Source organism: Serratia sp. K-E0102 (assembly GCF_029962625.1).
In the GTDB taxonomy this organism is placed as follows: domain Bacteria; phylum Pseudomonadota; class Gammaproteobacteria; order Enterobacterales; family Enterobacteriaceae; genus Serratia; species Serratia sarumanii.
On sequence record NZ_CP124754.1, the window covers coordinates 4,193,775 to 4,249,714 of the forward strand.

Genomic DNA, 55,940 nt, shown 5'->3' on the forward strand with positions numbered 1-55,940 from the left:
GCGCCCATCATGCTGTTGCGGGCGATCAGCGATTCGCCGGGCTGCGGAAAGCGCGCCATGCCGGCGACGATATCCAGGTTGAACGAACCGAACACGCAGACTTTGCCTTTCATTGCGGGTACTCCCTGCTCAATTGGAAATGGCGCCGGGCGGCCAGGCAGGCGCCTTTGCTGCCGGTTTCATCGGTCAGGCGGCTGATGGAGATCGCCAGCCCCTGCGCCGGCTGCGGCCCGCGCAGATGGCGGCGGATATCCTGCTCAAGGCGCGCCAACGGGAAACCATTCATGGCGATCACGCCGCCCCCCAGGATCAGCCGCTCTGGATCGAGCACGTTCATTTCGATGGCGATGGTCTGCGCCAATCGTTCGACGAAGCGCCGCAGATCCGGATGTTCGCCGTGGCGTTCGAACAGCCGTTCGAACGGCGTTTGCGCCGCGTTGGCATGCGCCCAGCCGGTCAGCCAGTGACCGGAGGTCAGGCTCTCGACGCAGCCACGTTTACCGCACGGGCACTCGCCCTGATGGCCCGGCCAGGGAATGTGCCCCAGCTCGCCGGCGGCGCCGTGCGCCCCGTGGTAAAAATCGCCGTTCAGCCACAGGCTATTGCCCATGCCGGTGCCCAAATACAGCCCCACCGCCACCTGCGGCAGCGCCGGCAGCTGCTGCAAGTCCCACCACAGCAGGTGATTGACGTCTTTATCCATCCGCACCGGCAGCGCCAGCAAATCGGCCAACAGCGCCGCCACCGGCTGAGCATCCAATGCCGGAATGAACGGCAGCGACAGCACCCGCGAGCGATCGCGGCTGAGGATACCCGGCAGCCCCAGCATCACCTGCGCCACCTGACGATCCTGGCAATGCCCGGCGATCAGGCGGCCCAACGCCGCCAGCGGATCGGCCTGCCGTGCCCAATCGGCGGTCGCCATCTTGCGGTAACCGCTGAACTCGCCGTCATCATCCATCAAAAGCAGGCGGGTGTTGGTACCGCCGACGTCTACGCCAAGAAAATGCCGCATCATGTCCCCCGCCTCAGGCCGCCTGCCGCATCTGATCCAGCATTTTTTCCCATGCCGTCTCCAGATCCGGATCGAGGTTGAACAGCCCGGAGCTGCCGACGATCAACACTTCCGCGCCGGCGCCCATCAGATCGCGGTAGGTGCGCTGGTTACAGGATCCGTCAATCTCGATCAGATAGCTCAGGTTTTGCTGGCGTTTCAGATCGCGCAACTGGCGGATCTTTTCCAGCATTTCGGGAATGAACGGCTGCCCGGCATAGCCCGGATCGACGGTCATCACCGTAACCTTGTCCAGCAGATGAAGGTAGTGGCGGATAAACTCCACCGGCGTAGCCGGGTTCAGCACCACCCCCACTTTTTTGCCCAGCGCGCGGATCTGGTTGATCACCCGGAACGCGTCGCGGTTGATGGTTTCGGCGTGCGGGCAGATAAAGTCCGCGCCGGCGCGGGCGATCGGGTCGATAAAATCAGTCGGGTTCTCCACCATCAGATGCACGTCCAGCAGCAACGAGGTGTGTGGGCGGATCTGTTCGATAAAGAACGGCGACAGCGTGATGTTTTTAACGTAGTGCCCGTCCATGATGTCGATATGCAGCATATCGGCGCGGCGGTTCAGCACCGCCAATTGCTGCCGGATATCCATCAGGTTCATGCACATCAGTGAAGGTGAAATCTGGTATTTCATTAGCGTTATCCTGCGCAAAAGGGAAAAAGGATCAGTGGCCCGCCGCGGCTCTGGCCTGGGCCGCGCTGCGGCGCATCGCCCGCCGCTGCCGATAGCGATGGCGGAAAAATTTCAGCGCCAGCACCGCAATCAGCACCGCGCCCCACATCGCCAGACTGAAGTGCGGGCTGACGTTCATCAGGTTCAAACCGGTGGCGATCACCTGCAGCACGATCAGCGCCAGCACCACGCCGCTGACCCGGCCAAAACCGCCGAACGGATCGGTGCCGCCCAGAATGATCGCCAGCACCGTCAGCAGCAGGTAAGAGTCGCCGTAGCCCATACGCGCCGAGTTGAAGCGCGCCATCATCACCAGCCCGGCGATCACGCACAGCAGGCTGGAGAGGGTGTAAATGGCGATCAGCACCCGATGGGTATTCACGCCGCTGAAGTGGGTGGCGTTGATGTTGCTGCCGCTCATGTAGATGCATTTGCCGAGCCGGGTTTTCTGCAAGAACAGCGCCAGCAGCACGGCGACCGCCAGAAAGATCCACAGCGGTACCGGCACGCCCAGCACGCGCTCGGCGCCGATAAACCGCACGATCTCCGGCATGCCGCTCAGGGCCGCGCCGCGCGTCAGGTAGATGCCGATGCCGTTGACCGTAGTCATGGTTGCCAGCGTCACCAGAATCGGATGGGCGCCGACGTAGGCTACCAGCGCGCCGGTCGCCGCGCCGATCGTCACGGCCAGCAGCATCGCCGCCGCCAGCGCCAACACCAGCCACAGCGCCTGCAGCCCCAGCCCGGCGTCCGGCGGCAGATAGCTGATGAACAGCCAGGCCATCAGCAGGCTGGTCAGGTTGGCGCTGGCGATAATGCACAGGTTCAGGCCGCCGCTGAGGATCGGGATGAACATCGCCAGGGTCAGCAGGCCCAGCTCCGGCAGCTGGAACGCCACGCTGGTGAAGGTGGCGCCGCTGAAGAAGCGCCCCGGCATCAGCAGGCTGAAGGCCAGCACCACCGCCACCAGCAGCGCCAACAGGCCGACGGCGGTGCCGTCCGGACGAAATTTCAGGTAGTTGCCCATCAGGCGCTCCTCAGGCGAAACCGACGTCGGTTTCTTTGCGTTTCTTGTAGTGAGTGACGGTGATCGCCGCGACGATCACCAGGCCGATCACCACGTTCATGAAGTAGCTGGACACGCCGATCAGGTTGAGGCCGTTTTTCAGCACGCCGATCAGGAATACGCCCATCAACGTGCCGATCACGCTGCCCTTACCGCCGTTCAGGCTGGCGCCGCCCAGCACCGCCGCCGCCAGTACGTCGAGCTCACCGCCCACCAGCGCGTTGGGCACCACTTCGCCCATGCGGTACACCTGCACCAGGCCGCCGATCGCCGCCATCACGCCCAGATAGCCGTAGGCGAACAGGTGCAGCAGGCCGACGCGAATGCCGATGCGCCGCGCCGATTCCGCATCGCCGCCGACGGCAAACAGCTGGCGCCCGAGGTGCGTCTTGTTCAGCAGCAGCCAGGTCAGCAGCGCCACTGCCAGCATCACCAGCGTCGGCAAACCGAGCTGATAGCTCTGTTCACCCAACTGGAACGGCAGCACGCTGCGCGGCAGCGTCCACCAGTCCGGCAGCGCGTACAGACTGCGGCCGTTGGTCAGCCACATCAGCATGCCGAACAACAACGCCTGCATGCTGATGGTGACGATGATCGAGACGATGCGCAGGCAGTAGATCAGCAGCGCGTTGACCATGCCCAGCGCAGCGCCGATCGCCAACGCCAGCAGAATGCTGCCCGCCGGGCTGGCCAGGCCGTAATGGGTCGCCAGCGTGGCGATCAGATACTGCACCACCGAGGCCACCGCAGCGAAGGAGATATCGATGCCGCCGGTCACCAGCACCACGAACAGGCCGAGGGCAAAGATGCCGCTCACCGCATAGCTTTCGCAGAGATCGAGCAGGTTTTGCACCGTTAAAAACTGCTCGCTGAGCAGCGAAAAGACGATGACCGTCAGCAACAGCACCCAGGCCAGGTAGCCTTCGTTACCGCGCGGTTTCAGGCTGAATCTACGCATTGACCGCCTCCGCCAGCTGTTGCTGGCTCACCTGCCCCGGCAGGTACTCGCCGATCACGCTGCCGCCGCTGAAGTGCAGCACCCGATCGCAGTTGTAATACACCTCCGGCACTTCGTCGGAGATCAGTAAAATGGCGATCCCCTCCTGCGCCAGCAGATGGATCAGTTGGTAGATGCTGGCCTTGGCGCCGACGTCGACGCCGACGGTCGGCGAGTCGAGGATCAGGATCCGCGGCTGGGTCAGTACCCACTTGGCCAACACGATCTTTTGCTGATTGCCGCCGGACAGCGTCGAAACCGCCTGCTCCGGATCCGCCACCCGCACGCCGAGTTTGGCGATCCACTCCGCGACGATGCGATTCTTGCGGTAGTCGTCAATCAGGCGAAAACGCCCGCGCAGCTTATCGAGAATGGTCAGCACCGCGTTGTCCGCCACCGACTGTTGCTGCACCAGGCCGAGCGTCAGGCGATCCTCCGAGACGTAGCCGATGCCGGCCTTGATCGCGTCCTCATGGCCGCGAAAGCGCACCGGTTTGCTGTCGAGGTAGAGCTTGCCGCTGTCCGGCCGGGTCATGCCGAACAGGCTCAGCGCCAGCTCGGTGCGCCCGGAGCCGAGCAGCCCGCATAGACCGAGCACCTCGCCCTGATGCAGCCGGAAGCTCACGTCCTGATACTGCCCGGCGCGGCTGAGGCGATCCACCTCCAGCAGCACCCGATCCTTATTCATGCTCGGTGACTTCAGGCGATAGTCCAGCTTCAGACCGGTCATCAGCTCGGTCAGACGATCGCCGGTGATCTCCGCCGCCGGCCAGGTGCCGATCTTGTTGCCGTCGCGGATCACCGTGACGCGATCCGAGATCTCCAGCACCTCGTCCAGCCGATGGCTGACGAACACCACGCAGATGCCTTTCGCTTTCAGGTAATCCACCGTGCGCAGCAGCTGATTGACCTCGGTGCGGGTCAGCGAGGCGGTCGGTTCATCCATGATCACCAGCCGCGCCTCCGCCACCAGCGCGCGGCAGATCGCCACCTGCTGCCGCTGGGCGATCGGCAGCTCCGCCACCCGTTTATCGAGATCCAGATGGAAACTCAGCTCCTGCAGCAGCCGCTCGGCGGTGCGCCGCAGCCGCGCCGGGCGGTACCATCCCAGCAACCCATGCAGGTTGTGCTCGAAGGCGATGTTTTCCGCCACCGTCAGGTTGGGAAACAGCGACAGATCCTGGTAGATCACCTGAATGCCGAAGGCGCGCGCCTGATCCGGCGACAGCCGGCCGAAGGTGTGCCCGTCGATGGTGATGCGGCTGCCGTCGTCCGGTTGATACACGCCGGCGATCGCCTTGATCAACGTACTCTTGCCGCAGCCGTTGGTGCCGGCCAGGCAGTGCACTTCCCCCGGCATCAGCGCCAGCGAGATAGCGTTCAGCGCACGCTGCCCGCCAAAGGTCATCGACAGCTGTTGCAGCACGATCAGCGGCGCGCCCTGGGTTGCCGTATTGCCGGAAATCGCCATGATTACAGCCCCATCTTCACCAGCTTCGGCAGGTTTTGCTTATCCAGGCTTTCGGTGGCGTTGCCGAGAATGGTGTGCTGCTGCGCATCCACCTGCACCTTGCCCATGCCTTCGATGGTCATGCCGTCGGTGATTTTTTCTCCCTTGTGCATCATGTCGGCGATGCGCACGAACACTTCGCCCGCCACCATCGGGTTCCAGATGTAACCGCCCTTGATGGCGCCGCGATTGACCAGCGAAGCGCCCTGGCCCGGGCTGAACGGCCCGATGACGCAGATATCGTTGCTTTTGCCGCGGTTGAGCACCGCGCGCCCGGCGCCGATCGGCCCCTGCGATCCGAACGCCAGTACGCCTTTCAGATCGGGATATTTGGCCATCAGATCGTTGGTGGTGCGCACGCTGTCATCCAGCGATTCCCCTACGCCGAACTTGTCGCCCACCAGCTGCATGTTCGGGTAGTGCTGCTTCTGGTAGTTGATGGCCGAGTCCGACCAGGTGATATGCAGCGGCACCGTCAGGCTGCCGACGTACACCGCGTACTTGCCCTGCTCTTTCATGCAGGCGGCCAGCGCTTTCATGTGGTTGACCCCGTGCTGCGAGGCGTCCACCAGCTCAAAGTCCCAGTCGGCGTACTTCTGGCCGGGGGATTCGTGCACGATCACCTTGATGCCCGCCTCCTGCGCGCGCTTGAGCACCGGCTCCAGCACCCGGGCGTCGTTCGGCACCACGCCGATGATGTCCACCTTCTGCGCGATCAGATCTTCGATGGCGCGCACCTGCAGCGCCGGATCCGCCGCCGTCGGCCCGACCATCCAGGCGTCGATGCCGCGTTTGGCGCCTTCGCTTTTGATGCCGGCCTCCATGGCGTTGAACCACGGAATGCCGCCGATCTTCACCACCACGCCCATTTTCAGCTTGTCCGCCGCCTGCGCGGATAGCGACAGCAGCAGCGAGGCAAACAGACCGACCAGTACGGATTTTTTCATTGTTCTCTCTCCACAAGTGTTGGCTGTAAATAAGGGGGTTTCGTTGTTGTTATCGCGCCGCCCTTTTCGCGGCGGGTGAAACTTCAATCACGTCGACGTTGTTCCAGGCCAGTTCCTGACGAAATTCGTCGTCGCTGAGCCGATCGGTGATTAAGGTATCTATCTCCCGGTAGTGGCAGATGCGCGCGAACGAGCGGCGGCCGAACTTGTTGCTGTCCACCAGCAGGAACTTGCGTTCCGACGCCAGCAGCATCTGCTGCTTCAGCCGCGCATGGTGCTCGTTGCTTTCGCGGATGCCGCCGTCCTGGCAGATGCCGTGACAGGAGAAAAACAGCTTGTTGATCACGAACTCTTTCAGCATCTGCTCCGCCAGCACGCCGATAAAATCCTCATACTTGGCGGAATACTCGCCCCCCAGTCCGATGGTGCGCACATTGGCCTTGCAGGCCAGCGTCTGGATGATGTGCAGCGAGTTGGTCAATACCACCAGCGAGATATCCGGCAGTTGGCGCGCCAAAAACCAGCTGGTGGAGCTGCTGTCCAGCAGCAGGCAATCCCCCGGCGCGATAAACTCCAGCGCGCGTTTGGCGATGCGCGTTTTCTGCTCCGGCGCCTCGTTGCTGCGCTGGCGGAAAGATTCCCCTTGGTCTATCTCGGCGGGCACATAGGTTTTCTCCACCGCCGGCGGCTCGACGAACACCGCGCCGCCGTGGCTGCGCAGCAGCAGGCCGCGCCGTTCCAGCAAGGCCAGATCACGCCGCGCCGTCTCGATAGAGATGTGGCACAGCTGCGCCACCTCCTGCACCATCACGCGGCCGCGCTGGCTCAAGACTTCGGTGATAAAACGATGACGTTCTACAGGCAGCATGTTTCTTTTCTCCTCCACGACGTTGATTACGATATCGATTTGCCGCGCCGCGTTTTGCGCGCAGACGCAAAGCGCATCGCCCCGCGATCGGTCAACGATGGCGGTGTGATAGTTGTCAAAAAAATCGGGAGGAAAATGAAATGAATAATTATGAAAGTGTGGAGTAACAGGCAGTTATGATGCGCGTGCGTCTTAGGCAGACAGGAGATAAACGGTAAACGGTCACAATTCCACGTTCCGCAACATGACCGTTAATGACCGTTTTTGTGGTTTTGACCGAACGCCGGGCCTAAAGTAGCCCGGCATTCTATTTACAGCGGCTTATGCGCCGTTTCCCGCGCCGCCCATACCGCCCAAAGCGTGATAAGCAGAGCCAACGCGACATAGGCGGAAATCGCCAGCGTGCTGTCGTAAGATTTAAACAACGAAGTGATGATCAGCGGGGCAAAGCCGCCACCGATAATCCCCGCCAAGGTATAGGCTAACGACGATCCGGCATAACGCACCCGTGTCGGGAACTGTTCCGTGATGAAGGCCGCCTGTGGCCCATACATCGCCGCATGGATCAACAGCCCGATCACTACTGCCGTGCAGATCAACACCGGTTGACTGCTGTCGAGCAGGACGAAGAATGCAAACGCCCACGCGATCGCCGCCAATGCACCGCCGATATACACCGGACGACGGCCGAAGCGATCCGACAAGGCGCCAAACAGCGGTACCGCGACGGCGTTGCCTATCGCCCCCAGCATGGTGGCACCCAGCGCCAGCGGGCGCGGCAGATTCAGCACGGTGGTGACGTAGGTCAATGTGAACACGACCACCAACGCATAGAGCACGTCAGAGCCGATACGCGATCCGCCGGCGATCAGCAGTGGGCGCATGTGCTGCGTGAAGACTTCGCGGATCGGCGACTGCGTAACATCTTTCGACGCCTCCAGTTGCAAAAATGCCGGCGTCTCACCCACTCCCCGACGCAGCCACAAACCGAAGATGACCAGCACCAGGCTCAGCAGGAACGGGATCCGCCAGCCCCATTGCTGGAAATCGTCCGCCGACATCGCCAACGTCACCAGCGTAATCAGGCCGGTGCCGATCAGCGAACCGCAGGACGGCCCTACCTGAGCAAAGGACGCGTTGCGCCCGCGCTGATGCGGCTTACCGTGTTCCATCGACAACAGCACCGCCCCCGCCCATTCTCCGCCCAGCGCAATGCCCTGAATAAAGCGCAGCGTCACCAGCAGCAACGGGCTCCAAATCCCCCAGCTGGCATAGCCGGGCAACAATCCCATCAGCGCCGTGGTCACGCCCATGATCACCAGCGTGGTGACCAGCACAAAACGCCGCCCCAACACATCGCCAAGGTGACCGAACACGATGCCACCGATCGGCCGGGAAACATAACCCACCGCGTAAGTGGAGAACGCCAGAATCGTGCCCACCAGCGGATCGAACGATGGGAAGAATACATGGTTGAAAATCAACGCGGCCATGATGTTGTAGACGGTGAAATCGTACCATTCCAACGCCGTGCCAATCGAGCTGGCCGCCGCCAACTTGCCGGTATTGGGCGGTGCAGCGGCACTTTCTGCGGCCGGCGCGGCAGCCTGTGCCGTTTCAGTGGTGTATGCGTTCATGATGTCAGCTCCTGTGCGGTCAGTTGCCAGCCAAGGGCATAGTGCCAGGCATCGGCGGCGGGCATGTTCAGCGCTTCAGCGGCCTGCTCGCTTAAACGCAGGCCGGCTTCGGCGTCGCTGCTTTCGATCAATAGCATCGGCAGCATTCGGCGGTTTTCTCGCGATTCTTTCGGCAGCGGGGAACTGAGTTCGGCATCCGGCGTCAACAGGCTGCTGCGCACAAAGCCAGGCTGTTCAGCCAGCCGTGCGCCCAGTTGCAAGATGCGGGCATGCAGCGCTTCCGATGCCGCCGACGGCAGCACGAAGATACAGAGATGACTGCCGCACCCTTGGCCGGTGACCGCCTCCACCGCACACACCCGGCGCATTGGATCGCGCATTTTCTCCAGGCTGGCCACCGACCAAGGCGTTTGGTGTTGAAACGCGGCGCGATAGGCTTCGGAGGTAAAGCTGGCCAACGATTCGGTTTTATACAGCCCCAAATATTGACGCCCGCCCTGCAATGCCCGATAGCGTGTGCCGGATAAAAAGCCGGGCACCCGCACCCGCTCCTCCACGTGTTCGCGGTCATACCAGCGATTGAAATCCGCAGCATCCTGCGTGGCGACATCCGTCGCGACAAACAGCATTCCGTTCGGGGAATCGTTCATGGATATTCTCCTGGTCATCTCAAAAGGCAGGCCTGCGCCCACCGGAAAATCACGCCTCGGCAAGACGGCGTTCGATCGCCAGCGCCCATCCCAGCAGCGCCTCATCACACATCGGCAAGCCCGCCAGCATCAGGCCGATCGGCGCGGCGCCCGGCCGCTGGCAGGGCAAGGACAGCGCACAGCCGTCGAGGAAATTGACGATCGCGGGATTGCGCAGCATCAGTCCGTTGCAACGGAAGTAGGCATCATCCGCCGCCAGCTCGCCGATAGTTGGCGCAATCATCGGCACGGTCGGCATCAGCAGAGCGTCAAACCTCTGCAGCTCCGCCGTAATCCGCCGCTGCCAGTCGGCGCGTTGCCGCTGCAACAGCTGCAGATCGGCGTCACCCAGGGATGCACCGCGGCGAATGCGCGACAGCACCCGCGGGTCATAGCCCTCGGCCCGTTCAGCGATCAACGCTTGATGCCAGCACCAGGACTCCAACGCGGTGAAACCACCGTTGGCATTGAACGCGGCCAGTTCGGCGAACGCCGTAGCGGGAATGAATTCAATCTGCGCCCCCGCCTGAGACAGGCATTGCAGGCTGCGCTGGAATGCCTCGGCAACCGCCGGCTGCAGTTCATCCAGCACCACCGTTTGCGGCACGGCAAAATGCGCCTGCGCCAAGCTTTTTTGCGGCACCCGCAGCGGGCTGTCGGCAATCAGTGCGTCCAGCGCAATACAGCTGGCGACGTCATGAGCAATCACGCCGATCGAATCCAGCGAAGGCGACAGCGGCAATAAGCCAGCGTCATTGATGCGCCGTGCAGTGGGTTTATACCCGGTCAACCCGCACAGCGCGGCGGGAATGCGTACCGACCCGCCGGTATCGCTGCCAATCGCGCCCAGGCACATGCCGTCGGCCACCGCCACCGCCGCACCGGAAGAGGAGCCGCCGGGAATGCGTGCCGCCTGGCGCTCCCAGGGGTTGGCCGGCGTCCCGTAATGCGGGTTGATGCCCAGCCCGGAATAGGCGAATTCCGTCATCGTCGTTTTGCCCACCACCACCGCGCCGGCTTGCAACAGCCGTTCTACTACCGCAGCGTGCTTTTCCGCGGGCGGCGCGTCGGCTAACACGCGCGAGCCCGCCGTGGTCACCTCACCGGCCACGTCAAACAGATCCTTGATTGAGACAGGCACGCCATCCAGCGCCGACAGCGGCGAGCCGGCGGCGCGCCGCCGATCGGAGGCCTGCGCTTGCCGTTGTGCCCACTCGGCGTAGGTTCGCGTAAACGCGCGCGCGCCCTCCCCCCGCTCATCGGCGATCTGCGCCAAAGCGGCGGCGGTCAGCTGCGCTGCGGTGAACTCCCCGCTAGCCAGGCCGGCGCTGGCCTGCATCAACGTCAGCTTTTTCATCACGCCACCACCGGCAGTTCAATGCTGCGATAACCGTGACTGATGGTGCGCCCAAGCACATCGTCCACCAATTCCATGCGAAACTCGCCGGCCGGTCGAATGCCGCCGATCGCCGCTACCGTGCCGCAAGTCATCGCCAACCCGTCGGGCGTTTGCGGTTGCGCCAGCCCGCACTCCGGCGGCTGCATACCGGTGAAGTAACGCTCCAGCAAATCACCGGGCGTACGCAGCGCGGCAAGGCTGCCCTGTTGATACAATCGCCATTCGCCCTCTTCCTTGATCCACGAACGCAAGATCAAACTGTCCCAATGTTCCAGCACCTCCTGCAGCGGCCAGGCGGCTCGCGCCACCGGTTTAACGCAAATCTGTTTCGACAGCGCCACGCTGTGCGCTTCGAGTTGACGATCGGTGTGATCGGACGCCAATGACACGAACAGTTCGCCGCGATGGGCAAAAATCAGCGGTTCCGCTTCGCCGGACGTCGCGTTGCCAATGACTTCAATGGTCTCTTGCTGGCTCAACTGATTGGCGGCAACGCGGTAAAACAGGGGGATTGCACTGGGCTGGGGCACGCCCAGCTCGGCCAATTCACGAATATGGTGCAAGATCGCTTCGCGATCGCGCCCGGTCCAACCGGCGATCACCAGATGATCAATCTCAACATTCAACGTCGCTGCGCCGCGGGATTCAGGTAAAGTGAAGGTCAGTCTCATGGCAGTTTCGCCCCTCTTGTTAAAACACTGTGAAATTTCACTATATCTTTAGTTACCAAATAAGCGATTTTCATGCCATGTTTTTGTGTACTATGTCTAAAAACTTTCTTCTTGCAGGAGCAAAACGTGAAGACTGTTGACGCAGAAAGCCCGCAGCGCCCGATGACGGAAGAAGCCGGCGTCTCACTGAACGAGCTGGCCTACCGGCGCTTCAAACAGGCGCTGGTCACACTCAGCTACAAGCCGGGCGAATATCTCAATACTGCGCAGGTGATGAACGATCTGGATATGGGCAGAACGCCGATCAATCAGGCAATCCACCGCTTGGCCAACGAGGGGTTACTGCAGGTCATCCCGCGCAAAGGCGTGATGGTTTCACCGTTGTCGATGGACGATGCGTTGGAATTGATCGAAGTAAGGCTGGCTAACGAGATGCTGTGCATGCAGCTGGCGAGCCAGAGGATTACCGAGAGGCAAATCGCGACGCTGACCGAACTCAACCGGCAAATCGAAGCCGCGAGCCAGGAGCGAGATAGAGTGCGAATGATGACACTCGATCATGCGTTTCACCAAGAGCTGGCGCAGATCGCCGGCAATAACATGCTGGCGGATATCCTGAGTGTGCTGCACGCCAGGGCGCAGCGTTTTTGGGCCAGCACCCTGTCGCGGGAAGGGCATATGCGCGAAGTGATCGACGAACACCGGGCAATTATCGCCGCGCTGGCCGCACAAGACAGCGCCGCCGCCGCCGAGGCCGCGCAGGCGCATATCTTGTCATTCCGCAGCGCGCTGCTGCACGACGGGTAACCCCGCGGCGCAGGATATTACCGGGAATAGTTATGATGACCCTGTTCTGCCGATGAGCAGGAGATAAACGGTAAACGGTCACATTTCACGCTCCGCAGAATGACCGTTTTTATAGTTTTGACCGAGCTCCGTCGAGAGGTAGCCGACGTTGGTAGGCGTTGCCTTAAAAAACAGCAAAAAAAATCCGGTGAGAATCTCACCGGACCGTTAGCCACCTGACACAAATTATTCCTCGTGCTCATGCTCTTTCAACATCGCCTCACGCAGCACAGCGTTCAGGCGTTTCTGATAGCCCTTGCCTGGCCGCTGAAGCCAGGCCAACACATCCGCATCGATTCGGATGGTTTTCGATACTTTCATCGGTTTATAAAAACGCCCCTGAACCGCAGCCTGCCACTTCTCCTCACCCAGGGCCGGGGCATCGGTATAATCGATATCCTCATCCGGCAGCGCGCTCAGTGAAGCAATTTGCGCTTTCTGCTCCTCCGTCAACGGAGGGAGTACGCTATGCGCCAGATTTTTGGCGGAATTTTTGCGCTTCATATCTTCCCCTCTCTTTGGCATCGGCCTTGCGTGCTGAAATGATGCGCACGATCTCTACTGTATCGCCTTCGACATCCTTTTCGGTCGTCGTATGTGCCACCAGCAACAGCAAACAGGAGCCGACCATACCGATCGTTTGCCAGCGTTCTTCTCCATCCTCAATCCTTTCCAGCACGGCCAAATGGTTGGGATCCAGAAAAACCCGTTGCGCAATCTCAAAACTGACGCGGTGTTTACGCTGGTTACTGTGATTTTTATCCTGATTCCATTCAAAATAAACATACATTTTTGTAACTACATTTTGATTATTATTTAATCAAAATACACTCCGCACGGCGGGATGTCAAAACCCCTCATGCATTCAACGCCCGCCTGCGGCCTCGATAAAAGTGCCGGTCACGTAAGACGCGGCGTCAGACAGCAGCCAGGCGATCGCCTCCGCCACTTCCTGCGGTTGGCCGCCGCGTTGCATCGGCAAACTGTCCTTCACGCGATCCACCCGGCCGGGCTCGCCGCCGCTGGCGTGCATCTCGGTATAGATGAATCCGGGCCGCACGCCGTTGACGCGGATGCCCTGCGCCGCCACCTCGCGCGATAACCCGATGGTCAGGGTATCGACGGCGCCTTTCGAGGCGGCGTAATCGACGTATTCCCCGGCAGCCCCCAACCGGGACGCCGCGGAGGAAACGTTGACGATCGCGCCGCCCTGCCCGCCATGGCGCAGCGCCATGCGCTTCACCGCCTCGCGGCAACACAGGAAGTAATCGGTAACGTTAGTGCTCAGCACCTGATTGATGCGCTCGGCGGTCAACTGCTCAATGTTCGCCTGCCGGAACAGAATGCCGGCATTGTTGACCAACGCACTGAGCGTGCCCAGCCCCGCGTCCAGCGCGGCGAACATCGCCATCACCTGCGCTTCGTCGACCACATCGGCCTGCAGCGCCAGCGCCTTGCCGCCCTGCGCCTCAATCTCTGCCACCACCTGCCGCGCCGCGCTTTCGTCGCGCAGGTAATTCACGCCCACTGCATAACCCTGCCGGGCCAGCAACAACGCGGCCGCACGGCCAATTCCCCGGCTCGCGCCGGTCACCAATGCCACTTTCGCCATACTGTTTTTTTTCCTGATCGACAATGTCAAAATAACGTCCTGTGTACAGGTAATCTTATTGCCCCTCAGAGTATAGATGTCGGCGGTGCCCTGAAAAGCGAACGCCGAAACAACGGCCTGCCTCCAGAGTTGAACCGTGCGATGCGGCAAACCGACAGCAGACTGGGAGCCGCTGGCCGACAAAATCGGCGCGCAGCTGCGCGTCACCGAAGGCCTCGACGATCGCGGCATCGGTTTTATTATCGATTTGCCGGAAAGTTACCGGCCACAGACTGAGAGTGAACAACGATCATGAGCGCCCCTGTCCTGCTGCAACGGCAGCAACTCGACCGACTATGGGATATTGACCGCAGCGAAATTATCGACACCCTGTATCGCCTGCAGGACGGTAAACTGCAAGCCTACCCGGACTACTACGACGTGCGCGGTTGGGATCCGCACGACCGGGAAACCTATACGCCGATCCACGAAGCTTGCTTCGATCGCGGCGGCGCGTTCTTCGCGCGGTTCGAAGGCGAAGAGATCGTGGCGGCGGCGGCGCTGGATACCGAGCCGCGCGGCCCACAGCGGGATCTGCGCCAGCTGCTGTTCTTTTACGTCAGCGCGCACCAACGCGGCCAGGGGTTAGGCAAGCAGCTGTTCCAGCTCTGCCTGCGTCAGGCGGCGCAAGAAGGCGCCGCCGGGCTGTACGTCTCCTCCATCCCCAACAAAAGCACCGTAGACTTCTATCTGGCGCAAGGGTGCCGGCTCATCGAGCGCCCGGATGCCGAGCTGTTCGCCCGCGAGCCGGAGGATATTCACCTGGTCTGCCCTTGCCGCTAGCGGCAGGAACTTAGCGGGCGATGCGTATCACCGAACGCACGTCGCTTTTCTTGTTCAGATCCCATACCTCGGCGATCTCCGCCAGCGCGTGCTCCTGCGTCTCGATAGTGAGCGCGCCCGTCGCCGCCAGCGCCAGAATTTCGGTCGCGTAGCGCTGCATCTCCGGGATCGGCGGGAAGTTGCCGGTGCCGCTGCCGAGGATCTGCAGCTGATTGCTGCGCAGCACCGCCGCCGGCAGCCGGATGTCCGGCGCGGCCATCGAGCCGACGTTGACCAGGCGAATGCCGCGCCCGCCGGCGTAAGACGAGAGATCGTGATTATTGAGCGTCGCGAGCAGCGCTTCGGTCGCCGGACCCCAGATATAATCGACGATCACCTGATAACCGCCCGACCCCGCCGCCGCCGCGAAGGCCTGCGTCAGCGCCTCGCCCTGCAGGCTCAGATCCACCGTGGCATCCACGCCCAACGCTTCCAGCACGCTCAGCCGACGGCCGGCGGCAACGATGCGCCCGGCTCCCGCCTGACGCGCCGCGGCGACCGCCAGTTTGCCCGAGGTGCCGGTAGCGCCGATGATCAGCACCGTTTCACCGGGCTGCAGATCCGCCCGCCAGCGCAGCGGCAGCCAGGCGGCGAAGGCCGGATTGATCAGCGCCGCCGCCGTGGCGTCGTCCACCGCCTCCGGCACCGACACCGTCCATGACGCGACGCTGCGCTCAGCCATCGCGCCGTAAGGGCGGCGGAAGGAGGCGAAATACACCCGTAGCCCGTCGGCCGTCCGGCCCACGCCGTCGGTGCCGGGTACGATCGGCAACTGCTTGGGGCTGGAGTAATGGGTGCCGGCGACGGTGGCGCGATCCAGCTGTTTGATACCGGCCGCCAGAACGTCGATCGGCACTTCATTCGCCTGCGCCTGAGGCTCCTCAAAGGTGCCGAAAACCGGGGCTTGCCCCAACGCTGTTACGATTGCCGCTTGCATGGTGACTCCTCAAATCGTGGGAACGTACGGGAAAGAATAGGCCGCAATAAAATAAAAAGGGACACCGCATGATGCGGTGTCCCCCGAACACAAACTTTGCCGAACGTGTTATTCGTAGTCGCTCATCGGCACGCAAGAGCAGAACAGGTTACGGTCGCCGTACACGTCATCCAGACGCTTAACGCTCGGCCAGTACTTGTTCTCGCGCACGCCGGCCACCGGGAACACCGCCAGCTCGCGGCTGTACGGGTGCTGCCAGTCGTTAACCAGCTCAGCCTGCACGTGCGGCGCATTCACCAGCGGGTTATCTTCCAGCGGCCATTCACCTTTGGCGACGCGATCGATCTCGCTGCGGATCGCCAGCATCGCATCGATAAAGCGATCCAACTCCACCTTGCTTTCCGACTCGGTCGGCTCGACCATCAGCGTGCCCGCCACCGGGAACGACATGGTCGGCGCGTGGAAGCCGAAGTCGATCAGGCGCTTGGCGATGTCCATTTCGCTGATACCGGTCTCTTCCTTCAGCGGACGAATATCGAGGATACATTCGTGCGCCACGCGGTGATCGCGGCCGGTATACAGAATCGGATAGGCGTCTTTCAGGCGGGTAGCGATGTAGTTGGCATTCAGGATCGCCATCTGGCTGGCCTGCTTCAGGCCTTCCGCGCCCATCATGCGGATGTACATCCAGCTGATAGGCAGGATGGAGGCGCTGCCGAACGGCGCTGCGGAAACCGCGCCCTGCTGGGTGGTTACGCCGTCGATCTGCACGACGCTGTGGCCAGGCACGAACGGCGCCAGGTGCGCTTTCACGCCGATCGGGCCCATGCCCGGGCCGCCGCCGCCGTGCGGGATGCAGAAGGTTTTATGCAGGTTGAGGTGCGAAACGTCCGCGCCGATGTAGCCTGGCGTGGTGATGCCCACCTGGGCGTTCATATTGGCGCCGTCCAGATACACCTGGCCGCCGAACTGATGCACGATCTGGCACACTTCGCGGATGGTTTCTTCATACACGCCGTGGGTCGACGGGTAGGTCACCATGATGCAAGAGAGTTCTTCGCCCGCCTGCTCCGCCTTAACGCGCAGATCGTGCAGATCGATGTTGCCGTTCTTGTCGCAGGCGACCACCACCACGCTCATGCCCGCCATTTGGGCGGAGGCCGGGTTGGTGCCGTGCGCGGAGCTCGGGATCAGGCAGACGTGGCGGCCCGCTTCGTTGCGGCTTTCGTGGTAGCGGCGGATCGCCAGCAGGCCGGCGTATTCGCCCTGCGCGCCGGAGTTCGGCTGCATGCACACCGCGTCATAGCCGGTCAGCTGCACCAGCCACTGAGACAGTTGGCCGATCATCTGCTGGTAGCCGGCAGCCTGCTCCGGCGGGCAGAACGGGTGCAGCTCGGAGAATTCAGGCCAGGTGATCGGGATCATTTCCGCCGCGGCGTTCAATTTCATGGTGCAAGAGCCCAGCGGGATCATCGCCTGGTTCAGCGCCAGATCTTTGCGCTCCAGGCGATGCATATAGCGCATCATCTCGGTTTCGCTGTGATAGCGGTTGAATACCGGGTGGGTCAGGATCGGATCCTGACGCAGCATGGCGGCCGGGATCGATTGACTGCTCTTGCTCACCGCCGCGTCCAGCGCGTCGATGTCCAGGCCGTGGTTGTCGCCGGCCAGCAGTGCGAACAGCGTCTGCACGTCTTCGCGCGAGGTGGCTTCGTCCAGCGTGATGCCTACGGCGCCGTGGATATCGGTACGCAGGTTGATGCCGAAGCTCAGCGCGCGTTCCAGCACCGCCGCTTTGTCTTTCACCTCAACGGTCAGGGTGTCGAACCAGGTGTTGTGGCGCAGCGTCAGGCCGGCCTTCTGCAGCCCGGCAGCCAGAATGTCGGTCAGGCGATGGATACGCCCGGCGATGCGCTGCAGCCCTTGCGGGCCGTGATATACCGCATACAGGCTGGCGATGTTGGCCAACAGCACCTGCGAGGTACAGATATTCGAGTTGGCCTTTTCGCGGCGGATATGCTGCTCGCGGGTCTGCATCGCCATGCGCAGCGCGGTGTTGCCGGCGGCATCGCGGGAAACGCCGATGATGCGGCCCGGCATCGAGCGCTTGAACTCGTCGCGGCAGGCGAAGAAGGCGGCGTGCGGGCCGCCGTAGCCCATCGGCACGCCGAAGCGCTGCGCGGAGCCGAACACCACGTCGGCGCCCTGCTTGCCCGGCGCGGTCAGCAGCACCAGAGCCATGATGTCGGCGGCCACGCTGGTGATGATTTTGCGCGATTTCAGTTCGGCCAGCAGCGCGCTGTAGTCGTGCAGCTCGCCGGTGGTGCCCACCTGTTGCAGCAGAACGCCGAACACGCCGTCCAGCTCCAGCACTTTTTCCGCTTTATCGACGATGACGTCGAAGCCGAAGGTTTCGGCGCGGGTGCGCACCACGTCCAGCGTCTGCGGATGCACGTCGTCAGCTACGAAGAAGCGGTTGGCGTCTTTCAGCTTGCTGGCGCGTTTGGCCAAGGCCATCGCTTCGGCGGCGGCGGTGGCTTCATCCAGCAGCGAAGCGGAAGCCAGATCCAGGCCGGTCAGATCGAGGGTCACGGTCTGGAAGTTCAGCAGCGCTTCCAGGCGGCCCTGCGACACTTCCGGCTGATAAGGGGTGTAAGCGGTGTACCAACCCGGATTTTCCAGCATGTTGCGCAGGATCACCGGCGGCGTCAGCACGGCGCTGTAGCCCATGCCGATATAGGATTTGTAGCGCTGATTTTGCGAGGCGATCGCCTTCAGCTCAGCCAGCGCCTGGTGTTCGGTCGCCGCGTCGCCGACCGGCGGCGGCCCCGGCAGCTGAATGTCCGCCGGCACGATCTGTTGGATCAGCGCGCTGAGCGAGCGAGCGCCCACCGCTGCCAGCAACTCCTGGCGTTGTTCCGCAGAAGAGCCGATGTGGCGTTCAATGAACGCTTCGCTGTGTTCGAGTTGGCTGAGTGTCTGGGTCATTGCTACAAATTCCTGAATGCTTGCGTGATACGGGATATAGCTTGAGCGGTAACTAAAACGCCCCGGCCGAAAGGCCTGGGGCGTGGTCACGATTACTCGTCGATCGAGGCCTGATAAGCCGCGGCGTCCAGCAGGTTCGCCAGCTCGCCTTCGTCGGCGGCTTTAATCTGGAACAGGAAGCCGTCACCGTAAGGCTCGCTGTTCACCAGCTCCGGGGAGCTTTCCAGCTCGCCGTTCACCGCCACGATTTCGCCGCTGATCGGCGCGTAAATGTCCGACGCCGCCTTGACGGACTCCGCCACGGCGCAATCTTCACCGGCGGCGACGCGGCGGCCCACTTCCGGCAGATCGACAAACACCATATCGCCCAGCAGTTCCTGCGCGTGTTCGGTGATGCCTACGGTGTAAACGCCGTTACCTTCTGAACGAACCCACTCGTGGGAGGATGCGTATTTCAATTCTGTTGGCACATTGCTCATCGCCGGTTACTCCTTCGAAGAAATAAAAGAATCAATCAATAAAAAATCAATTTGTCAGCGGCTTGCCGGCGCGAACGAAACCGGGCTTGGTCACTTTGACCGGCATTTCACGGTTGCGGATCTGCACGATGGCCTGCTCGCCGATGCCCGCCGGCACGCGCGCCAGCGCGATGCTGAAGCCCAGCGTCGGAGAGAACGAACCGCTGGTGATCACGCCTTCGTGGGTTTGCCCCGCCGCGTCGGTGAAACGCACCGGCAGCTCATTACGTAATACGCCTTTTTCCGTCATGATCAAGCCGACCAGTTGCTCGGTGCCCTGATCGCGCTGTTGTTCCAGCGCTTCACGGCCGATGAAACGGCGATCTTCCGGCTGCCAAGCGATGGTCCAGCCCATGTTGGCGGCCAGCGGCGAAACGCCTTCGTCCATCTCTTGCCCGTAGAGGTTCATGCCCGCTTCCAGACGCAGCGTGTCGCGCGCGCCCAGACCGGCCGGCTTGACGCCCGCGGCCAGCAATTTTTGCCAGAAATCCGCCGCCTGCTCTTTCGGCAGCGCGATCTCATAGCCGGCCTCGCCGGTGTAACCGGTGGTGGCGATGAACAGCTCGCCGGCCTGCACGCCGAAGAACGGCTTCATGCCTTCGACCGCACTTTTTTGTTCCGGGGTGAACAGCGTGCCGGCTCGCTCTTTGGCCTGCGGGCCCTGCACCGCGATCAACGCCAGATCGTCGCGTACCGTCAGCGCAACGCCATACGGCGCAGCGTGCTCTTCAATCCAGGCCAGGTCTTTGTCGCGGGTGGCGGAGTTCACCACCAGGCGGAAATAGTCTTCAGTGAGGAAATAAACGATCAGGTCGTCAATCACACCGCCGGAGGCATTCAGCATGCCGGTGTACAGCGCTTTGCCGGGTTGGGTCAGTTTGGCGACGTCGTTCGCCAGCAGGTAGCGCAGGAACTCGCGGGTGCGGGCGCCGTGCAGATCCACAATGGTCATGTGGGACACGTCGAACATGCCGGCATCCTGACGCACCGCGTGGTGCTCATCAAGCTGCGAGCCGTAGTGCAGCGGCATCATCCAGCCGTGAAAGTCTACCATGCGCGCACCGCACGCCACGTGCTGGTCGTACAGTGGGGTTTGCTTTGCCATCTTTTCCCTCTTTCCACTCGTCGCTAGAAGTTAGGGTGCTGCCACGCAATGCGGCGGAGCCTGGCTCGCGGCCCGATCGCCATGGCGCACTGACTGCTCAACACAAATGCTGCGCCGGGACGGGCGAAAACTGCGTGCAACCGCCGTGACGCAAACGATACCTTTCCCTCGAACTTATCACCGAACGACCACATTAACCATAAGTTAAAATAGGCTCATCGCCGTTCCGGGGCGGTAAAATGCCGGGCTAGTGTGCAGAGTTTTTCACTGGAAAAATGCGCTTTAAGGCACAAAATTAACAATTAAAGCGGCAAAACTCCGAAGTTATATAACAAACCGACGGCCGCACATGAGATTCCGACTTTTGATAACCGAACATGGAATTAGAAAAAGTAATGATAAAAAGCGGCTGAAATTAGATTATTTCAAATGAAGGGTTATATAAGGAAAGACGATGGCATAAGGCAAGAAGCGCGAGCCCGCGGAGGGCTCGCAGAAGGCAGGATGTCAGGCAAGCCACTCGGGCAGATCGTTCAGGCCCATCGCCTGACGCACCAGCTTCGGCTTGACGCCCGGCAGGCTGTCCGCCAGCCGCAGGCCCACGTCGCGCAGCAGCTTTTTGGCCGGGTGATTACCGTCGAACAGTTCGCGGAACCCCTGCATGCTGGCCAGCATTACCGCCGCGCCATGTTTGCGGCGGCGCTCATAGCGGCGCAGATAGAGGTGCTGGCCGATATCCTTGCCCTGCCGCTGCAGGCGGCGCAGTTCGGAAATCAGCTCGGCGGCGTCCATAAAGCCCAGATTCACGCCCTGCCCGGCCAACGGATGCACGGTATGCGCCGCATCGCCCACCAGCGCCAGGCGGTGCGCGGCGAAACTGCGCGCATAGCGGCCGGTCAGCGGGAACGCCAGCCGTTCGCTTTCCAGGCTGCAAGCCCCCAGGCGCATGTCGAAGGCCATCGCCAGTTCGCGGTTGAACTGCGCCGGTTCCAGCTGCTTGAGCCGCTCGGCCTCTTCCGGCGTCACCGACCAGACGATGGAGCTCAAATGCGGATCGCTGAACGGCAGGAACGCCAGAATGCCGTCGCCGTGGAAAATTTGCCGCGCCGTCGCCTGATGCGGCTCTTCGGTGCGAATGGTGGCGACCAGCGCATGGTGGCGGTAATCCCAGAAGGTAAGCGGAATGTCGGCGTGCTGGCGCAGCCACGACTGGGCGCCGTCGGCGCCGATCATTAGGCGGGCGGTCAGCATGCGGCCATCCTCCAGCGTGACGAAAGCGTCGTTCTCGCCCCACGCCACCTGCTTGAGCGCGGCCGGGGTAATCAGCGTGATGTCCGACAGGCTTTCGGCGCGTTTCCACAGCGCCTGCTGGATCACCGAGTTTTCGATGATGTGGCCAAGATGGCTGAAGCCGCACTCGTCGCCGCGGAAGGCGATTTTGCCAAAGCTGTCGCGATCCCACACTTCCATCGCGTTATAAGCGCTGGCGCGCAGCTGGAGAATGTCATCCCACACGCCGATATGCTGCAGCAAACGCTCGCTGGCGGCATTGATGGCGGAGACCCGCAGCGCAGGCTGCTCCGACGGCGGCGCCATGTCCGGCTGGCGCTGCTCCAGCACCGCCACGCGCAGCCCGCTGCCCTGCAGGCCGCAGGCCAACGCCAGCCCCACCATACCGCCACCGGCGATAATCACGTCAAATGATTGCATGCTGCTCGATTTCCTTAAATAACGCGCGACGCCTTGCCGCGCCGCGTTTTGGGCGCGCCACAGGGCGCCCGATTCTGTGTCTAACGTTCCACCCAGCCGAGCGTGCGCTTGGCGAAGGCGTCGCGCACCGCCGGCAAACGCTCCATCGCCATCAGCCCCAGGTTGCGGCCGACCACCAGCGGGGCATACCGGTTGGCGAACAGGCGGATCAATCCGTCGGTCACGCCGATCGTCGCCTGCTGATCGTTTTGCCGCCGCTGCTGATAGCGGCTCAGCAGCGCATAACCACCGGCGTCTTCGCCGCTGTCCATCGCTTCTGCCAGCGTTTCCGCCAGCGACATCACGTCGCGCAGACCGAGGTTGAACCCCTGCCCGGCGATCGGATGCAGCGTCTGCGCCGCGTTGCCCACCAGCGCCAGACGATGGCTGACATGCCGATCGGCGGTCAGCAGGCTGAGCGGATAGCTGTGCCGTTTACCGGCCTTGAGGATGCGCCCCAGCCGCCAGCCGAAGGCCTGTTGCAGCTCGGCGATAAATCGCTCGTCGTCCCAAGCATCCACCCGGGCGCGATCTTCGCGCGCATGGCACCACACCAAAGAACTGCGCCCCTGCGACATCGGCAGCAGCGCCAGCGGCCCGTAGCGGGTAAAACGCTCGAAGGCGCGCCCCTGCGGATCCTCCGCCGTGGTGACGTTGGCGATGGTGGCGAACTGCGGATAGTCCTCCTGCCGCCACTGCACGTTGCAGGCCTGCGCCAGCGCCGAACGCGAACCGTCGGCCGCCACCAGCAGTTGCCCGCACAGGCGCAGACCGGTATCCAGTTGTACTTCCGCCCGCTCTGCGGTGCGAATCACGTCCACCACCCGCGCGGGGCAGTGCAGCGTAACACCTGGCGCCTTCGCCAGCAGCGCGAACAGCCGCTGCCCGGCGTCATGCAGTTCGATCACCTGACCGAGCGCATCGACCTGATAATCCTGCGCCTGCAGATTCACGAAACCGGCGTGGCCGCGATCGCTGACGTGCACCTGAGCGATCGGCGTAGCGCAGTCGCGCAGCGCCGGCCAAACGCCGATGCGCGCCAGCTGTTGGCAAGTGCCCTGCGCCAGTGCGATGGCGCGGGCGTCAAAGCCCGGATGGCTGCGGCCGTCCGGCCGAGTCGCCTCGACCAGATCCACCGCCATTCTTCCCTGAGTAAGCGACGAGATAGCCAGCGCCAGCGTCGCACCCGCCATACCGCCACCAACGATAATTACGCTCATTTTATGACCTTGCCGCCGCCATCAATGCTTCGATGGCATCGGCGTCTTTCACCACGGTGGCGGTCAGGTTTTCATTGCCGTCGGCGGTGATCACGATGTCGTCCTCGATGCGGATGCCGATGCCGCGGTATTCCGCCGGCACGTCCGCATCCGGCGCAATGTACAGCCCCGGTTCCACGGTCAGCACCATGCCCGGCTCCAGCAGCCGATCGCGGCTCGGCGTGCCGTAGTGGCCGACGTCGTGCACGTCGAGGCCCAGCCAGTGGCTCAGCCCGTGCATGAAGAACTGCCGGTGCGCCTGCTCGGCGATAAGCTGATCGACTTCACCTTTCAATACGCCCAGCTCCACCAGCCCGACCACCATGATGCGCACCACTTCGTCGTTGACTTCGCGGATGCTGGTGCCGGGTTTAAACAGTTCCAAAGCGCGCTGCAGCGACGCCAGCACGATGTCGTACACCGCGCGCTGCGGCTTGCTGAACTTGCCGTTGACCGGGAAGGTGCGGGTGATGTCGCCGGCATACCCCTGGTACTCACAACCGGCGTCGATCAGCACCAGATCGCCGTCGCGCATCTGGCTCTCGTTCTCGGTGTAGTGCAGGATACAGCCGTTTTCGCCGCTGCCGACGATGGTGTTGTAAGACGGGTAGCGGGCGCCGAGGCGGGTGAATTCATGGTGAATTTCCGCTTCCAGCTGGTATTCGAACATGCCCGGGCGGCATTTTTCCATCGCGCGGGTGTGCGCCAGCGCGCTGATCTCACCGGCGCGACGCATCACCGCCAGCTCTTCCGGCGATTTGAACAGGCGCATGTCATGCAGCCACGGCCGCCAGTCGGTCACGGTGGCCGGCGCCTGCAGATTCTGGCGGAACCCCTTGCGCAGCTTGTCCAACGCGCCGAACAGGATCTGATCGGCATAGGCGTATTCGCCCTGCGCGTGGTAGACCACGTCCAGGCCGTTGAGCAGCAGGTGCAGCTGGTCATTGATTTCATCGAACGGCAGCGCGCGATCCACGCCCAGCTTCGCCGGCGCGGCGTCTTGCCCCAGGCGGCGGCCAAACCAGATTTCCGCCGTCAGATCGCGCACCCGGTTGAACAGCACGCTGTGGTTGTGCGTTTCGTCGCTTTTGATCAGCACCAGCACCGCTTCCGGCTCATTGAAGCCGGTCAGGTACCAAAAGTCGCTGTTCTGCCGATAGGGATAGTCTGAATCTGCACTGCGCGTCGTTTCCGGCGCAGAGAAAATAACCGCCGCGCTGGCCGGCGCCATTTTCGCCAACAGCGCCTGACGGCGGTTGTTGAATTCCTGCTGAGTCATTACCTTCTCCTGAAATCATGCCATCCGCATCGCCGGCGGAGGGCCGATAGGACGTTTAGTGCAACGTCGGTTTGATGTTTTCCGGCGCCGTTGGCTTGTGACGGGTGAATTCGCCGTAGCACATGATGGCGGCAACCCGCACATACTCCGCCACTTCTTCCAGCGACTGCTCCAATTCTTCCTGATCTTCGTCTTCGTCGTAGCCCAGCTGCGCGATGTTGCGCAGATCGTCGATCGCTTCACCGACTTCGTCTTTCACCTGGGCCAGTTTGGGCTGCATCATGCCCAGCCCGAGCAGGAAGTGGTTGACCCAACCGGCCAACGCGTCGGCGCGATCGAACACGCTGACGGCTTCCCCTTCCGGCAACATCAGTTGGAACAGGAATTCGTCGTCTTCCAGCGTTTCGCGCGTCACTTCATACAGCTGTTGCAGCGGTTGGCTGAGCGCCTGCGGGAAGGCGACGCCTTCGTTGGTCAGATCGTGCACCAGCGCCTGCCAGCCGGCATCACGGCTGCCGCCGCACAGCAGGCCGCTGATCAGGCCGTGCATTTCTGCCGCGGTCAGCGCCACCGACTGCTGGTTGAGGGCCACGGTCAAAGATTGGTAACTTGGAAATGTATTCTGTATAGACATGCGCATTCGTCATCGTTGGCAGGATAAGTTCGTGTTATGCTACCACCAAGGTCCGTCGCTATACCAGATAAGCGCGACACCTCAGTGGCTAGTTATAATCGCGATGTGGCAGGTTTCACACTGCGCCGTCGGGTGGCGAAAGTGCGGTAAATACGCATTTTGAAACCCTTTTTTGACTGGCAATGTGCGCCACAGTAGATTACAACCAGGTACTGAAAAAGGGGTTGTATCTTGGTACCGAGGTATATATAGTGGCGCCCGCTTTGACGGCCCGGCCAGGGCGGACAAGGCTGGCGCGAAATTTAGGCAGGAAGGTGGCATGTCTGCACAACCGGTAGATATTCAAATTTTTGGCCGCTCGTTAAGAGTCAATTGCCCGCCAGAACAACAAGATGCGTTGAATATGGCGGCGGACGATCTTAACCAACGGTTGCAAGATCTTAAAGTTCGCACTAGAGTCTCCAATACTGAGCAACTGGTTTTCATCGCGGCATTGAACGTCTGTCACGAACTTGCTCAAGAACGGTTGAAAACCCGTGACTATGCGTCCAATATGGAACAACGCATAAGGATGCTGCAGCAGACCATTGAACAAGCGTTGCTTGAACAAGGTCGCATCTCTGAACGTCAGGATGCACAATTCGAATAACTTAAGTTGTTGAAATCACAGTTTCGGCAACGAGTACAAAATTTCTCTGAGATGTTCGCCAGCGGGCCAGTCCCCTGAGCCGATATTTAGTACAAACAGAATGTGTTGCTCCGCGATCGGTGAGCACGCTCGGTGCGCCGAGAAGCCTTAAGATTGCGACGGCACGTTCACCTTGAACCATGGGTTCAAGGGTTACAGCCTGCGACGGCATCTCGGAGATTCCCCTTCTCAGCGGTTTATGTGTGCTGAACGCCACACTGAGCAAGCCTGATACGATGCCTTTTCAACCCCAATTCACGCAGCAGCGCCAAGCCATTCGTCAACTCATACGCCAACGTCGGCGCGAGCTTACGCCGGGCCAGCAACGCTTTGCCGCAGACAAGATAGCCGAGCGCCTCGTCGCGCATACGCACATTAAGGCGGCGCACAGCATCGCGGTATTCCTGTCGTTTGACGGTGAACTCGACACCGGGCCGCTGATCGAGCAACTGTGGACGCTCGGCAAACGGGTTTACCTGCCGGTGCTGCACCCGTTCAGCCCTGGCCACCTGCTGTTCCTGCGCTATGCGCCGGAAACGCCGCTGGTGCGCAATCGCTTCAATATTCTCGAACCGCGCCTCGATGTGCGCCAGGTGCTGCCGCTGGGCGAGCTGGACGTCGTGCTGACGCCGCTGGTGGCGTTCGATCATACCGGGCAGCGTCTGGGCATGGGCGGCGGCTTTTACGATCGCACCCTGCAAAACTGGCGCAGCGGCGGCCCCTATCCTATCGGCCTGGCCCATGATTGCCAGCAGGTGGAGCACCTGCCGACCGAGCACTGGGATATCCCGCTGCCGGAAATCCTCACCCCGCTCTGCAGCTGGGCGTGGCACGAGCCCAAATAGCAAAAGGCCGGATCGCTCCGGCCTTTTTCGTTGCGGCGAGCCGCCGAATCAGAACAGCAGACGGGCGCGAATGGTGCCGTCGATGGCCTTCATGCGCTGCAGCGCGGCGTCGGCGCGTGCGGTTTCCGCTTCGATGTCGATCACCACGTAGCCGATTTCCGGCCCGGTTTGCAGATACTGTGCGGCGATGTTAACCCCCTCTTCGGCGAAGATCTGGTTAATCTGCGTCAGCACGCCCGGGCGGTTTTCGTGGATGTGCAGCAGGCGGCTGGCGTTCGGGCCATGCGCCGGCAGCGACACTTCCGGGAAGTTGACGGCAGACAGAGTCGATCCGTTGTCGGAGTATTTCGCCAGCTTGCCGGCCACTTCGTCGCCGATATTCTCCTGCGCTTCCTGCGTGGAACCGCCGATGTGCGGCGTCAGCAGCACGTTGTCGAACTCACACAGCGGCGAGTTGAACGGATCGCTGTTGGTCGCCGGCTCTTCCGGGAAGACGTCGATCGCCGCGCCCGCCAGGTGATTGCTGGCCAGCGCGTCGCACAGCGCGGGAATATCCACCACGGTGCCGCGCGAGGCGTTGATCAGAATGGCGCCCGGTTTCATCAGCGCCAGCTCTTCCGCCCCCATCATGTTCTTGGTGGCCAGCGTTTCCGGCACGTGCAGCGTCACCACGTCGCTCATATTGAGCAGATCGGACAGATGGCGCACCTGCTGCGCGTTACCTAACGGCAGCTTGTTCTCGATGTCGTAGAAGAACACCTTCATGCCCAGCCCTTCGGCCAGAATGCCCAGCTGGGTGCCGATGTGGCCGTAGCCGATGATGCCCAGCTTTTTGCCGCGCGCCTCGTAGGAGCCCACGGCCAGTTTGTGCCACACGCCGCGGTGCGCCTTGGCGTTGGCGGCCGGAATGCCGCGCAGCATCAACAGCAGCTCGCCCAGCACCATTTCGGCCACGGATCGGGTATTGGAGAACGGGGCGTTGAAGACCGGAATACCGCGCTTGGTCGCCGCTTTCAGATCAACCTGGTTGGTGCCGATGCAGAAGCAGCCCACCGCCACCAGTTTTTCTGCGGCGGCGAACACCTCTTCGGTCAGATGCGTACGCGATCGGATGCCGACGAAGTGCGCATCGCGGATGGATGCCTTCAGCGATTCGGTGTCTAACGCACCCTTATGGTATTCGATGTTGGTATAACCGGCGGCACGTAAATTATCGACCGTGCTCTGATGAACCCCTTCCACCAACAGGAATTTAATCCTGTCTTTCTCCAATGATACTTTTGCCATTTACCCGACCCTATGTTCAGACTTCAGAAGCGGCTGTGACGACACAGCTCCCATCCAACATAACAAAAATAACGCGGGCGGCAATACAAACGATTGCCTGCCCGGCAGGACAAGGCGCAGCGTTGATGGCGGTTTACGGCAGAAAATGCCATAGGGAAAGTTTTCGGCAGAAGCTTTGGGGAGTCAGTTTTCACAATGTGACATAAGTCACCAAATTTGCCGTTTTTCAGAAAAGATATTTTAACCGAAGAATTATGCGGCCCGGCACTACCGGGCCACAAACGGCGGAGGTTTATTTGACCACTTTCACGCCTTCCGGGGTGCCGACCAGCGCCACGTCCGCGCCGCGGTTGGCGAACAGCCCCACGGTCACCACACCGGCGATGCCGTTGATCTTGTTCTCCAGCGCGATGGCGTCGGTGATGCTCAGGTTATGCACATCGAGGATCACGTTGCCGTTGTCGGTCACCACGTTTTGGCGATACTCCGGCAGGCCGCCGAGTTTCACCAGCTCACGCGCCACGTAAGAGCGAGCCATCGGGATCACTTCCACCGGCAGCGGGAACTTGCCCAGCACGTCCACTTGCTTGCTGGCGTCGACGATGCAGATGAATTTCTTGGCGATGGCGGCGATGACCTTCTCGCGCGTCAACGCCGCGCCGCCGCCCTTGATCATCTGCATATGGCCGTTGATTTCGTCCGCGCCGTCCACGTAGATATCGAGCGAGTCCACTTCATTGCTGTCGAACACGTGAATGCCGAGGCTTTTCAGCTTGGCGGTGGAGGCGTCGGAGCTCGATACCGCGCCTTCGATCTGGTGCTTGATGGAGCCCAGCGCGTCAATAAAGTGGGCGGCGGTAGAACCGGTGCCGACCCCGACGATGGTGCCCGGCGTCACGTATTCCAGCGCTGCCCAGCCCACCGCTTTTTTCAGTTCATCCTGCGTCATAATATGTCCCTTGCCTCTGTACGAAAACGTGTGCGTATTATAGGGTAAAACGCTGTTTTTCACGCCGGCAGGATCACACTTATTTGCCGCAGCCCGCATTTTTAGCCGCTTAGCGGCGAGACGGGGGCGTGATTTTTCCACCTGCGCCGCGCGCAAAATGTGGCATAGTGCCGGTATCATTCTAATTTAAGGGATATCTTTCCGATGAAACGCCCAGACTATCGTACGCTGCAAGCGCTGGACGCGGTGATCCGTGAGCGCGGCTTCGAGCGCGCCGCTCAAAAACTCTGCATCACGCAATCGGCGGTATCCCAACGCATCAAACAGCTGGAAAACCTGTTCGGCCAACCGCTGCTGGTCCGTACCGTGCCGCCGCGCCCGACCGAACAAGGGCAAAAGCTGCTGGCGTTGCTGCATCAGGTGGAATTGCTGGAAGAAGAGTGGCTGGGCAACGACACCGGCGTCGATACGCCGCTGCTGCTGTCGCTGGCGGTCAACGCCGACAGTCTGGCAACCTGGCTGCTGCCGGCGCTGAAGCCGGTGCTGGCGGATTCCCCCATTCGCCTGAATCTGCAGGTGGAAGATGAAACCCGCACCCAGGAGCGGCTGCGCCGCGGTGAGGTGGTGGGCGCGGTAAGTATTCAGCCGCAGCCGCTGCCGAGCTGCCTGGTGGATCGGCTGGGGGCGCTGGATTACCTGTTCGTGGCCTCCAGCACCTTCGCCGAGCGCTATTTCCCGAGCGGCGTCACCCGCTCCGCGCTGCTGAAAGCGCCGGCGGTGGCCTTCGACCATCTCGACGACATGCATCAGGCATTCCTGCAGCAGAACTTCGATCTGTCGCCGGGCAGCGTGCCCTGCCATATCGTGAACTCGTCGGAAGCCTTCGTGCAGCTGGCGCGTCAGGGCACCACCTGCTGTATGATCCCGCATCTGCAGATCGAAAAGGAGCTGGCTTCCGGTGAGCTGATCGATCTGACGCCGGGGCTGTATCAGCGCCGCATGCTGTACTGGCACCGCTTCGCGCCGGAAAGCCGCATGATGCGCAAAGTGACCGACGCGCTGCTGGAACACGGCCACCAGGTGCTGCGCCAGGATTAAAACGAAAAAAGGTTCGCCGCAGCGAACCTTTTCTTCAACACGAACACCTTACTGCGCGGCGTTGCGCTGCAGCTCGAACACCACATCCACCTGATCGTCGAAGTGAATGCTTTGCTGCTCATAGGTTTGCGCCGCGTCGCTTTCCGCCGCCGCACCCGCCGCCTTATACATCCGCGCCACCGGCATCGGTTGGTAGTTGGCGACCCGGTAGCGAATGCTGTACACCGGCCCCAGCTTGGCGTGGAAACCTTTGGCCAGGGATTCGGCCTGCTGAGTCGCGTTCTCGATCGCTTTTTGCCGCGCCTGCTCGCGATACACGTCCGGCTTGGCGACGCCCAGCTCCACCGCGCGGATCTCGTTCAGGCCGGATTTCAGCGCGCCGTCCAGCAGCTCGTTCAGCTTGTCCAACTGACGCAGGGTTACCTGCACCTGACGCACCGCCCGGTAGCCCTTCAGCACCGACTCGCCGGTTTTCAGGTAGTCGTACTCCGGCTGGGTGCGCAGGTTGGCGGCGCTGATGTCTTTCTTCTCGATGTTATTTTTCTGCAGGAAATCAAAGTACTGTGCTACGCGCTCGTCCACCTGCTTCTTCGCCTGGGCGGCGTCTTTGGAGGAAACGCTCACTTCGATCGCCAGGGTGGCGATATCCGGCGTGGCGTCCACGCTGGCGGTGCCGGAGGTGACGACGTGCGGCCCTTCAGGCACTTCAGCCGCCTGCAGCGCCATCGGTAACGTCCCTAATCCGACCATTGCGGCCATAGCCAATGCTTTTAGCTTCACAGTGTCTCCTTAATGACAGGCTGTCTCTGATCGCCGGCTTTTCCCTGTGAGAACCGCCGGATTCCTGGCATCAAACGTAGCATATCGCGCGGCGTTTTGAATTCGGATTAGTGGCAAATTCTTATAAATTTGCCCCCTGCCAGGCCAGCTGCAGCGCGATGCCCCACATCACCAGCCCGACCAGCGCGTTGATGATGCGCTGCGCCCGCTGGGTGTTCAGCCACGGCGCCAGCCAGGAGGCCAGCAGCGCCAGCCCGAAGAACCACACCGCCGACGCGCTGACCGCGCCGAGCGCGAACCAGGAGCGTACGTCCGCCGTCAGCTGCCCGCCCAGGCTGCCGAGCACCACAAAGGTATCCAGATAAACGTGCGGGTTCAGCCAGGTAACCGCCAGCATGGTGACCACGAGGCGCCAGCGGCTCTGCGCCAGCTCCTGCGCCGCGGCCTGCGCCGGTTGCGGGCTGAAGGCGGAACGGAACGCGCCCCAGCCGTACCACAGCAGAAACGCCACCCCGCCCCAGGTGACCAGCGCCAGCAGCAGCGGCGAGCGGGTCAGCAACGCGCTGCCGCCGAAAATACCGGCGCAGATCAGCACGATATCGCTCAACGCGCACAGCGAGGCGATCATCAAATGATACTGGCGGCGAATGCCCTGATTCATCACGAATACGTTCTGCGGGCCCAGCGGCAGGATCATGGCGGCGCTCAGGGCAAAACCCTGCAGGAAGACGGCTAACATGGGAGATTCCTCGAATGATAAAAGGCGCCGGACGAGGGCGCGTATCGGTCAACACGCGCATCATACGAGGAAGCGATCATTAGGTGAAATTGATGTTTCTAATCCAGTATCAGAGATGCTAATACTTAAATCGGTGTGACGAACCCCAGCTCCTGCGAGATGCGTTGCGCAGTGGCCAGCACCGGTTTAATCAGGCTTTTGACGCCGATTTGCTGCAGCTTGGCGGTCGGCAGAGAAACAGACACCGCATAGGGCACGCGCTGTTGAATATCGAATACCGGCGCCGCCACGCAGGAGACCCCCAGCTCGTTTTCTTCGCGATCCATCGCCATACCGCGCTGGCGAATATCGGCCAGTTCCTCATACATTTTCGGCAGCTCGGTGATGGTATTGCGCGTCAGCGTCTGAATCTCCTGCTGATGGCTCTGCCAGTAGTGGGCCGGGTAATCGTCGTTGCCGTAGGCCATGAAGATTTTACCCATCGCCGAACAGTACAGCGGCATATGCTGGCCGATATAGGCGCGGGTGCGCATCATGCCGGTGGTCGGCTCCAGCTTGTAGATCAGAATGACGTGGTCGTCTTCGCGGCTGGAGAAGTTGACCGTCTCACCCACTTCCAGGTTCAGCTGTTCCAAATGCGGCGCGGCCACGTGAATGATATTGAGTGACGACAGCGCCTTCTGGCCGATGGAAATGAACTTGGTGGTCAGGCGGTAGCTGCCCGGCGACGGCGCCTGGGTCACATAGCCGCTGGTGTGTAACCCCTGCAGCAAGCGGTGCACCGTGCTCTTGTTCATGCCGGCCAGTTCGGACAGATGCGCCAGTGGGCATCCATTGGGGAAATTGCTCAGGATCTCAATCAACTGCAAACCGCGGAACAGGCTTTGGCTGCCCAGCGGTTTGTCTTTCTTGTCATCTTTCTCGTCGACGGCTTTCAGGCTCATAGCGAAAATCTCTCCAGTGTCGAACCGCCAACCGGCGCTGCGGCGAAGTCAGCAGGCTCTTTGCCGGGCATGTTACCCCAAGGCCTGCATCAGGTGAAGACGGAACGCCGTTTCATTGTCCGCAGCAGGCCAAAAATCCGCAATATTTCCCCCGCATTGAAGTGAGCCATCGGTCACACTTCCGCAAAGTAAAAAATAACTCATTGTTTAATAAAAACAATTAAAACCTTATCGCCTTTGATTTAGCGCAACGAACGTCATATTATTTTTGAAATTGAATTTCGTATATTGAAATTTAAAGGCCAGATACTCACCAGCGGTTTAGCTGATTTGCCCGGCATCTTCGCTCGGGCGCAACACCAGGGGCGCATCACATGACTATCGATAATGCGGTACAACCCATCCTTACCCTCAGCCACATCGTCAAGCGATTTGGCGGCAACGTGGCGGTCAACGACGTCAGCCTGCAGGTGATGCCGGGCGAGGTTCTGGCGCTGCTGGGCGAAAACGGCGCCGGCAAATCGACGCTGATCAAAGTGCTGGCGGGCGTCTACCCGCGCGACGGCGGCGATATTCGTTTTCAGGGCGCAAGCATCACCTCCGCCGCCGCGATAAAAAGCGCCAGCCGCCAGCCGATCGCCTTTATTCATCAGGATCTCGGCCTGATTGAATGGATGACGGTGGCGGAGAACATGGCGCTGGTGATGGGGTTTCCCCGCCGCTTTGGGTTGATCGACTGGCGCGCCATTCGCCGCCGGGCGGCGCAGGCGCTGCACGACGTCGGTATCGCGCTCGATCCCGATGCGCGCGTCTTCGAACTGTCGCGCACCGAAAAATCGCTGCTGGCGATCGCCCGCGCGGTGGCGGTCAACGCCGAGCTGCTGGTGCTGGATGCACCGACCGCCTCCCTGCCCGCCAACGACGTGCGCCATCTGTTCGCCGTGATCAACCGGCTGCGCGCCAAAAAGGTCGGCATGATTTACGTCACCCACCGCCTGGACGAAGTGATCGAAATCGCCGATCGGGTCTGCGTAATGCGCGACGGGCGCTATGTCGCCGGCGGCCGCACCGCCGACTACTCGCTGCGCGATCTAGTGCAAACCATCGTCGGCGAAGCGATGGCGGACGATCAGCGCGAACCGCTGCCGGTACATCGTCCGCCGGTGCTGCAGCTCGATAGCGTCACGGTAGGCGACATCGGCCCGGTGAGCTTCGATTTGCAGCCGGGCGAGATGCTGGCGCTGGCCGGCCTGCGCGGGGCCGGGCAAGAAGAGATTGGCCGGCTGCTGTTCGGGTTGCGTCAGGCCGACGGCGGCGCGATTCGGTTTCGCGATCGGCCCTATCAGGCGAGCTCCCCGCAGCAGGCGATGGCGTGCGGCGTTTCGCTGGTGGCGGGCGATCGCACCGGCGAAAGCCTGGTGATGTCGATGAGTGTGCGTGAAAACCTGTTTATCAACCCCTGCGCCAGCGGCCACCGGCTGCTCTCCCGCTACGGGCGGCGAGCGGAGATCGGCGCCAGTTGGTGGAAAGTGCAGCTGTTCGACGTGCGCCCCAAGGACGTCAATATCGATATCAGCGCACTGTCCGGCGGCAACCAGCAAAAGGTGGTGATGGCGCGTTGGATGCACCTGGGGGCGCCGCTGCTGATCCTGGAAGATCCCACCGCCGGCGTGGACGTCGGCGCGCGAGCGGAAATCTACCACCTGCTGAATAAATCCCTGGCGGAAGGCGTGGCGGTGCTGGTGATCTCCAACGATTTCGAGGAGATCGCCCATATTTGCAACCGCGCGCTGGTGTTCAACCGCGGGAAAGTGGTCGGCGAGCTGAAAAATCAGCAGGTGTCATTCGCCAATTTATTGGAGCTGGCCTCTGCCAGCACCGGGGAAAGCGTCGCAATCACGTCAGAATCCGAGGTAGGCCATGTCTAAAACATCCGTTAAATCAACCGCGCTGGAGCAGCGCGTCAGTCTGGCGCAGGACGGCGCCGGCCCGTGGCTGATGCAGGTTCTTACCCGCTATGGCCTGCTGCTGCTGTGCATCGCGCTGGTCGTGCTGTTCTCACTGCTCACCCCCTCCTTCGCATCGATGTTGACGCTGCAGGCGATCCTGTCGAGCAAGGCCAAAATCGCCCTGTTGGCGCTGGCGGCGACCATCCCGATGATCGTGGGCAAGATCGATCTTAACGTCGGTTTCGGCATTGTGCTGTGGCACATTCTGGCGATCACGCTGCAGGTGGAATACGGCTTCTCCTGGCAGATGGCGGTGCTGACGGTGCTGGCGATCTCGGCGCTGTATGGGTTGCTGAACGGCATTCTGGTGGCGCTGGCCGATATCGACAGCTTCGTCGCCACCCTTGGCTCCGGCACCGTGCTGTACGCCATTGCCCTGTGGCACTCCGGCGGGCGGCAGATCGTCGGCGACTTGCCGGATGCCTTTATCGCGCTGCACCACACCGAGATCGCCGGCATTCCGATCGTGGCGTTTTACGTGCTGATCGTCGCGGTGGTGCTGTGGCTCATCACCGAACATACCCCGCTCGGCCGCTGCATGTATGCGGTGGGCGGCAACCCGGCGGCGGCGCGCCTGAACGGCATCTCGGTCAACCGCTTCACGATCGGCGCTTTCATCGCCTCCAGCGTGCTCACCGGTTTCAGCGGCGTGTTGATCGCCGCCGAACAGGGCGTCGGCCAGGCCAGCGTCGGCATGGACTATCTGCTGCCGGCGCTGGTCGGCGCCTTCCTCGGCAGCACCACCATTCGCCCTGGGCGCGTCAATGTCTGGGGCACCGTGGTCGGCATCGCCATTCTGGCTATCGGCATCGCCGGCATTCAGCAGTTCGGCGGTGAATTCTGGGTCGAGCCGCTGTTCAACGGTGCGACGCTGTTGCTGTCGATCACCCTGGCCGGCTATGCCCAACGCCGCCGGCTGCTCAATCAGAAAGCGGTACAACGCAGCCAGGCGACGCCGGCTGACAACAACAATCAGACAGCGACCCACCCTTAAACCAGGAGCACACCATGAAACGCATTTGGCTGTTACCGGGGTTCACCACATTATTGCTCGCCGCATCGCCGGCCTGGGCCGACGCCTATCTCGATCAGGCCACCGCCGCCGTCGCGAAGGCCACCGCCAGCGCCACCCAGTGGGACGGCCCCACCAGCGGCCCGCAGCTGCAGGCCAACAAGAAGATCATTTTTATCGCCTCCGACATGAAGAACGGCGGCGTGCAAGGGGTGCAACAGGGGTTGAGCGAAGCGGCGAAAGCCGCCGGCTGGAAGCTGGAAACGCTCGACGGCGGCGGCTCGGTGAAAGATCAGCTGGCATCGCTCAATCAGGCCATCGCCCAGAAACCGGACGGCATCGTGATCGGCGGCTGGAACCCTAACGTCGCCAAGATCCCGCTGAAAAAGGCCGTGCAGCAGGGTATCGTGCTGACCGCCTGGCATGCGGTGCCGGAACCGGGCCCCATCGCCAAATATAACGTGTTCTATAACGTCACGTCGGACTCCAACGAAGTGGCGCGCATCGCCGCGCAATACGCGGTGGTGCAGTCCGGCGGCAAGGCGAGCGTGCTGATCTTCACCGACTCGCTGTACCAAATCGCGCTGGACAAGGCCAACGTCATGAAAGAAGAGATCGCCAAATGCAGCGGCTGTACGCTGCTGGAATTCATCGACACGCCGCTGGCCGATACCGCCAACCGCATGCCGGCGATGACCTTCAGCCTGCTGCAGAAGTACGGCGACAAATTCCAATATGCGCTGGCGATCAACGATCTGTACTTCGACTTTATGGCGCCGGCGCTGAAGACCGCCGGCAAAGGCGGCAAGAACGCACCTTACAACGTATCGGCCGGCGACGGTTCAATCTCCGCTTATCAGCGTATCCGCTCAGGCGACAGCCAGTCGGCGACGGTGCCGGAACCCTTGAAGCTGCACGGTTGGCAACTGCTGGACGAATTCAACCGCGCCTTCGCCAAGCAGCCGCCTTCCGGCTACGTCACCCCGGCGCATCTGGTCACCCGCGACAATATCACCGCCGACGGCGGCGCCAATAACCTGTATGACCCGCAAAACGATTATCAGGGCCATTACAAAGCAATCTGGGGCGTGAAGTGAACGGCGATTCATTGCGCACGCACGCCCGGCTCGAGCGCCTGTGTTCGCCGGCGATCTGGGCCGAGGGGCCGGTGTGGCTGCCGCAGGAGGATGCGGTGGTGTTCAGCGACGTGAAAGGCAATCGCATGTTCCGCTGGTCGCGCCGGGGTGAGCTAAGCCTATACCGCTCGCCGTCTCACTACGCCAACGGCAATGCGCGCGACGGCGAGGGGCGCGTGGTCAGCTGCGAACACGGGCGGCGCGGCATTAGCCGCACCGAAAGCGATGGCGAGGTACGCCTGTTGATCGACCGCGTCGACGGCAAGCGCTTTAATTCGCCGAACGACGTGGCGGTGCGCTCCGACGGCACCCTATGGTTCACCGATCCGCCCTACGGCATCATCGGCGACGAAGAGGGTTACAAATCGGAAAGCCAGGTGGTCGGCTGTTATCTCTACAGCTTCGATCCGCGCGACGGTTCGCTGACCATCGCCGCCTGCGACCTGCAGCGCCCGAACGGCCTGGCGTTTTCACCGGATGAAAAATGGCTGTACGTTGCGGACATGTCGATCGTGGATTTTCCGACGCAGGGCCGCCGCGAGCTGCGCGTCTATGCGGTCAACGGCCGCGAGCTGGAAGCCGGCCGCCGTTTCGCGACGGTGGAGCCCGGTTTCCCGGACGGCTTCTGCGTCGATCGGGCCGGCAATCTGTTTTGCAGCTGCGCCGACGGCGTGCTGGTCTTTGATCCACAGGGGCGACAGATCGACAAAATCAGCGTGCCGGAACGCGTCTCCAATTGTACCTTCGGCGGCCCGAACGGCGATGAGCTCTATATCACCGCCACCACCTCGCTCTACCGCATGGTGCTGAACACCCGCGGTTAGCCGGGGCCTCGCAAGACGCAGGGTGGGTTTCGATCCGCCCTGCTTTGTCGCGTCTGAAGCACGTCATTCCCACCAAAACGTGGCGGCGATCACAAAACCACCACTCAATTTTAACGTCATGTTTTTCATGAATAATTTTACTCCCTCTTGCTTTGACTTCCCTGAACCGCCGGGATAGCATTTATTTGAAATACAATTTCGTATATTGAAATTTAGCGAACCAAAAACAGACGATTCGCACAGGCGGAGAACCGGCATGAGAGTGGGTTACAGCGAGTTAAAACAGCAATTCAAACGCGTGCTGCTGGCGCGCGGCGTGGCGGAACACACCGCCGACGACTGCGCCGGCATGTTCGCCGACACCACCGCCAGCGGCGTTTACTCCCACGGCGTTAACCGCTTTCCGCGCTTTATTCAGCAGTTGGACGCCGGCGATATCGTGCCGGACGCCGAACCCAGCAAACTGTTGTCTCTGGGGGCGATCGAGCAATGGGATGCGCACCAGGGCATCGGCAACCTTACCGCCCGCCGCATGATGGATCGCGCCATGCAATTAGCCGACGATCATGGCATCGGCCTGGTGGCGCTGCGCAACGCCAACCACTGGATGCGCGGCGGCGGTTACGGCTGGCAGGCGGCGGAGAAAGGCTATATCGGCATTTGCTGGACCAACTCGATCGCCGTGATGCCGCCGTGGGGCGCCAAAACGTGCCGTATCGGCACCAACCCGCTGATCGTCGCCGTGCCCGGCAACCCGATCACCATGGTGGATATGTCGATGTCGATGTTTTCCTACGGCGCGCTGGAGCTGAACCGGCTGGCGGGTAAAACCCTGCCGGTGGACGGCGGCTTCGACAACGACGGCCACCTGACCCGCGATCCGGCCACCATCGAAGAGAACCGGCGCATTTTGCCGATGGGGTATTGGAAAGGATCGGCGCTGTCGATCGTGCTGGACATGATCGCTACCCTGCTGTCCGGCGGCGCCTCGGTGGCGGAAGTGACGGAAGATCACCGCGACGAATACGGCGTCTCGCAGGTGTTCATCGCGATTGAGATAGACCGGTTGATCGACGGCGACAGCCGCGATCAAAAACTGCAGCGCATCATGGACTACGTCACCAGCGCCGAACGGGACAATCCCGACGTCGCCATTCGCCTGCCGGGCCACAAGTTCCCGCGCATTCTGGAAGAAAACCTGCGCGACGGCATTCCGATTGACGAACGAGTCTGGGCGCGCATTCAGGCGCTATAACGGGAGGATCATCATGATATTCGGCCACATCGCCAACACCGCGCCCGAGCAGTATCCGACGCCGGTCGCCAACGCCGTCGCCTATCTGCAACGCACCGATTTCAGCGTCTTGCCCGCAGGGCGTTATGAAGATCCCGCCACCGGCTACGTGGTGCAAGTGCTGGATCTGCATACCCAACCACCGGATGCGCTGCGCCCGGAAGTGCATAGGCAAAACGTCGACGTGCAGTTTCTGGTCAGCGGCACCGAGCTTATCGGCGTAGCGGCGGACAGCGGCGACAACGTCGTTCATCAGGAGCTGCTGGCGCAGCGCGACATTCTGTTTTATCAGGACGTGGCCGACGAATCCTGGCTCACGATGCAACCCGGCAACTTCGCGGTATTTTTTCCGCAGGACGTGCATCGCCCGGCCTGCATTAACCAGCGCCCCAGCGCGATACGCAAGGTGGTGGTGAAGATACCGCTGGCGTCGTTTAGCGCCTGATCGGCCGCAACACCCGTAACGATAACAACACCGGTCCATGGGGCCTGTGCGGGCGCCCTTGCGCCCAAACCAAGCAAAACAATAACGCCCGACCCTACAAAAAAGCGAACATCGAAAGAGGTCCTTATGAATACAGCCTCCGTTTCCGTCAGCCAAAGCCAGGCGATACCCAAGCTCCGCTGGCTGAGGATCGTGCCGCCGATCCTCATCACCTGCATCATTTCTTACATGGACCGGGTCAATATCGCCTTCGCCATGCCCGGCGGCATGGATGACGAACTCGGCATCACCGCCTCGATGGCCGGGCTGGCCGGCGGCATTTTCTTCATCGGTTACCTGTTTCTGCAGGTGCCCGGCGGCAAGCTGGCGGTATACGGCAACGGCAAGAAATTCATCGGCTGGTCACTGTTGGCCTGGGCGGTGATCTCGGTGCTGACCGGTCTGGTCACCAACCAATACCAGCTGCTGTTCCTGCGCTTCGCCCTCGGCGTTTCCGAAGGCGGCATGCTGCCGGTGGTGCTGACCATGATCAGCAACTGGTTCCCGGATAAGGAGCGCGGCCGCGCCAACGCCATCGTCATCATGTTCGTACCGATCGCCGGCATCCTCACCGCCCCGCTGTCGGGTTGGATCATCACCGCCTGGGACTGGCGCATGCTGTTCCTGGTGGAGGGGGCTCTGTCGCTGGTGGTGATGGCACTGTGGTACTTCACCATCAGCAACCGGCCGCAGGAAGCCAAATGGATCTCGCAGGCGGAAAAAGAGTATCTGGTGAAGACCCTGCACGACGAACAGCTGCTGATTAAAGGAAAAACGGTGCGCAACGCCTCGCTGCGCCGGGTGCTGGGCGACCGGATCATGTGGCAGTTGATCCTGGTAAATTTCTTCTACCAGACCGGTATCTACGGCTACACCCTGTGGCTGCCGACCATTTTGAAAGGGCTGACCCACGGCGATATGGAGCAAGTGGGCCTGCTCGCTATCCTGCCCTATATCGGCGCCATCTTCGGCATGCTGATCATCTCCACCCTCTCCGATCGCACCGGCAAGCGCAAAGTCTTCGTCGCCCTGCCGCTGGCCTGCTTTGCCGCCTGCATGGCGCTGTCGGTGCTGCTGAAGGATCACGTCTGGTGGTCTTACGCTGCGCTGGTCGGCTGCGGCGTGTTTATTCAGGCGGCAGCCGGGGTGTTCTGGACCATCCCGCCCAAATTGTTCAACGCCGAAGTGGCCGGCGGCGCGCGCGGCGTGATCAATGCGCTGGGCAACCTCGGCGGCTTTTGCGGCCCGTATATGGTCGGCGTCCTGATCAGCCTGTTCAGCAAGGACGTCGGCGTCTACAGCCTGGCGGCTTCGCTGGCGATCGCCTCCGTGCTGGCGTTGATGCTGCCCAATAAATGCGACCACGGCGCGAGGAACGAATGATGGAATATTGGCTGGGGCTCGACTGCGGCGGCACCTTCATCAAGGCGGGATTATACGACCGCCGGGGCCATGAACACGGCGTTGCGCGGCGCAATCTGGCGATCGTCGCGCCGCAGCCCGGCTGGGCCGAGCGCGATATGGCATCGCTGTGGCGCACCGCCGCCGACGTGATCCGTGAAGTGCTGTCCGCCAGCGGCGTCGCCGCCGGCGCCATCCAGGCCATCGGCATCTCGGCGCAGGGCAAGGGCGCATTTCTGTTGGATAAGCAGGGGCAGCCGCTGGGCAACGCCATGCTCTCTTCCGATCAGCGCGCGCTGGCGCTGGTGCAGGAATGGCAGCGACAGGGCGTGCCGCAGGCGCTGTATCCGCAAACGCGCCAAACGCTGTGGACCGGGCACCCGGTCTCGCTGCTGCGTTGGCTGAAGCGGCATCAGCCGGAACGTTACGCCCGCATCGGCAGCGTGCTGATGGCGCACGACTACCTGCGCTATTGCCTGACCGGCGAGCTGGCCTGCGAAGAAACCAATATCTCCGAATCCAACCTGTATCTGATGCGCAGCGGACGCTATGACCCGGCGCTGGCGCAGCTGCTGGGTATCGGCGACATCATGCCCGCCCTGCCGACGATTGTCGGTTCGGCCGATATCGCCGGGCGCGTCGCGGCAAACGCCGCGGCCATCACCGGCCTGCAAACCGGCACCCCGGTGGTCGGCGGGCTGTTCGACGTGGTATCCACCGCGCTGTGCGCCGGCCTGCAGGACGAAACCCGGCTCAATGCGGTGATGGGGACCTGGTCAGTCACCAGCGGCATCACCGACGCCATCGTCGAGGGTTTCGATCATCCCTTTGTCTATGGCCGCCACGCCGAAAGCGGCCAATACATCGTGCATGAAGCCAGCCCCACGTCCGCCGCCAACCTGGAATGGTTCTGTCGCCAATGGGGGCTGCAGGACTACGGCCAGCTTAACCGCTGGGTCGCCGCCCTGCCGAAAGCCGCCGGCGATCTGCTGTTCGCCCCTTTCCTGTACGGATCCAACGCCGGCCTGGGGCTGAGCGCCAGCTTCTACGGCCTGCAGGCCTTCCACCAGCGCGAGCACCTGGTGCAGGCGATCTACGAGGGCGTGGTGTTCTGCCACATGACGCACCTTAACCGCATGCGCCGGCGTTTCCCTGAGGCGCAGGCGCTGCGCGTGACCGGCGGCCCTGCCAAATCCCTCCCCTGGATGCAAATGTTCGCCGACGTCAGCGGCCTGCCGGTGGAGCTGCCGCAGGTGGAAGAAACCGGCTGTCTGGGCGCGGCGATGGCGGCCATGGTCGGCAGCGGCGCCTTCAACGATTTCACCGCCGCCCAGCACCGGCTGGCGCCGCGTATCGAGCGGCTGCTGCCAGATGCGGCCGCCGCTGAAGCTTACGACAACAAACACCAACGTTATCAGGCACTGATTGCTGCATTGCAAAATCTGCAGCCCGCCAACAAGGAGGCTCCATGAGCACGAAACCGCGCCTGCAGTTGGCGCTCGATCAAACCCGTTTGGATACGGCGCTGCGCACCGCCGAGACCCTCAGCCCCCATGTGGACATCATCGAGGCCGGTACCATTTTGTGCATCAGCGCCGGCATTCAGGCGGTTAGCGCGCTGCGCGAACGCTGCCCGCAGCACACGCTGGTGGCCGATCTCAAGGTGGCCGACGCCGGCGCGACGCTGGCCGAGCAGGCTTTCGGCCAGGGCGCGGACTGGATGACGGTGATCTGCGCCGCGCCGTTGGCCACCATGGCCAGCGCGCGGGAGGTCGCCGAGCGTCACGGCGGTGAAATCCAGATCGAACTGTTCGGCCGCTGGACATTGGAGGATGCACGGCAATGGCGCGGCCTCGGCATTCGCCAGGCGATCTATCACCGCGGCCGCGACGCGCAGGCCAGCGGGCAAACCTGGAGCCGGCAGGATCTGGATCGGATGAAGGCGCTGTCCGATCTGGGCATCGAACTGTCGGTGACCGGCGGCATTACGCCCGCCGACCTGTCGCTGTTTAAAGAGATCGCCGTCATCGCCTTTATCGCTGGCCGCGCGCTGGCCGAAGCCGGGGATCCGCCGGCGGCCGCCAGGCAGTTCCGCACCGCCATCGATGACATCTGGAGATCATGATATGCGTCAGCACCCGTTGGGAATTTACGAGAAAGCGCTGCCGAAACACCTGAGCTGGCCCGAACGCCTGGCGCTGGCCAAGGCCTGCGGCTTCGACTTCGTCGAAATGTCGGTGGACGAAAGCGATGAACGCCTGGCGCGTCTGAGCTGGAGCAAGGCGCAGCGCCTGGCGCTGGTGGACGCCATGCTGGAAACCGGCATCCGCATCCCGTCGATGTGCCTCTCCGGCCACCGGCGCTTTCCGTTTGGCAGCCACGATCCGGCGCTGCGCCAGCGCGCCTTCGACGTGATGGAACAGGCCATTCAGTTGGCCCAAGACGTCGGTATCCGCACCATCCAGCTGGCCGGCTACGACGTGTATTACGAAGAGCAGGACGAGGGGACGCTGGCGCGCTTTAGCGAAGGCATGCAGTGGGCGGTAGAACGTGCCGCCGCCGCCCAGGTGATGCTGGCGGTGGAAATTATGGATACCGCCTTTATGAACTCGATCGGTAAATGGAAAGCCTGGGACGCCCTGCTGGCCTCGCCGTGGTTCACGGTGTATCCAGACGTTGGCAACCTCAGCGCCTGGGGCAACGACGTGCCGCGCGAGCTGGAGCTGGGCATCGATCGCATCGCCGCCATTCACCTGAAAGACACCTACCCGGTCACCGCCGCTTCGCCGGGGCACTTCCGTGACGTGCCGTTTGGCGAAGGCTGCGTCGACTTCGTCGAGGTGTTTCGCACGTTGCAGCGCCTCAATTACCGCGGCGCATTCCTGATTGAGATGTGGACAGAAAAAGCCGAGGAGCCGGTGGCCGAGATCGTTCAGGCCCGCCGCTGGATCGAACAGAAAATGCAACAAGGGGGCATGACATGCTGACTCAGTTAAAACAACAGGTGCTGGAGGCCAATCTCGATCTGCCGCGCCATAAGCTGGTGACCTTTACCTGGGGCAACGTCAGCGCGGTGGATCGCGAACGCGGCCTGGTGGTGATCAAGCCTTCCGGCGTTGAATACGAGCATATGACGGCGGAGGATATGGTGGTGGTCGATCTGGCCAGCGGCCGCACCGTCGAAGGGGCAAAGAAACCGTCGTCGGACACCGCCACCCATCTGGCGCTGTACCGCGAATTTGCCGATATCGGCGGCATCGTCCACACCCATTCCCGCCACGCCACCATCTGGGCGCAGGCCGGGCTGGACATCCCCGCCTGGGGAACCACCCACGCCGACTATTTTTATGGCGCTATCCCCTGCACGCGCCTGATGACCCAGGATGAAATTGAGCACGATTACGAACTGGAAACCGGCAAGGTGATTATCGAAACCTTCCGCCGGCGCGATATCAATCCCAACGCTATCCCAGCGGTACTGGTCAACGCCCACGGCCCCTTCGCCTGGGGCAAAGACGCCCACAATGCGGTGCATAATGCGGTGGTGCTGGAAGAAATTGCCTACATGGGCATTTTCTCACGCCAGCTGACGCCGGGCATCCACAGCATGCAGCGCGAACTGTTGGACAAACACTACCTGCGCAAACACGGCCAAAACGCCTACTACGGGCAGTAGCGCGCCAGGGCCATAATCGTTGCGCCCGATGCTTTGCCGCATCGGGTGCTAGCGGGCATGAGGCGCAGTGATAACGATAACCGCATTCGCCCATCGGCGAAAAATTCGCTATCATCCGCACCCACCCTCCAGCCGGCCGCCCGATGTCTACGATCACCGATACCTTTATCGCCCCGCCATGCCATGACCAAATAGAGATCCTCTATCAGGACGATCATCTGGCGCTGATCAATAAGCCGGCCGGGCTGCTCAGCCTGTCGGGCAAGAATCCGCAGAATCTCGATTCGGTACACCATCGGCTGGTACAGATCTTCCCCGGCTGCACCCTGGTGCACCGCCTGGATTTCGGCACGTCCGGCTTGATGGTGGTGGCCCGCAACAAGGCCGCCAACGCCGCACTCTGCCGGCAGTTCAGCGAGCGCACCGTCGGCAAAGTGTACTGCGCGCTGCTGTGCGGCCATCTGGCGGATAACGAAGGGGTAATAGACGCGGCGATCGCCAAAGATCCGGCGCTGTTCCCGCTGATGTCGATTTGCGCCCTCCACGGCAAGCCCGCCCGCTCCCGCTATCGGGTCGTCGAGCGTTTTTATCGTGAAGCGGAAGACGGGATCTCGCTGCCGCTGACGCGGGTGCAGCTCATCCCGGAGACCGGGCGCACCCACCAGCTGCGTATTCACAGCCGGCAGTTGGGCCACCCTATTTTAGGCTGCGATCTGTATGGCGGGCGACTGCTGCCGGGTACCGAACAGACGCCGCGGCTGATGCTGCACGCCAGCGAGCTGGACTTTGTGCACCCCATTAGCGGGGAGCGGATCGCCGCTCGTCACGCCGCGCCGTTCTGAACGCGGCTTACCACATCAAATCGTCGGGCACTTTAAAGTCGGCGTACGGATCGTCTTCATCCTGTTCTTCCTGACTCAGCGCGCTGTGCAGCACAATGCTGGCCGCATCGCGCTGCGCGATTTTATCGGCGACGCTCGCGGGGATAATCGCGTATTCACACTCTTCCCGGTTCTCGACCACCAGGCGTGCAATGGCGAGGCGGCCATTGATCAGCTGGGTTTGCGTCGCCTTATCCACCAGGATTTTCTTGATCAGGTTACCGTCGGTGAAGTTGAAACCGATATCGCCTTTCGCCAGAACGATGCGGTTCATTTCGATCAGCTGTTTCACCTGCGCCTTGTACTCTTTGGACAGCGCGGCCTGCTTTTGCTGCTCGTTCAGCTGCTTATCGCGCTCAAGCTGCGCCTTTTTATTCTCTTCCACCGCCTCTCTGGCCTCGCGGGCCTGAACGCGTGATTTTTTAGCCGTTCTTTGGACTTTGGCCATTTTCTTGCTGGTTACCAAGCCCGCTTTGAGCATCTGCTCTTGTAAGGTGAGTTTTGTCATGTTCGTGTCTGAAGCCGTGGGATGATGGGGGGATTATACCCGTAATTTTTCAGGCTGCACCAGGTTGCCGGCCCGGTACGTTGGCGGTTTGCGCCGCAGGGCGACGGCGGCCAACCGGCCCGAACGCCAGATCATGAATAGCGCTCATGTGGTAATGAAATTAAGTCTCTTTCACTCCCACCGGGACTCTGGCAAAAATAGACCTCATTAACGACAGACAATATGAAATCGGCTGAATAAAAAAAGAGAAAAACAACCCATTGAAAGAAATGGATAAATCCAGCCTTCATATCATATAACAGGATGCTATAAGACGATGAATAGAGACTTTGCCTTTACGATTAAGAGCAGTTCTTTCGATGAAGATTATAACCCTTCTGAAAGTACGCGTATCACCACCAACTTCGCCAATTTGGCCAGAGGGGAAAACCGCCGGGAGAACCTGCGCAACACGCTGGTGATGATTAACAATCGCTTCAATTCGTTGGCGCATTGGGATAACCCCAAGGCCGACCGCTATTCGGTTGAGCTTGACATCATTTCGGTGGAGATGCGCGTTGAAGATCAGGGCGCCAGCTTCCCGGTGATCGAAATCCTGAAAACCAACATCATCGATAAAAAAACGCAAAAGCGAATTGATGGCATCGTCGGGAACAATTTCTCGTCTTACGTGCGCGATTATGACTTTAGCGTCTTGCTGCCGGCGCACAATAAAAACACGGCGGAATTCACTATCCCGAATGATTTCGGCGATTTGCACGGCAATATCTTTAAGCACTTCGTCAATTCAAACGAATACCATGAGAATTTCAGCAAACCGCCGGTGATCTGCCTCAGCGTGTCCAGCAAAGACACCTATCATCGGACGGGCAATCAACATCCGGTGTTGGGCGACGAGTATCGGCAAGACGGCGCTTCGCTGACCGACCGGTATTTTAAAAAAATGGGCCTGCAGGTGCGCTATTTCATGCCGAAAAATAGCGTCGCGCCCCTGGCGTTTTATTTCCCCGGGGATTTGCTGAGCGATTACACCGATCTGGAGCTGATCGGCACCATCAGCACGATGGAGACCTTCCAAAAAATCTATCGGCCTGAAATTTACAATGCCAACTCGGCGGCGGGGCAATGCTATCAGCCAAGCCTGAATAACCAGGACTATTCATTAACCAAGATTGTTTACGATCGCGAAGAGCGTAGCCAGTTAGCGATTGAGCAGGGGAAATTTACGGAAGAGCAATTTATCAAACCCTACAAGCCCATTCTTGAGCAATGGTCTGCTCACTACGCGCTTTGATTCACTTAAATACAGGTCATCTATTATGAAAATATTGCTCCCTACCTCGACCGCCGGCAGCTTGCCCAAACCTTCCTGGCTGGCCCAACCGGAAACCCTGTGGTCGCCCTGGAAATTGCAAAATGAAGAATTAATCGAAGGGAAACAGGATGCCCTGCGTTTGTCGCTGGCTGAACAACAACAGGCCGGCATCGATATCGTCAGCGATGGCGAGCAAACGCGCCAACACTTCGTCACGACGTTTATCGAGCACCTCAGCGGCGTCGATTTCGAGAAACGCGAAGTGGTTAAAATCCGCAATCGCTATGAGGCGAGCGTGCCGAGCGTCGTGGGTGCGGTGGCGCGCCAAAAGCCCGTTTTCGTTGAAGACGCCAAATTTTTACGCCAGCTGACCAAGCAGCCGATTAAATGGGCCCTGCCGGGGCCGATGACCATGATCGACACGCTTTATGACAACCACTATAAAAGCCGCGAGAAATTGGCCTGGGAGTTCGCCAAGATCCTCAATCAGGAAGCCAAAGAGCTCGAGGCCGCCGGCGTCGACATTATTCAGTTTGATGAGCCCGCATTTAACGTGTTCTTTGACGAGGTGAATGACTGGGGCATCGCCGCCCTGGAAAGGGCCGTTGAAGGGCTTAAGTGTGAAACGGCGGTGCATATCTGCTATGGATACGGCATTAAGGCCAATACCGACTGGAAAAAGACGCTGGGCTCAGAGTGGCGGCAATATGAAGAGGCGTTCCCCAAGCTGCAAACGTCTACCATCGATATTATCTCGCTGGAGTGCCATAACTCGCACGTCCCGATGGATCTGCTGGAACTGATTCGCGGTAAGAAAGTGATGGTCGGTGCCATTGATGTAGCGAATCATACCGTTGAGACGCCGGAAGAAGTGGCCGCTACGCTGCGCAAAGCGCTGCAGTTTGTCGATGCCGACAAGCTCTATCCGTCGACCAACTGCGGCATGGCTCCCCTGCCTCGTCAGGTCGCCAGCGGCAAGCTGAATGCCTTGAGTGCCGGCGCCGAGATCGTGCGCCGAGAACTGCTGGCCAAATAATCGCGCCATCGCCCGCCGCAGTACCCTCCTGCGGCGGGCGATGATCATCGACTCCCCCTCCCCGCAACGCCCCCGCTCTGGTGTATACTCGGATTTCTACGCGATGCCAGCCACAGCGGCCTGAACGGCCCCTCAGCCAGCCCACACCAGCTTAATAACAGTGGAACCCTCATGAGCCCAGATACCGCTCGCATCAGCGAAATTATCGATCGCGCCAGGATCTCGCCTTATCAAATCCTCATCCTCACCCTGTGTTTCCTGATCGCCCTGCTGGACGGGTTCGATACCGCCATCATCGGCTATATCGCCCCGGCACTGCGCGAAGAGTGGGGCCTGCAGCCCTCGCAGCTCTCCCCCGCCTTCGGCGCGGGGTTGTTCGGCCTGCTGATCGGCAGCCTGCTGTTCGGGCCGATCGCCGACGCCATCGGCCGCAAACGCGTGCTGCTCGTCGCGGTGCTGGTGTTTGGCGGCTGCACCCTGGCTTCGGCCTATACGCATTCGATCGAATCCCTGACCCTGTTGCGCTTCATCACCGGCATTGGCCTCGGGGGTGCGATACCGACCTGCATCACCCTCAGCTCGGAGTACTCACCGGCGCGCCGCCGCATGCTGATGGTCACCCTGAGCTGGAGCGGCTTTACCGCCGGGCTGGCCCTGGGCGGCCTGCTGGCCGGGCAGATCATCCCGGCGTTCGGCTGGCGCGGCGTGCTGCTGGTCGGCGGCATCGCGCCATTGGCGCTGCTGCCGCTGCTGGCCTGGCAGATGCCCGAATCGGTGCGCTTTATGGCCGCCAGCGCCAGGCATGCCGATCGGCTGCGCCGGGTGGTCGAGCGTATCACCGGCCAACGTTGGACGGGGATAACCATTGTCGATGACGAGCGCCCGGCGCAGGCCAAGTCGCCAATCTCGCACCTGTTTATCGAAGGACGCGCCGTGCGCACCCTGCTGCTGTGGGCGGCGTTCTTCTGCTCGCTGTTCGTGTTCTACCTGCTCACCAGTTGGCTGCCGACGATACTTAAAGACGCCGGTTACGATATCGTCCACGCCTCGCGCATCGGAGCGATGGTGCCGCTCGGCGGCACCCTGGGCGCCATCCTGATGGCGCTGCTGATGGACCGGATCGGGCCCTACCGCGTGCTGGCCGTCTCCTACCTGGGCGCCGCGCTGGTGATCGGCGCGACCGGGTATCTGATGGGCGACGTCTACACGCTGGCCGCCGTCGTGTTCCTGATAGGCTTCGGCGTGGCCGGCGCGCAGAACGGCCTGAATCTGGTTTCCGCCACCCTTTATCCGACCGCGGCCCGCGTTACCGGCGTCAGCTGGGCCATGGCCAATGGCCGCTTCGGCTCGATCGTCGGCTCGATGCTCGGCGCCTGGATGATGACCGCCGCCGGCTCGGCGGAAGTGTTCTTCCTCTGGCTGGCGCTGCCGGCGCTGCTGGGCGCGGGCGCCATCTTCCTGCTCTATCGCCTCAGCCTGCGCCGCCGCGCGCCGCTCGCCAAGCCGGTCGCCGGCGCCTGAACTCGCGGAAAAGAAAAGGCCGAGACGCCCTTGGAGACGTCTCGGCCTGTAATCAAAAAGGGGGCCAAGGCCCCCTTCTCTGTTATTCCGCCTTGGCGGAAGCGTCTTCGGTGCGATACAGGTGCACGTCCATCTGCGGGAACGGAATGCCGATGTTGTGGGCATCCAGCGCGCGCTTGAAGTTTTCCATCAGATCGAAGTACACGTTCCAGTATTCCGCGTTGGTGGTCCAGGAACGGGTGACAAAGTTCAGGGAAGACGGCGCCATCTCGTTCAGACGCACGGTCACGCCTTTGGCGTGCATGATGCGCTTGTCGGCGGCGATCACATCGCCCAGCACCTTCTTCACCACGTCGATATCGGCGTTGTAGGCCACGCCTACCACGATATCCACGCGGCGGTTCGGCTCGCGGGAGTAGTTGATGATGTTGCCGGCGATGATTTTACCGTTCGGCACCACGATGGTTTTGTTGTCTGCGGTACGCAGGGTGGTGGAAAAAATCTGCACCTGATCGACGGTACCGGCCACGCCGCCCAGATCGACATATTCCCCCACGCGCAGCGGACGGAAGATCACCAGCAGCACGCCGGCGGCGAAGTTGGACAGCGAGCCTTGCAGCGCCAGGCCGACGGCCAAACCGGCGGCGCCCAGCACGGCGATCACCGAGGTGGTCTGCACGCCGACACGCCCCAGCACGGCGATGAAGGTGAACGCCAGCACGCCGTAGCGCACGATCGCCGCCAGGAAGTCTGCCACCGTGGCGTCGATGCCGCGCAGCTTCATCACGCGGTTCAGCGCATTGCCGACCACGCGAGCCACGATCGAACCGATGATCAGGATAACGATGGCGGCGACGATATTCACCGCGTACTGGATCAACAGATCCTGGTTCTTCACCAACCAGTTGCCGGCACCGTTGATGCCGTCTACTACATTCAAATCTTTCATTCGTGTCGTCCTAACTCAGTCCCTAACGGGAGAAACTCGCAAAAATACACTGGCCTCGGCAGCCAGTCGGAAACCACCGCCTAAGGGTAACCAACATTAAAGGCTCATGCCAACCGTCAGCGTTAAAAATAGCCGAAACCGCTCGCCGCTTCTTCTATGCTGAAAACAGCGCGTTGGCCATTTCACGACAAGGGATCCGTTCTTCATGCACATTCGCTCTTCGCTCAAACATTATTGGCAAGTGCGGCCCAGGCTGCTGTTTTCTGTCGGCGCCGGGCTGTTGTGCTTTCTGCTGCTGCCCGCCCAGCTCTCGTTGCTGCAGCGCTTGATGATCGGCTGGAATACGCTGGCCTGGCTCTACCTGCTGTTTCTCTGGCGGCTGATGCTGGTCAGCACGCCGCAGCACATTCGCCAGATCGCCCGGCGACAGGATGAAAGCGCCAGCACGGTGTTGGCGCTGGTCAGTTTCGGTTGTCTGGTGAGCATTCTGGCGATCCTGTTCGAATTGAGCAGCGCCAAACAGGCCAGCGACTCGCTGAAAACCCTGCATCTGGCGTTAACCGGCGGAACGCTGGCGGTCTCCTGGCTGCTGCTGCCGACCGCCTTCACCATGCACTACGCCCATCAATTTTATCGCCAGGGTGCGCAGCAGGAGCCTTTGCCGCTGCTGTTCCCCGGCAATCTCACCGAGCCGACCTATCTGGACTTCGCCTACTTCTCTTTCACCATCGCGGTCGCGTCGCAAACCGCCGACGTGGCGGTCGGCGCCGCGGAGGTGCGTAAAATCGCGCTCGTACAGTCGGTTATTTCGTTCGTGTTCAACATGCTGATCCTGGGCCTGTCTATCAACGTCGGCGCCGGCCTGCTGGGCTGAAAACGAAAAAGGCTCCCCGCAGGGAGCCTTTTGCATCGTGCAACAGGTGCCGAAGATTACAGAACGTCTACCGCGTTCAGATCTTTGAAGGCCTGCTCCAGACGCGTCACCATGCTGGTCTGCGCTGCGCGCAGCCATACGCGTGGATCGTAGTATTTCTTGTTCGGCTGATCGGCGCCTTTCGGGTTGCCCAGCTGGCCCTGCAGGTAAGCTTCGTTCGCTTTGTAGTACTGCAGGATGCCGTCCCAGGTCGCCCATTGGGTGTCGGTGTCGATGTTCATCTTGATCACGCCGTAACCCACAGACTCTTTGATCTCTGCGTCGGTAGAACCGGAACCGCCGTGGAACACGAAGTTCAGGCTGTTGTGCGGCAGGTTGAATTTCTTGGACACGTAGTCCTGAGAATCACGCAGGATGGTCGGGGTCAGCTTGACGTTGCCTGGCTTGTACACGCCGTGCACGTTACCGAAGGAGGCAGCGATGGTGAAGCGCGGGCTGATGGCGTTCAGTTTTTCGTACGCGTAAGCCACGTCTTCCGGCTGGGTGTACAGTGCGGAAGCGTCCATATGGCTGTTGTCCACGCCATCTTCTTCACCGCCGGTGCAGCCCAGTTCGATTTCCAGCGTCATGCCGATTTTGGCCATGCGCTTCAGGTAGGCGCTGCAGATCTCGATGTTTTCTTCCAGAGACTCTTCAGACAGATCGATCATGTGAGAAGAGAACAGCGGTTTGCCGGTAGCGGCGAAGTGCTTCTCGCCGGCGTCCAGCAGGCCGTCCAGCCATGGCAGCAGTTTCTTCGCGCAGTGGTCGGTGTGCAGGATCACCGGCACGCCGTAGTGTTCAGCCATCTGGTGAACGTGGTGTGCGCCGGAGATGGCGCCCAGAATCGCTGCGCCCTGAGGCACATCGGTCTTCACGCCTTTGCCGGCGATGAACGCGGCGCCGCCGTTGGAGAACTGAACGATGACCGGCGCGCGCACTTTAGCCGCGGCTTCCAGCACTGCGTTAATGGAGTCGGTACCCACGCAGTTTACCGCTGGCAGCGCAAAGTTGTTCTCTTTAGCAACTGCGAAGACTTTCTGAACGTCATCACCCGTGATGACACCCGGTTTTACGAAATCAAAAATTTTAGACATGTTACTTTGTCCTGTTTCGTCGGCCGTAGATGGATGTAAATCGATGTTTTCACGCCGCGCAGCGTGAGCCGCGCGGTATAAAACAAACGGGCGGCTTTCGCCTCCCGTTGTCTGAATTACTGCTTAGCGCGCTCTTCCAGCATCACGACTGCAGGCAGCGGTTTCCCTTCAACGAATTCCAGGAATGCGCCACCGCCGGTGGAGATGTAGGAAATTTTGTCAGCGATACCGAACAGATCGATGGCTGCCAGAGTGTCGCCGCCGCCAGCGATAGAGAAAGCGTCGCTATCGGCGATCGCGCGGGCGACAATTTCGGTGCCCTTACGGAAGTTAGGGAACTCGAATACGCCAACCGGGCCATTCCACAGAATGGTCTTGGCGTTCTTCAGGATAACGGCCAAACGCTCGGCAGAGACGTCGCCCATATCCAGAATTTGCTCGTTGTCCTGGATTTCGTTGGCCTGCTTCACGGTCGCGGTCGCGGTTTCGGAGAACTCTGTCGCGACGCGCACGTCGGTCGGAACCGGGATGTCGCAGGTTTCCAGCAGTTTCTGCGCGTTCGGGATCAGGTCAGGTTCGTACAGGGACTGGCCCACGTTGTTGCCCTGCGCCGCCACGAAGGTGTTGGCGATGCCGCCGCCGACGATCAGCTGATCGGCGATTTTGGACAGGGAATCCAGCACGGTCAGTTTGGTGGAGACTTTAGAACCGCCCACGATGGCGACCATCGGACGGGCCGGGTTGCCCAGGGCCTTGCCCAGCGCTTCCAGCTCGGCGGACAGCAGCGGGCCGGCACAGGCGACAGGCGCGAACTTGCCCACGCCGTGGGTGGAAGCCTGCGCGCGGTGCGCGGTACCGAACGCGTCCATCACGTACACGTCGCACAGCGCCGCGTATTTCTTGGACAGGGTTTCGTCATCTTTCTTCTCGCCCTTGTTGAAACGGACGTTTTCCAGCACCACCAGTTCGCCTTCGGCGACGTCGACGCCATCCAGATAATCCTTCGCCAGACGCACTGGGGATTTCAGGTGATCTTTCAGGTAGTTAACAACAGGCAGCAGGGAGAATTCTTCGTTGTACTCGCCTTCGGTAGGACGACCCAGGTGGGAGGTTACCATCACGCGGGCGCCTTGCTTCAGCGCAGCTTCGATAGTCGGCAGGGAAGCGCGGATACGCGCGTCGGAAGTCACTTTACCGTCTTTTACCGGCACGTTCAGATCGGAGCGGATCAGTACGCGTTTACCCGCCAGATCCAGATCGGTCATCTTAATTACAGACATGGTGAACCCTCTTTATTGAATCTCTATAAAATTGCCTGAGCAGCGCGCCAATCACGCCGGCGCCGCCGTACTAGAAACCGCTGGCGGCCATTGCCCGTGTTGTATCCAACATCCGATTGGCAAAGCCCCATTCATTGTCGCACCAGACCAAGGTCTTTATCAGGTGCTGCCCGCTGACCCGGGTCTGCGTACCGTCGACGATAGCGCTGTGCGGGTCATGGTTAAAATCGATCGAGACCAATGGTAATTCCGTGTAGTCAACTATACCACGAAATGATTCCCGTGCGGCCTTTTGCAACAGCTGGTTGACCTCCGCCACCTTCACCGCGGCGCTCACGCTGACGCTGAGATCGATAGCCGTCACGTTGATGGTCGGCACGCGCACCGAGATCGCCTCGAAGCGATCGCAAAACTGCGGGAAGATACGGGTGATGCCCGCGGCCAGCTTGGTGTCGACCGGAATGATCGACTGGCTCGCCGCGCGGGTGCGCCGCAAATCCGCGTGATACGCGTCGATCACCGGCTGATCGTTCATCGCCGAGTGAATGGTGGTCACGGTGCCGGATTCGATGCTGTAGGCGTCGTCCAGCAGCTTGATCACCGGAATAATGCAGTTGGTGGTGCACGAGGCGTTGGACACGATGCGATGTTCCGCCAGCAGCGTCTGATGGTTGACGCCGAATACGATGGTGGCGTCCAGATCGTTGCCGCCCGGATGGGCGAACAGCACTTTCTTCGCCCCCGCCGCCAGATGGGCTTCGCCATCCGCCCGGCTGCCGTACACGCCGCTGCAGTCCAGCACCACGTCGACGCCCAGCTCGCCCCAGGGCAACTGCTCCACCGCCGGCTGATGCAACAGGCGAATCGCGTCGTCCCCGACGCTCAGCGTGTCGCACTCTTGCCGCACATCCCAGGCGAAGCGGCCGTGGCTGGAATCGTACTTCAGCAGATGGGCCATGCCCTCGGCATTCGCCAGCTCGTTGATCGCCACCACGGAAATTTCCGCCCGTCGTCCCGATTCGTACAGTGCGCGCAATACGCTGCGGCCGATGCGGCCAAAGCCGTTTATCGCTATGCGGATGGTCATGCTGCTCCTGAAAAAGGGCCGTCCCGCCGGGCTGACTCACCGGCGCCGGGCCGGCGCTGACTGGTTGTCTCACTAACCCGCATAGAGTAGTGGATCGCACCGCCCGCTGTGAATCGCCGCGTTTGCATTATTCCCGCGCTTCAGCGGCTTTTCGCCGCCGTCACATCGGCATTTCTGTCGAAGAGTGCTTCAACTGAAACGCTTCAGCTGAGCATAAACCAAAGTTTTGGCAAAAGGAACAGGTGCAACAGTTCCACAAGTAACGGAGGGGAGTTTTACGAGCATAAGATGATCTGGCGCACATTTTTGGCCTCAAGGCCGCGGCGGATTTTCACTCGCTGGCCCCGTTTCGCCGTAGTGCTCGCGGAAATAGTCGCGCAAAAATTCGACCGTCACCCGCACTTTCGCCGACGTTGCCAGTCGGGAAACGTACACCGCCCGGAAAAGATCGCCGCTAGCGGTTTAACTCTGTAAACGGAACGCCCGCGCCTGCGGGCGTCCTGATTAGGCTTTCGGGAATATCCACAGATGCTCGGCCGGCAGGGAGAGCCGGCACAGCGCCCGATCGCGCGCCTCGTGGCCATAGGCGCGCACCACGAAATCCTCGGCCACGGTGCGGAACAGGTATTCCCAGCGATCGCCGAGATACATGCTGGTCAGCAGCGGCAGCTCAAGCTGGTTGCCCTGCGGATCTTCGCCCAACCGCACGCGCTCCACGCGGATCACCGCCGAGCCCTCCTGGCCGACCTGCACGCCTGCGCCCGCTTTGCCCCACAGCGCCCAATCCTTGCCTTCGATGCGCGCCCGGTCGCCTTCCAGCGCGACGATCTTGCCCGGCAAGCGGTTATTGCTGCCCATGAACTCGGCGGTGAACAG

At 61.3% G+C, this 55,940-nt stretch carries 56 protein-coding genes, 1 other RNA gene and 1 pseudogene (2 of these 58 cut by a window edge); 23 read left to right on the plus strand and 35 right to left on the minus strand.

Going from position 1 to position 55,940, the window contains the following annotated elements:
* The 12 genes from rbsK to SSARUM2_RS20000 all read right to left on the minus strand — a co-directional run.
* Positions 1-113 carry the start of a ribokinase gene (rbsK, locus tag SSARUM2_RS19945; RefSeq protein WP_033635835.1) on the minus strand. The gene continues 814 nt to the left of window position 1, outside the view, so only the first 113 of its 927 coding nucleotides appear in the window; the start codon lies at positions 111-113; the stop codon falls past the left edge of the window.
* Positions 110-1,018, minus strand: coding sequence for an allose kinase (gene alsK / locus SSARUM2_RS19950; RefSeq protein WP_060452478.1), 909 nt, complete (start codon positions 1,016-1,018; stop codon positions 110-112). Before alsK ends, rbsK begins: the two co-directional genes overlap by 4 nt.
* Before the next feature lie 10 nt (positions 1,019-1,028).
* Complete coding sequence (gene alsE, locus SSARUM2_RS19955; RefSeq protein WP_033654065.1) at positions 1,029-1,700, minus strand: D-allulose 6-phosphate 3-epimerase; 672 nt, start codon at positions 1,698-1,700, stop codon at positions 1,029-1,031.
* A 31-nt stretch (positions 1,701-1,731) separates the two neighbouring features.
* Positions 1,732-2,766 (minus strand): ABC transporter permease, encoded by a 1,035-nt coding sequence (locus SSARUM2_RS19960; RefSeq protein ID WP_033654064.1) that lies wholly within the window; start codon positions 2,764-2,766, stop codon positions 1,732-1,734.
* A 10-nt stretch (positions 2,767-2,776) separates the two neighbouring features.
* Entirely contained in the window at positions 2,777-3,763 is a 987-nt protein-coding gene (locus SSARUM2_RS19965; RefSeq protein WP_033635839.1) for an ABC transporter permease, read from the minus strand.
* Positions 3,756-5,273 carry a sugar ABC transporter ATP-binding protein gene (locus tag SSARUM2_RS19970; RefSeq protein WP_060452480.1) on the minus strand — a complete coding sequence of 506 codons (1,518 nt, stop codon included), beginning with the start codon at positions 5,271-5,273 and terminating at the stop codon, positions 3,756-3,758. Before SSARUM2_RS19970 ends, SSARUM2_RS19965 begins: the two co-directional genes overlap by 8 nt.
* Before the next feature lie 2 nt (positions 5,274-5,275).
* Positions 5,276-6,259: a substrate-binding domain-containing protein gene (locus tag SSARUM2_RS19975; protein WP_033635841.1), complete on the minus strand. Its 984-nt coding sequence runs from the start codon at positions 6,257-6,259 to the stop codon at positions 5,276-5,278.
* A gap of 49 nt (positions 6,260-6,308) precedes the next feature.
* Complete coding sequence (locus SSARUM2_RS19980) at positions 6,309-7,127, minus strand: DeoR/GlpR family DNA-binding transcription regulator (RefSeq protein ID WP_004931653.1); 819 nt, start codon at positions 7,125-7,127, stop codon at positions 6,309-6,311.
* Between the two features lie 311 nt (positions 7,128-7,438).
* Positions 7,439-8,764, minus strand: a complete 1,326-nt coding sequence (locus SSARUM2_RS19985) for an MFS transporter (protein ID WP_033635842.1) — start codon at positions 8,762-8,764, stop codon at positions 7,439-7,441.
* Entirely contained in the window at positions 8,761-9,414 is a 654-nt protein-coding gene (locus tag SSARUM2_RS19990; RefSeq protein WP_060431432.1) for a DUF4286 family protein, read from the minus strand. Before SSARUM2_RS19990 ends, SSARUM2_RS19985 begins: the two co-directional genes overlap by 4 nt.
* 49 nt (positions 9,415-9,463) lie before the next feature.
* Positions 9,464-10,810 carry an amidase gene (locus tag SSARUM2_RS19995; protein ID WP_060452482.1) on the minus strand — a complete coding sequence of 449 codons (1,347 nt, stop codon included), beginning with the start codon at positions 10,808-10,810 and terminating at the stop codon, positions 9,464-9,466.
* Complete coding sequence (locus tag SSARUM2_RS20000; protein WP_033635845.1) at positions 10,810-11,523, minus strand: DUF2848 domain-containing protein; 714 nt, start codon at positions 11,521-11,523, stop codon at positions 10,810-10,812. The genes SSARUM2_RS19995 and SSARUM2_RS20000 overlap by 1 nt, the downstream gene beginning before the upstream one ends.
* Before the next feature lie 162 nt (positions 11,524-11,685).
* Between SSARUM2_RS20000 and SSARUM2_RS20005 the strand changes: the two genes are divergently transcribed.
* On the plus strand, positions 11,686-12,330 hold the full coding sequence (locus SSARUM2_RS20005) for a GntR family transcriptional regulator (protein ID WP_170310382.1): 645 nt from the start codon (positions 11,686-11,688) through the stop codon (positions 12,328-12,330).
* A gap of 225 nt (positions 12,331-12,555) precedes the next feature.
* Here the strand turns inward: SSARUM2_RS20005 and SSARUM2_RS20010 are convergent, their stop codons facing one another.
* From SSARUM2_RS20010 to SSARUM2_RS20020, 3 genes are all read right to left on the minus strand, one after another.
* The gene (locus SSARUM2_RS20010) at positions 12,556-12,873 is read right to left on the minus strand and encodes a BrnA antitoxin family protein (RefSeq protein WP_033635847.1); all 318 of its coding nucleotides are present in this window, start codon (positions 12,871-12,873) and stop codon (positions 12,556-12,558) included.
* A complete protein-coding gene (locus SSARUM2_RS20015; RefSeq protein ID WP_072270113.1) occupies positions 12,836-13,159 on the minus strand; it encodes a BrnT family toxin in 324 nt (107 codons plus the stop codon). The genes SSARUM2_RS20010 and SSARUM2_RS20015 overlap by 38 nt, the downstream gene beginning before the upstream one ends.
* A gap of 75 nt (positions 13,160-13,234) precedes the next feature.
* Entirely contained in the window at positions 13,235-13,981 is a 747-nt protein-coding gene (locus SSARUM2_RS20020; RefSeq protein WP_060452484.1) for an SDR family oxidoreductase, read from the minus strand.
* Positions 13,982-14,117: 136 nt separating this feature from the next.
* Here SSARUM2_RS20020 and SSARUM2_RS20025 point away from each other — a divergent pair, with 136 nt between their 5' ends.
* Entirely contained in the window at positions 14,118-14,276 is a 159-nt protein-coding gene (locus SSARUM2_RS20025) for a hypothetical protein (RefSeq protein ID WP_154231761.1), read from the plus strand.
* The gene (locus SSARUM2_RS20030; RefSeq protein ID WP_033649436.1) at positions 14,273-14,803 is read left to right on the plus strand and encodes a GNAT family N-acetyltransferase; all 531 of its coding nucleotides are present in this window, start codon (positions 14,273-14,275) and stop codon (positions 14,801-14,803) included. Before SSARUM2_RS20025 ends, SSARUM2_RS20030 begins: the two co-directional genes overlap by 4 nt.
* Positions 14,804-14,813: 10 nt before the next feature.
* Here the strand turns inward: SSARUM2_RS20030 and SSARUM2_RS20035 are convergent, their stop codons facing one another.
* From SSARUM2_RS20035 to SSARUM2_RS20070, 8 genes are all read right to left on the minus strand, one after another.
* Positions 14,814-15,779, minus strand: a complete 966-nt coding sequence (locus SSARUM2_RS20035) for a zinc-binding alcohol dehydrogenase family protein (protein WP_060452486.1) — start codon at positions 15,777-15,779, stop codon at positions 14,814-14,816.
* Between the two features lie 108 nt (positions 15,780-15,887).
* Positions 15,888-18,767, minus strand: a complete 2,880-nt coding sequence (gene gcvP, locus SSARUM2_RS20040) for an aminomethyl-transferring glycine dehydrogenase (RefSeq protein ID WP_033635855.1) — start codon at positions 18,765-18,767, stop codon at positions 15,888-15,890.
* Positions 18,768-18,859: 92 nt separating this feature from the next.
* Positions 18,860-19,246, minus strand: a complete 387-nt coding sequence (gene gcvH, locus SSARUM2_RS20045; RefSeq protein WP_033649434.1) for a glycine cleavage system protein GcvH — start codon at positions 19,244-19,246, stop codon at positions 18,860-18,862.
* A gap of 46 nt (positions 19,247-19,292) precedes the next feature.
* Positions 19,293-20,390, minus strand: coding sequence for a glycine cleavage system aminomethyltransferase GcvT (gene gcvT / locus SSARUM2_RS20050; protein WP_019455634.1), 1,098 nt, complete (start codon positions 20,388-20,390; stop codon positions 19,293-19,295).
* A gap of 507 nt (positions 20,391-20,897) precedes the next feature.
* The gene (ubiI, locus tag SSARUM2_RS20055; RefSeq protein ID WP_039567268.1) at positions 20,898-22,100 is read right to left on the minus strand and encodes an FAD-dependent 2-octaprenylphenol hydroxylase; all 1,203 of its coding nucleotides are present in this window, start codon (positions 22,098-22,100) and stop codon (positions 20,898-20,900) included.
* Between the two features lie 80 nt (positions 22,101-22,180).
* Positions 22,181-23,359 carry a 2-octaprenyl-6-methoxyphenyl hydroxylase gene (gene ubiH, locus SSARUM2_RS20060; RefSeq protein WP_049194814.1) on the minus strand — a complete coding sequence of 393 codons (1,179 nt, stop codon included), beginning with the start codon at positions 23,357-23,359 and terminating at the stop codon, positions 22,181-22,183.
* A gap of 1 nt (position 23,360) precedes the next feature.
* The gene (gene pepP, locus SSARUM2_RS20065) at positions 23,361-24,677 is read right to left on the minus strand and encodes a Xaa-Pro aminopeptidase (RefSeq protein ID WP_041036580.1); all 1,317 of its coding nucleotides are present in this window, start codon (positions 24,675-24,677) and stop codon (positions 23,361-23,363) included.
* 55 nt (positions 24,678-24,732) lie between these two features.
* A complete protein-coding gene (locus tag SSARUM2_RS20070) occupies positions 24,733-25,311 on the minus strand; it encodes a YecA family protein (protein WP_033635861.1) in 579 nt (192 codons plus the stop codon).
* Between the two features lie 319 nt (positions 25,312-25,630).
* On the opposite strand from SSARUM2_RS20070, the gene zapA reads away from it, so the two are divergent.
* The 3 genes from zapA to SSARUM2_RS20085 all read left to right on the plus strand — a co-directional run bounded on the left by zapA (position 25,631) and on the right by SSARUM2_RS20085 (position 26,844).
* The gene (gene zapA, locus SSARUM2_RS20075) at positions 25,631-25,960 is read left to right on the plus strand and encodes a cell division protein ZapA (RefSeq protein ID WP_004931621.1); all 330 of its coding nucleotides are present in this window, start codon (positions 25,631-25,633) and stop codon (positions 25,958-25,960) included.
* Between the two features lie 40 nt (positions 25,961-26,000).
* A non-coding RNA gene (gene ssrS, locus SSARUM2_RS20080) (6S RNA) lies at positions 26,001-26,183 on the plus strand.
* A gap of 52 nt (positions 26,184-26,235) precedes the next feature.
* Positions 26,236-26,844 (plus strand): 5-formyltetrahydrofolate cyclo-ligase, encoded by a 609-nt coding sequence (locus tag SSARUM2_RS20085; RefSeq protein WP_060452487.1) that lies wholly within the window; start codon positions 26,236-26,238, stop codon positions 26,842-26,844.
* 48 nt (positions 26,845-26,892) lie between these two features.
* Here SSARUM2_RS20085 and serA read toward each other — a convergent pair whose 3' ends face one another.
* Together serA and rpiA are read right to left on the minus strand one after the other, a co-directional pair.
* On the minus strand, positions 26,893-28,131 hold the full coding sequence (gene serA / locus SSARUM2_RS20090; RefSeq protein ID WP_025304156.1) for a phosphoglycerate dehydrogenase: 1,239 nt from the start codon (positions 28,129-28,131) through the stop codon (positions 26,893-26,895).
* A gap of 292 nt (positions 28,132-28,423) precedes the next feature.
* Entirely contained in the window at positions 28,424-29,080 is a 657-nt protein-coding gene (rpiA, locus tag SSARUM2_RS20095) for a ribose-5-phosphate isomerase RpiA (RefSeq protein ID WP_041036586.1), read from the minus strand.
* 204 nt (positions 29,081-29,284) lie between these two features.
* Here rpiA and SSARUM2_RS20100 point away from each other — a divergent pair, with 204 nt between their 5' ends.
* Positions 29,285-30,178, plus strand: coding sequence for a LysR family transcriptional regulator ArgP (locus SSARUM2_RS20100; RefSeq protein ID WP_060438415.1), 894 nt, complete (start codon positions 29,285-29,287; stop codon positions 30,176-30,178).
* A 48-nt stretch (positions 30,179-30,226) separates the two neighbouring features.
* Here SSARUM2_RS20100 and SSARUM2_RS20105 read toward each other — a convergent pair whose 3' ends face one another.
* From SSARUM2_RS20105 to SSARUM2_RS20115, 3 genes are all read right to left on the minus strand, one after another.
* Entirely contained in the window at positions 30,227-30,958 is a 732-nt protein-coding gene (locus tag SSARUM2_RS20105) for an oxidative stress defense protein (protein ID WP_025160209.1), read from the minus strand.
* Between the two features lie 121 nt (positions 30,959-31,079).
* Complete coding sequence (gene argO, locus SSARUM2_RS20110; protein ID WP_025304159.1) at positions 31,080-31,697, minus strand: arginine exporter ArgO; 618 nt, start codon at positions 31,695-31,697, stop codon at positions 31,080-31,082.
* Between the two features lie 125 nt (positions 31,698-31,822).
* Complete coding sequence (locus tag SSARUM2_RS20115; RefSeq protein ID WP_033649427.1) at positions 31,823-32,641, minus strand: IclR family transcriptional regulator; 819 nt, start codon at positions 32,639-32,641, stop codon at positions 31,823-31,825.
* A gap of 374 nt (positions 32,642-33,015) precedes the next feature.
* On the opposite strand from SSARUM2_RS20115, the gene SSARUM2_RS20120 reads away from it, so the two are divergent.
* From SSARUM2_RS20120 to SSARUM2_RS20175, 12 genes are all read left to right on the plus strand, one after another.
* The gene (locus SSARUM2_RS20120) at positions 33,016-34,569 is read left to right on the plus strand and encodes a sugar ABC transporter ATP-binding protein (RefSeq protein WP_282488508.1); all 1,554 of its coding nucleotides are present in this window, start codon (positions 33,016-33,018) and stop codon (positions 34,567-34,569) included.
* On the plus strand, positions 34,562-35,644 hold the full coding sequence (locus SSARUM2_RS20125; RefSeq protein ID WP_016930014.1) for an ABC transporter permease: 1,083 nt from the start codon (positions 34,562-34,564) through the stop codon (positions 35,642-35,644). Before SSARUM2_RS20120 ends, SSARUM2_RS20125 begins: the two co-directional genes overlap by 8 nt.
* Before the next feature lie 14 nt (positions 35,645-35,658).
* Complete coding sequence (locus SSARUM2_RS20130) at positions 35,659-36,759, plus strand: substrate-binding domain-containing protein (RefSeq protein ID WP_060452490.1); 1,101 nt, start codon at positions 35,659-35,661, stop codon at positions 36,757-36,759.
* Positions 36,756-37,622, plus strand: coding sequence for an SMP-30/gluconolactonase/LRE family protein (locus tag SSARUM2_RS20135; protein ID WP_039567255.1), 867 nt, complete (start codon positions 36,756-36,758; stop codon positions 37,620-37,622). Before SSARUM2_RS20130 ends, SSARUM2_RS20135 begins: the two co-directional genes overlap by 4 nt.
* A 256-nt stretch (positions 37,623-37,878) precedes the next feature.
* The gene (yiaK, locus tag SSARUM2_RS20140; RefSeq protein WP_125460818.1) at positions 37,879-38,877 is read left to right on the plus strand and encodes a 3-dehydro-L-gulonate 2-dehydrogenase; all 999 of its coding nucleotides are present in this window, start codon (positions 37,879-37,881) and stop codon (positions 38,875-38,877) included.
* Between the two features lie 13 nt (positions 38,878-38,890).
* Positions 38,891-39,361 carry a YhcH/YjgK/YiaL family protein gene (locus SSARUM2_RS20145; protein ID WP_049212569.1) on the plus strand — a complete coding sequence of 157 codons (471 nt, stop codon included), beginning with the start codon at positions 38,891-38,893 and terminating at the stop codon, positions 39,359-39,361.
* 126 nt (positions 39,362-39,487) lie between these two features.
* Complete coding sequence (locus tag SSARUM2_RS20150) at positions 39,488-40,783, plus strand: MFS transporter (protein ID WP_033654042.1); 1,296 nt, start codon at positions 39,488-39,490, stop codon at positions 40,781-40,783.
* The gene (locus tag SSARUM2_RS20155; RefSeq protein WP_060388358.1) at positions 40,783-42,273 is read left to right on the plus strand and encodes an FGGY-family carbohydrate kinase; all 1,491 of its coding nucleotides are present in this window, start codon (positions 40,783-40,785) and stop codon (positions 42,271-42,273) included. The genes SSARUM2_RS20150 and SSARUM2_RS20155 overlap by 1 nt, the downstream gene beginning before the upstream one ends.
* The gene (gene ulaD, locus SSARUM2_RS20160) at positions 42,270-42,926 is read left to right on the plus strand and encodes a 3-keto-L-gulonate-6-phosphate decarboxylase UlaD (protein WP_049212565.1); all 657 of its coding nucleotides are present in this window, start codon (positions 42,270-42,272) and stop codon (positions 42,924-42,926) included. Before SSARUM2_RS20155 ends, ulaD begins: the two co-directional genes overlap by 4 nt.
* A 1-nt stretch (position 42,927) precedes the next feature.
* Positions 42,928-43,788 carry an L-ribulose-5-phosphate 3-epimerase gene (locus SSARUM2_RS20165; protein ID WP_049212563.1) on the plus strand — a complete coding sequence of 287 codons (861 nt, stop codon included), beginning with the start codon at positions 42,928-42,930 and terminating at the stop codon, positions 43,786-43,788.
* The gene (gene araD, locus SSARUM2_RS20170) at positions 43,782-44,477 is read left to right on the plus strand and encodes an L-ribulose-5-phosphate 4-epimerase (RefSeq protein WP_033649413.1); all 696 of its coding nucleotides are present in this window, start codon (positions 43,782-43,784) and stop codon (positions 44,475-44,477) included. The genes SSARUM2_RS20165 and araD overlap by 7 nt, the downstream gene beginning before the upstream one ends.
* Before the next feature lie 143 nt (positions 44,478-44,620).
* Positions 44,621-45,319 carry an RluA family pseudouridine synthase gene (locus tag SSARUM2_RS20175; protein ID WP_060452491.1) on the plus strand — a complete coding sequence of 233 codons (699 nt, stop codon included), beginning with the start codon at positions 44,621-44,623 and terminating at the stop codon, positions 45,317-45,319.
* A gap of 7 nt (positions 45,320-45,326) precedes the next feature.
* On the opposite strand, the gene SSARUM2_RS20180 is transcribed toward SSARUM2_RS20175, so the two are convergent.
* Entirely contained in the window at positions 45,327-45,866 is a 540-nt protein-coding gene (locus SSARUM2_RS20180; RefSeq protein ID WP_033635867.1) for a DUF2058 domain-containing protein, read from the minus strand.
* Between the two features lie 316 nt (positions 45,867-46,182).
* On the opposite strand from SSARUM2_RS20180, the gene SSARUM2_RS20185 reads away from it, so the two are divergent.
* The 3 genes from SSARUM2_RS20185 to SSARUM2_RS20195 all read left to right on the plus strand — a co-directional run bounded on the left by SSARUM2_RS20185 (position 46,183) and on the right by SSARUM2_RS20195 (position 49,738).
* Positions 46,183-47,160: a DUF1852 domain-containing protein gene (locus tag SSARUM2_RS20185; RefSeq protein ID WP_041036588.1), complete on the plus strand. Its 978-nt coding sequence runs from the start codon at positions 46,183-46,185 to the stop codon at positions 47,158-47,160.
* A gap of 25 nt (positions 47,161-47,185) precedes the next feature.
* On the plus strand, positions 47,186-48,217 hold the full coding sequence (locus SSARUM2_RS20190) for a methionine synthase (RefSeq protein ID WP_033649411.1): 1,032 nt from the start codon (positions 47,186-47,188) through the stop codon (positions 48,215-48,217).
* Between the two features lie 171 nt (positions 48,218-48,388).
* A complete protein-coding gene (locus SSARUM2_RS20195; protein ID WP_060452492.1) occupies positions 48,389-49,738 on the plus strand; it encodes an aromatic acid/H+ symport family MFS transporter in 1,350 nt (449 codons plus the stop codon).
* 82 nt (positions 49,739-49,820) lie between these two features.
* Here SSARUM2_RS20195 and mscS read toward each other — a convergent pair whose 3' ends face one another.
* A complete protein-coding gene (gene mscS, locus SSARUM2_RS20200) occupies positions 49,821-50,687 on the minus strand; it encodes a small-conductance mechanosensitive channel MscS (RefSeq protein WP_033635871.1) in 867 nt (288 codons plus the stop codon).
* Positions 50,688-50,892: 205 nt separating this feature from the next.
* Between mscS and SSARUM2_RS20205 the strand changes: the two genes are divergently transcribed.
* Positions 50,893-51,561 (plus strand): DUF1345 domain-containing protein, encoded by a 669-nt coding sequence (locus tag SSARUM2_RS20205; protein WP_033635872.1) that lies wholly within the window; start codon positions 50,893-50,895, stop codon positions 51,559-51,561.
* Positions 51,562-51,617: 56 nt separating this feature from the next.
* Here the strand turns inward: SSARUM2_RS20205 and fbaA are convergent, their stop codons facing one another.
* The 5 genes and pseudogenes from fbaA to SSARUM2_RS20230 form a co-directional block, all read right to left on the minus strand.
* The gene (gene fbaA, locus SSARUM2_RS20210) at positions 51,618-52,697 is read right to left on the minus strand and encodes a class II fructose-bisphosphate aldolase (RefSeq protein WP_025304179.1); all 1,080 of its coding nucleotides are present in this window, start codon (positions 52,695-52,697) and stop codon (positions 51,618-51,620) included.
* Positions 52,698-52,813: 116 nt separating this feature from the next.
* Positions 52,814-53,977, minus strand: a complete 1,164-nt coding sequence (gene pgk / locus SSARUM2_RS20215; RefSeq protein ID WP_025160206.1) for a phosphoglycerate kinase — start codon at positions 53,975-53,977, stop codon at positions 52,814-52,816.
* Between the two features lie 70 nt (positions 53,978-54,047).
* On the minus strand, positions 54,048-55,064 hold the full coding sequence (gene epd / locus SSARUM2_RS20220) for an erythrose-4-phosphate dehydrogenase (RefSeq protein WP_004931582.1): 1,017 nt from the start codon (positions 55,062-55,064) through the stop codon (positions 54,048-54,050).
* Between the two features lie 312 nt (positions 55,065-55,376).
* Positions 55,377-55,502: pseudogene (locus SSARUM2_RS20225) on the minus strand (LysR family transcriptional regulator); the annotation flags it as partial.
* Positions 55,503-55,568: 66 nt separating this feature from the next.
* Positions 55,569-55,940, minus strand: the end of a protein-coding gene (locus tag SSARUM2_RS20230) for an ABC transporter ATP-binding protein (RefSeq protein WP_060419309.1). The gene runs 699 nt beyond the window's last position; the window shows 372 of its 1,071 coding nt (coding positions 700-1,071); the start codon falls outside the window, past its right edge; it ends in the stop codon at positions 55,569-55,571.

Coding starts and splice junctions, on each gene's coding strand:
- alsK (WP_060452478.1), bottom strand. CDS start 1,018: ATGATGCGGCATTTTCTTGGCGTAGACGTCGGCGGTACCAACACCCGC.
- alsE (WP_033654065.1), bottom strand. CDS start 1,700: ATGAAATACCAGATTTCACCTTCACTGATGTGCATGAACCTGATGGAT.
- SSARUM2_RS19960 (WP_033654064.1), bottom strand. CDS start 2,766: ATGGGCAACTACCTGAAATTTCGTCCGGACGGCACCGCCGTCGGCCTG.
- SSARUM2_RS19965 (WP_033635839.1), bottom strand. CDS start 3,763: ATGCGTAGATTCAGCCTGAAACCGCGCGGTAACGAAGGCTACCTGGCC.
- SSARUM2_RS19970 (WP_060452480.1), bottom strand. CDS start 5,273: ATGGCGATTTCCGGCAATACGGCAACCCAGGGCGCGCCGCTGATCGTG.
- SSARUM2_RS19975 (WP_033635841.1), bottom strand. CDS start 6,259: ATGAAAAAATCCGTACTGGTCGGTCTGTTTGCCTCGCTGCTGCTGTCG.
- SSARUM2_RS19980 (WP_004931653.1), bottom strand. CDS start 7,127: ATGCTGCCTGTAGAACGTCATCGTTTTATCACCGAAGTCTTGAGCCAG.
- SSARUM2_RS19985 (WP_033635842.1), bottom strand. CDS start 8,764: ATGAACGCATACACCACTGAAACGGCACAGGCTGCCGCGCCGGCCGCA.
- SSARUM2_RS19990 (WP_060431432.1), bottom strand. CDS start 9,414: ATGAACGATTCCCCGAACGGAATGCTGTTTGTCGCGACGGATGTCGCC.
- SSARUM2_RS19995 (WP_060452482.1), bottom strand. CDS start 10,810: ATGAAAAAGCTGACGTTGATGCAGGCCAGCGCCGGCCTGGCTAGCGGG.
- SSARUM2_RS20000 (WP_033635845.1), bottom strand. CDS start 11,523: ATGAGACTGACCTTCACTTTACCTGAATCCCGCGGCGCAGCGACGTTG.
- SSARUM2_RS20005 (WP_170310382.1), top strand. CDS start 11,686: ATGACGGAAGAAGCCGGCGTCTCACTGAACGAGCTGGCCTACCGGCGC.
- SSARUM2_RS20010 (WP_033635847.1), bottom strand. CDS start 12,873: ATGAAGCGCAAAAATTCCGCCAAAAATCTGGCGCATAGCGTACTCCCT.
- SSARUM2_RS20015 (WP_072270113.1), bottom strand. CDS start 13,159: ATGTATGTTTATTTTGAATGGAATCAGGATAAAAATCACAGTAACCAG.
- SSARUM2_RS20020 (WP_060452484.1), bottom strand. CDS start 13,981: ATGGCGAAAGTGGCATTGGTGACCGGCGCGAGCCGGGGAATTGGCCGT.
- SSARUM2_RS20030 (WP_033649436.1), top strand. CDS start 14,273: ATGAGCGCCCCTGTCCTGCTGCAACGGCAGCAACTCGACCGACTATGG.
- SSARUM2_RS20035 (WP_060452486.1), bottom strand. CDS start 15,779: ATGCAAGCGGCAATCGTAACAGCGTTGGGGCAAGCCCCGGTTTTCGGC.
- gcvP (WP_033635855.1), bottom strand. CDS start 18,767: ATGACCCAGACACTCAGCCAACTCGAACACAGCGAAGCGTTCATTGAA.
- gcvH (WP_033649434.1), bottom strand. CDS start 19,246: ATGAGCAATGTGCCAACAGAATTGAAATACGCATCCTCCCACGAGTGG.
- gcvT (WP_019455634.1), bottom strand. CDS start 20,390: ATGGCAAAGCAAACCCCACTGTACGACCAGCACGTGGCGTGCGGTGCG.
- ubiI (WP_039567268.1), bottom strand. CDS start 22,100: ATGCAATCATTTGACGTGATTATCGCCGGTGGCGGTATGGTGGGGCTG.
- ubiH (WP_049194814.1), bottom strand. CDS start 23,359: ATGAGCGTAATTATCGTTGGTGGCGGTATGGCGGGTGCGACGCTGGCG.
- pepP (WP_041036580.1), bottom strand. CDS start 24,677: ATGACTCAGCAGGAATTCAACAACCGCCGTCAGGCGCTGTTGGCGAAA.
- SSARUM2_RS20070 (WP_033635861.1), bottom strand. CDS start 25,311: ATGTCTATACAGAATACATTTCCAAGTTACCAATCTTTGACCGTGGCC.
- zapA (WP_004931621.1), top strand. CDS start 25,631: ATGTCTGCACAACCGGTAGATATTCAAATTTTTGGCCGCTCGTTAAGA.
- SSARUM2_RS20085 (WP_060452487.1), top strand. CDS start 26,236: ATGCCTTTTCAACCCCAATTCACGCAGCAGCGCCAAGCCATTCGTCAA.
- serA (WP_025304156.1), bottom strand. CDS start 28,131: ATGGCAAAAGTATCATTGGAGAAAGACAGGATTAAATTCCTGTTGGTG.
- rpiA (WP_041036586.1), bottom strand. CDS start 29,080: ATGACGCAGGATGAACTGAAAAAAGCGGTGGGCTGGGCAGCGCTGGAA.
- SSARUM2_RS20100 (WP_060438415.1), top strand. CDS start 29,285: ATGAAACGCCCAGACTATCGTACGCTGCAAGCGCTGGACGCGGTGATC.
- argO (WP_025304159.1), bottom strand. CDS start 31,697: ATGTTAGCCGTCTTCCTGCAGGGTTTTGCCCTGAGCGCCGCCATGATC.
- SSARUM2_RS20115 (WP_033649427.1), bottom strand. CDS start 32,641: ATGAGCCTGAAAGCCGTCGACGAGAAAGATGACAAGAAAGACAAACCG.
- SSARUM2_RS20120 (WP_282488508.1), top strand. CDS start 33,016: ATGACTATCGATAATGCGGTACAACCCATCCTTACCCTCAGCCACATC.
- SSARUM2_RS20125 (WP_016930014.1), top strand. CDS start 34,562: ATGTCTAAAACATCCGTTAAATCAACCGCGCTGGAGCAGCGCGTCAGT.
- SSARUM2_RS20130 (WP_060452490.1), top strand. CDS start 35,659: ATGAAACGCATTTGGCTGTTACCGGGGTTCACCACATTATTGCTCGCC.
- yiaK (WP_125460818.1), top strand. CDS start 37,879: ATGAGAGTGGGTTACAGCGAGTTAAAACAGCAATTCAAACGCGTGCTG.
- SSARUM2_RS20145 (WP_049212569.1), top strand. CDS start 38,891: ATGATATTCGGCCACATCGCCAACACCGCGCCCGAGCAGTATCCGACG.
- SSARUM2_RS20150 (WP_033654042.1), top strand. CDS start 39,488: ATGAATACAGCCTCCGTTTCCGTCAGCCAAAGCCAGGCGATACCCAAG.
- SSARUM2_RS20155 (WP_060388358.1), top strand. CDS start 40,783: ATGGAATATTGGCTGGGGCTCGACTGCGGCGGCACCTTCATCAAGGCG.
- ulaD (WP_049212565.1), top strand. CDS start 42,270: ATGAGCACGAAACCGCGCCTGCAGTTGGCGCTCGATCAAACCCGTTTG.
- SSARUM2_RS20165 (WP_049212563.1), top strand. CDS start 42,928: ATGCGTCAGCACCCGTTGGGAATTTACGAGAAAGCGCTGCCGAAACAC.
- araD (WP_033649413.1), top strand. CDS start 43,782: ATGCTGACTCAGTTAAAACAACAGGTGCTGGAGGCCAATCTCGATCTG.
- SSARUM2_RS20175 (WP_060452491.1), top strand. CDS start 44,621: ATGTCTACGATCACCGATACCTTTATCGCCCCGCCATGCCATGACCAA.
- SSARUM2_RS20180 (WP_033635867.1), bottom strand. CDS start 45,866: ATGACAAAACTCACCTTACAAGAGCAGATGCTCAAAGCGGGCTTGGTA.
- SSARUM2_RS20185 (WP_041036588.1), top strand. CDS start 46,183: ATGAATAGAGACTTTGCCTTTACGATTAAGAGCAGTTCTTTCGATGAA.
- SSARUM2_RS20190 (WP_033649411.1), top strand. CDS start 47,186: ATGAAAATATTGCTCCCTACCTCGACCGCCGGCAGCTTGCCCAAACCT.
- SSARUM2_RS20195 (WP_060452492.1), top strand. CDS start 48,389: ATGAGCCCAGATACCGCTCGCATCAGCGAAATTATCGATCGCGCCAGG.
- mscS (WP_033635871.1), bottom strand. CDS start 50,687: ATGAAAGATTTGAATGTAGTAGACGGCATCAACGGTGCCGGCAACTGG.
- SSARUM2_RS20205 (WP_033635872.1), top strand. CDS start 50,893: ATGCACATTCGCTCTTCGCTCAAACATTATTGGCAAGTGCGGCCCAGG.
- fbaA (WP_025304179.1), bottom strand. CDS start 52,697: ATGTCTAAAATTTTTGATTTCGTAAAACCGGGTGTCATCACGGGTGAT.
- pgk (WP_025160206.1), bottom strand. CDS start 53,977: ATGTCTGTAATTAAGATGACCGATCTGGATCTGGCGGGTAAACGCGTA.
- epd (WP_004931582.1), bottom strand. CDS start 55,064: ATGACCATCCGCATAGCGATAAACGGCTTTGGCCGCATCGGCCGCAGC.